At 67.5% G+C, this 41,119-nt stretch carries 34 protein-coding genes; 17 read left to right on the forward strand and 17 right to left on the reverse strand.

Translation table 11 applies throughout. The features are described from left to right. Positions 1 to 114, forward strand: a 114-nt coding sequence (locus tag RB608_RS27385; protein WP_308086240.1) for a ring-opening amidohydrolase, incomplete at its 5' end; no start/stop codon positions are given. 142 nt (positions 115 to 256) lie between these two features. Here the strand turns inward: RB608_RS27385 and RB608_RS27390 are convergent. Beyond that, positions 257 to 1,234 carry a Gfo/Idh/MocA family oxidoreductase gene (locus RB608_RS27390; protein ID WP_308091272.1) on the reverse strand — a complete coding sequence of 326 codons (978 nt, stop codon included), beginning with the start codon at positions 1,232 to 1,234 and terminating at the stop codon, positions 257 to 259. 95 nt (positions 1,235 to 1,329) lie between these two features. Here RB608_RS27390 and RB608_RS27395 point away from each other — a divergent pair, with 95 nt between their 5' ends. Then, positions 1,330 to 1,896, forward strand: coding sequence for a VOC family protein (locus RB608_RS27395; protein ID WP_308091273.1), 567 nt, complete (start codon positions 1,330 to 1,332; stop codon positions 1,894 to 1,896). After that, the gene (locus tag RB608_RS27400) at positions 1,893 to 2,609 is read left to right on the forward strand and encodes an SDR family oxidoreductase (RefSeq protein ID WP_308091304.1); all 717 of its coding nucleotides are present in this window, start codon (positions 1,893 to 1,895) and stop codon (positions 2,607 to 2,609) included. The genes RB608_RS27395 and RB608_RS27400 overlap by 4 nt, the downstream gene beginning before the upstream one ends. A gap of 172 nt (positions 2,610 to 2,781) precedes the next feature. Here RB608_RS27400 and RB608_RS27405 read toward each other — a convergent pair whose 3' ends face one another. Then, positions 2,782 to 3,279 (reverse strand): FBP domain-containing protein, encoded by a 498-nt coding sequence (locus RB608_RS27405; protein WP_308091274.1) that lies wholly within the window; start codon positions 3,277 to 3,279, stop codon positions 2,782 to 2,784. A 5-nt stretch (positions 3,280 to 3,284) separates the two neighbouring features. Next, positions 3,285 to 4,091 (reverse strand): SDR family oxidoreductase, encoded by an 807-nt coding sequence (locus RB608_RS27410; RefSeq protein WP_308091275.1) that lies wholly within the window; start codon positions 4,089 to 4,091, stop codon positions 3,285 to 3,287. 168 nt (positions 4,092 to 4,259) lie between these two features. On the opposite strand from RB608_RS27410, the gene RB608_RS27415 reads away from it, so the two are divergent. From RB608_RS27415 to RB608_RS27440, 6 genes are all read left to right on the forward strand, one after another. After that, entirely contained in the window at positions 4,260 to 5,507 is a 1,248-nt protein-coding gene (locus tag RB608_RS27415) for an ABC transporter substrate-binding protein (protein ID WP_308091276.1), read from the forward strand. Positions 5,508 to 5,589: 82 nt separating this feature from the next. Further along, positions 5,590 to 6,393: an ABC transporter ATP-binding protein gene (locus RB608_RS27420; RefSeq protein WP_308091277.1), complete on the forward strand. Its 804-nt coding sequence runs from the start codon at positions 5,590 to 5,592 to the stop codon at positions 6,391 to 6,393. Next, on the forward strand, positions 6,390 to 9,233 hold the full coding sequence (locus RB608_RS27425) for an ATP-binding cassette domain-containing protein (RefSeq protein ID WP_308091278.1): 2,844 nt from the start codon (positions 6,390 to 6,392) through the stop codon (positions 9,231 to 9,233). Before RB608_RS27420 ends, RB608_RS27425 begins: the two co-directional genes overlap by 4 nt. Positions 9,234 to 9,271: 38 nt before the next feature. Continuing rightward, on the forward strand, positions 9,272 to 10,441 hold the full coding sequence (locus RB608_RS27430) for an SGNH/GDSL hydrolase family protein (RefSeq protein WP_308091279.1): 1,170 nt from the start codon (positions 9,272 to 9,274) through the stop codon (positions 10,439 to 10,441). 88 nt (positions 10,442 to 10,529) lie between these two features. After that, positions 10,530 to 11,804: a M24 family metallopeptidase gene (locus RB608_RS27435; RefSeq protein ID WP_308091280.1), complete on the forward strand. Its 1,275-nt coding sequence runs from the start codon at positions 10,530 to 10,532 to the stop codon at positions 11,802 to 11,804. After that, entirely contained in the window at positions 11,801 to 12,421 is a 621-nt protein-coding gene (locus RB608_RS27440; RefSeq protein ID WP_308091281.1) for a TetR/AcrR family transcriptional regulator, read from the forward strand. Before RB608_RS27435 ends, RB608_RS27440 begins: the two co-directional genes overlap by 4 nt. Here the strand turns inward: RB608_RS27440 and RB608_RS27445 are convergent. Beyond that, positions 12,364 to 13,497, reverse strand: coding sequence for a helix-turn-helix domain-containing protein (locus RB608_RS27445; protein WP_308091282.1), 1,134 nt, complete (start codon positions 13,495 to 13,497; stop codon positions 12,364 to 12,366). The two genes, RB608_RS27440 and RB608_RS27445, sit on opposite strands and share 58 nt — an antisense overlap. A 132-nt stretch (positions 13,498 to 13,629) precedes the next feature. On the opposite strand from RB608_RS27445, the gene RB608_RS27450 reads away from it, so the two are divergent. The 3 genes from RB608_RS27450 (at position 13,630) to RB608_RS27460 (ending at position 18,680) form a co-directional block, all read left to right on the forward strand. Further along, positions 13,630 to 17,124, forward strand: a complete 3,495-nt coding sequence (locus tag RB608_RS27450) for an indolepyruvate ferredoxin oxidoreductase family protein (RefSeq protein ID WP_308091283.1) — start codon at positions 13,630 to 13,632, stop codon at positions 17,122 to 17,124. Further along, positions 17,121 to 17,957 carry an NAD(P)-dependent oxidoreductase gene (locus RB608_RS27455; protein ID WP_308091284.1) on the forward strand — a complete coding sequence of 279 codons (837 nt, stop codon included), beginning with the start codon at positions 17,121 to 17,123 and terminating at the stop codon, positions 17,955 to 17,957. Before RB608_RS27450 ends, RB608_RS27455 begins: the two co-directional genes overlap by 4 nt. A 93-nt stretch (positions 17,958 to 18,050) precedes the next feature. Next, on the forward strand, positions 18,051 to 18,680 hold the full coding sequence (locus tag RB608_RS27460; RefSeq protein WP_308091285.1) for a TetR/AcrR family transcriptional regulator: 630 nt from the start codon (positions 18,051 to 18,053) through the stop codon (positions 18,678 to 18,680). Positions 18,681 to 18,876: 196 nt separating this feature from the next. Here the strand turns inward: RB608_RS27460 and RB608_RS27465 are convergent, their stop codons facing one another. After that, positions 18,877 to 19,473: a hypothetical protein gene (locus RB608_RS27465; RefSeq protein WP_308091286.1), complete on the reverse strand. Its 597-nt coding sequence runs from the start codon at positions 19,471 to 19,473 to the stop codon at positions 18,877 to 18,879. A gap of 29 nt (positions 19,474 to 19,502) precedes the next feature. Further along, a complete protein-coding gene (locus RB608_RS27470; protein ID WP_308091287.1) occupies positions 19,503 to 19,949 on the reverse strand; it encodes an Ohr family peroxiredoxin in 447 nt (148 codons plus the stop codon). 115 nt (positions 19,950 to 20,064) lie between these two features. Between RB608_RS27470 and RB608_RS27475 the strand changes: the two genes are divergently transcribed. Beyond that, entirely contained in the window at positions 20,065 to 20,658 is a 594-nt protein-coding gene (locus RB608_RS27475) for a TetR/AcrR family transcriptional regulator (protein WP_308091288.1), read from the forward strand. A 610-nt stretch (positions 20,659 to 21,268) separates the two neighbouring features. Here RB608_RS27475 and RB608_RS27480 read toward each other — a convergent pair. Together RB608_RS27480 and RB608_RS27485 are read right to left on the reverse strand one after the other, a co-directional pair. Then, positions 21,269 to 21,490, reverse strand: a complete 222-nt coding sequence (locus RB608_RS27480; RefSeq protein WP_308091289.1) for a hypothetical protein — start codon at positions 21,488 to 21,490, stop codon at positions 21,269 to 21,271. A 62-nt stretch (positions 21,491 to 21,552) separates the two neighbouring features. Then, positions 21,553 to 22,449, reverse strand: coding sequence for a DUF4262 domain-containing protein (locus RB608_RS27485; protein ID WP_308091290.1), 897 nt, complete (start codon positions 22,447 to 22,449; stop codon positions 21,553 to 21,555). A gap of 215 nt (positions 22,450 to 22,664) precedes the next feature. Here RB608_RS27485 and RB608_RS27490 point away from each other — a divergent pair, with 215 nt between their 5' ends. After that, on the forward strand, positions 22,665 to 22,910 hold the full coding sequence (locus tag RB608_RS27490) for a hypothetical protein (RefSeq protein WP_308091291.1): 246 nt from the start codon (positions 22,665 to 22,667) through the stop codon (positions 22,908 to 22,910). 785 nt (positions 22,911 to 23,695) lie between these two features. Here RB608_RS27490 and RB608_RS27495 read toward each other — a convergent pair. From RB608_RS27495 to RB608_RS27515, 5 genes are all read right to left on the reverse strand, one after another. Continuing rightward, entirely contained in the window at positions 23,696 to 23,959 is a 264-nt protein-coding gene (locus RB608_RS27495) for a hypothetical protein (RefSeq protein ID WP_308091292.1), read from the reverse strand. A gap of 456 nt (positions 23,960 to 24,415) precedes the next feature. Then, the gene (locus tag RB608_RS27500; RefSeq protein WP_308091293.1) at positions 24,416 to 25,570 is read right to left on the reverse strand and encodes a Wadjet anti-phage system protein JetD domain-containing protein; all 1,155 of its coding nucleotides are present in this window, start codon (positions 25,568 to 25,570) and stop codon (positions 24,416 to 24,418) included. Further along, positions 25,567 to 28,908 carry an SbcC/MukB-like Walker B domain-containing protein gene (locus tag RB608_RS27505; RefSeq protein ID WP_308091294.1) on the reverse strand — a complete coding sequence of 1,114 codons (3,342 nt, stop codon included), beginning with the start codon at positions 28,906 to 28,908 and terminating at the stop codon, positions 25,567 to 25,569. Before RB608_RS27505 ends, RB608_RS27500 begins: the two co-directional genes overlap by 4 nt. Then, positions 28,905 to 29,540 carry a DUF4194 domain-containing protein gene (locus RB608_RS27510; protein ID WP_308091295.1) on the reverse strand — a complete coding sequence of 212 codons (636 nt, stop codon included), beginning with the start codon at positions 29,538 to 29,540 and terminating at the stop codon, positions 28,905 to 28,907. The genes RB608_RS27505 and RB608_RS27510 overlap by 4 nt, the downstream gene beginning before the upstream one ends. Further along, positions 29,537 to 30,988, reverse strand: a complete 1,452-nt coding sequence (locus RB608_RS27515) for a DUF3375 domain-containing protein (RefSeq protein ID WP_308091296.1) — start codon at positions 30,986 to 30,988, stop codon at positions 29,537 to 29,539. Before RB608_RS27515 ends, RB608_RS27510 begins: the two co-directional genes overlap by 4 nt. Before the next feature lie 652 nt (positions 30,989 to 31,640). Here RB608_RS27515 and RB608_RS27520 point away from each other — a divergent pair. Genes RB608_RS27520 through RB608_RS27530 form a run of 3 tightly spaced genes read left to right on the forward strand, consistent with a single transcriptional unit; the run spans position 31,641 to position 36,855 of the window. Further along, complete coding sequence (locus RB608_RS27520; protein WP_308091297.1) at positions 31,641 to 33,575, forward strand: AAA family ATPase; 1,935 nt, start codon at positions 31,641 to 31,643, stop codon at positions 33,573 to 33,575. Continuing rightward, positions 33,572 to 33,883: a hypothetical protein gene (locus tag RB608_RS27525; protein WP_308091298.1), complete on the forward strand. Its 312-nt coding sequence runs from the start codon at positions 33,572 to 33,574 to the stop codon at positions 33,881 to 33,883. Before RB608_RS27520 ends, RB608_RS27525 begins: the two co-directional genes overlap by 4 nt. Positions 33,884 to 33,909: 26 nt before the next feature. Beyond that, the gene (locus RB608_RS27530; RefSeq protein WP_392391066.1) at positions 33,910 to 36,855 is read left to right on the forward strand and encodes a TrlF family AAA-like ATPase; all 2,946 of its coding nucleotides are present in this window, start codon (positions 33,910 to 33,912) and stop codon (positions 36,853 to 36,855) included. Between the two features lie 281 nt (positions 36,856 to 37,136). On the opposite strand, the gene RB608_RS27535 is transcribed toward RB608_RS27530, so the two are convergent. From RB608_RS27535 to RB608_RS27550, 4 genes are all read right to left on the reverse strand, one after another. Then, complete coding sequence (locus RB608_RS27535) at positions 37,137 to 38,198, reverse strand: hypothetical protein (RefSeq protein ID WP_308091300.1); 1,062 nt, start codon at positions 38,196 to 38,198, stop codon at positions 37,137 to 37,139. A 259-nt stretch (positions 38,199 to 38,457) separates the two neighbouring features. After that, entirely contained in the window at positions 38,458 to 39,558 is a 1,101-nt protein-coding gene (locus tag RB608_RS27540) for a hypothetical protein (RefSeq protein WP_308091301.1), read from the reverse strand. A gap of 83 nt (positions 39,559 to 39,641) precedes the next feature. Beyond that, positions 39,642 to 40,763 (reverse strand): site-specific integrase, encoded by a 1,122-nt coding sequence (locus RB608_RS27545; protein WP_308091302.1) that lies wholly within the window; start codon positions 40,761 to 40,763, stop codon positions 39,642 to 39,644. Between the two features lie 126 nt (positions 40,764 to 40,889). Beyond that, a partial coding sequence (locus RB608_RS27550) for an IS3 family transposase (RefSeq protein WP_308091303.1) occupies positions 40,890 to 41,119 on the reverse strand: 230 nt, incomplete at its 5' end.

Here is a 41,119-nt window from a genome sequence, read left to right on the forward strand (position 1 = left end):
GGTGGTGTCACGGCCGCGGTGACCGGTGACCCGGCGGTCTTCGTCTCGGTCTCCGCCGCCCACCAGGGCCCGGAGGGTGGCGGCCCCGTCGCCGCCATCGTCGACCTGGGCTGATCCACGCCGGTCGTTTCCGGTAGACAACGTCATACGTTCCGTGGGCTCGAGCCCGCGGAACGTATGACGTTGCGGCGTTTTCGGTCTCGGTGGTCTGCTGTGCGCGGTTCGAGAACGTCGCGGCGGCTCCGTGTCTCAGCCGTCAGCGGTTGGGCACTGGCACGACCTGCGCGGTGATGAGGGACTCAGCGCAGGCGTCGACCAGGCGCTGGGTAGCGACGGCTTCGTCGAGCGAGCACGGGTTCTCACGCTCGCCCGCCACGACGTCGAGGAACGCAGCGATCTCGATGGCGTACGCGTCCATGAAACGCTCGCGGAAATCGGTCACGGTGCTGACGGGCACCTCGAGCGGCTTGTTCGACAAGGGGCGCCGGTTGCCGATCACGCGGGCACCGCTGGCGTCCTCCTTCTCCACCGTCAGGTCGAAGCCCGCCACCGACTCGTAGCCGCCCCAGATCGTCGCGATGCCGCCGTCCTCGAAGGTGACGACGAGCGCCGCGGTCATGGCCTCCTCGTCCGCGGTCAGGGCACACACGGAGCGTGGCTGCGAGCCCGTCATCCAGCGGACGAGATCGAGCTCGTGGATGAGCTTGTCGGCGATGAGTCCGCCGGCACCGGCCAGGTACTCGGCGGTCGGTGCGAACGCCGTGGTGGACAGGATCCGCAGCATCTTCCTGCCCCCGGCCCACCCTTCCGCTGCGAGCTCCTGGAGCGCGGGGTCGAAGCGATAGTGGAAGCCGACCTGGACTGCGACACCACCCGCAGCGGCCTCTGCCGCGACCCGCTCTACGTCGGCGCTGGCCATGGCCACCGGCTTCTCGCAGAAGGTCGGCACCCCTCGGCTGATCGCCTCACGCAGCAGCGGGAGGTGCGTGGGCGTGGGCGAAGCGATGACGAGCGCGTCGATGTCGTCGAACAACTCGACAGTGCTTCGAGCGACGCTCGCCCGGGCGTCGGGTGCAGTGACCGTGAGCTCGGTGGCCCGCGAGACGTCCAGGTCGTGAACCTTGACGGTGCCGCATCGGGGATCGCGCAACAGGGAGGCGAAGTGCACCTCGCCGATCCGTCCCGCCCCGGCGAGCCCCACCCGCACGTTGCCTCGCTTGACGGATGGCTTCATAGCGAGCATCTTATCCACAATGCAATCATGATGTCCGTGCAAATGGGGCGAGTCGTCGCTCGCCTCGTCCTCTGACCAGCCGAGGAGATCTCCCTATGTCGCTCCCGTCACCGACCCCGGCCGTGCCTGGAGTGCGAGGGATCGATCACCTCGGTCTCACGGTGCCCAGCGTGCCCGAGGCATCTGCGTTCTTCGTCGAAGTGCTGGGCTTCGAGGAGTTCTATTCCCACGGACCGTACGTGGACGAGGAGGGGGACAGCCAGCAGGTCTACTTCGACCGTCACCCGCGCAGTGAGTGCGTGGAGATCCGGATGTTGCGTACGGCCAACCTGAACCTCGAGCTGCTCCAGCTCAACGCGCCCGACCAGGTCCGCGAGGTGCCGAAGACCAGCGACTGGGGCAGCGCTCACGCGGCCTTCTATGTCGACGACATGGCACTCGCCGTACAGAACCTCCGTGACCGGGGTGTGCGCGTCCTCGGCGGACCCTTGTCGCTTCCCGGCCCCGAGGCGGGTCAGGACGCGGAGTTCTGCTTCTTCCTGACGCCGTGGGGGCAGCCCCTGGAGCTGATCAGCTTCCCGCATGGCCGGGCACGGGAGTACGAGGAGGCCAATGCGACGAAGCTGTACTCGCCGACGAACCCCGAGACAGTGTGGTCATGAGCGGCGGACCGGGTCTCGCCGTCGTCACGGGAGCCAGCGGCGGCATCGGAGCCGCAGTCGCCCGACGACTGAGTGCTGTGGGGCACCCGGTGCTGGTGATGGCACGGAGGTCCAGGGCGCTTGCCGAGCTCGGCCTCGACGATGTCGTCGTCGCCGGAGTCGACGTGCGCGAGCACGACGCGGTCCGTGCAGCCGTCGAGGAGGCGGTCGAGAGGTACGGGCCCGTGCAGATACTGGTCAACAACGCGGGCGTGATGTCTCTCGGCAACGTGGCGACCCAGGATCTCGATGAGTGGCGAACGACCTTCGACGTCAACCTGCTGGCATCCGTAGCGCTGACTCGCTTGGTCCTCTCGTCGATGCTCGGCCGGGGTTGCGGGACGGTCGTCTTCGTCAGCTCGATCGCAGCGCGTCAGGTGTTCGGCCACCACGCGGCCTACTGCGCCAGCAAGGCGGCCACCCACGCGCTCGCCGACGCCACGCGGTTGGAAGCGGCTCCAGCCGGCGTACGTGTGGTCGAGGTGGCTCCCGGCTATGTCGCGACCGATCTCATCGCGAGCACCAGCGACGGTGCCCTGCGATCGGACTACCGGGCGCAGGTCGACGTCGCCCTCGATCCCGACGCCGTCGCCGCTACGGTCGAATGGGCATGCTCCCTACCAGCGGAAGTGTGCGTCAGGGAGGTCCATGTCGCCCACGCGCGTCAGCCATGAGCGCCGCCTTCGCTGCTGCCTGGAAAGGTGGTTCCCGTCGCGAGAGCCGTAGACCGGTCGCACGCCGGTTCAGCGGTGAACTGCGGGTCTTGCTCTGCGTCGTGACCTACGACTTCGAGCACATAGGAGAACCTCTCTTAAGCCGCGGCGACGATCGCCGGCACCGGTCCGATCAGGCTGCGGTGACCCGGCCGAGGAAGGCGCGCAGGTTCCGCTGCAACCGGACGATCCGGTCCTCGACCGGCAGCGTCTCCTGCGCAGCCGTCATCGCCGGCGCGGCCAGCCTGCCGCGTACGTAGAGGGAACAGGCCAGGTCGGCGCAGACGTCGACGCCGACGGTGTTGCCGGCCCGGCCGCGCTGCCCGGCCCGCGGCGCCACCATCAGCGACACCCCGGAGCCCGGATGCGTGGTCAGGCAGAGGGAGCACATCCGGGCACGCTTGGTACCGGCGTTGGTCGTGTTCCGCCGCAGCTGGACCCCGGCCAACCCGCCCTCGACCGGCGCCAGCACGTAGGCCTGCAGCGGCGCGCGCGGATCGATCCAGCCGAGGAAGTCCAGGCTCTCCCAGGGCCGCTCGGCCAGATCCACCGGGACGTTGAGGCGCTTGACGTCGCCTCGGGTGCCGTTGACGAACGAGGCGCGGATCTCGCGCTCGGTGACCGGGTCCATGCAGCTCAGCTCTTCGGGTAGGGGAACTCCGGACTGGCCAGGACGGCCATCATCCGGTTGACGTGCTCCTCGACGTCGGCGAGGGTCAGGCCGTCGCCGAGCACGCCGGCGGGCATGCCGGGCTGGCAGAGCCAGCACTCGCCGCTCCCGCCGGAGGTGATCGCGGCCAGGGCCGCTTCGGCGATCTCGGCCGGCTTGAGCAGCGGAAAGCCCCGCGCGGAGAGGAAGGCGGTGGCCTCGGCGCTCATCAGCGGCGTCTCGACCATGCCCGGGCAGATCGCGTTGACGGTGATGCCGCGGGCGGCCAGGGTCGGCCCGAGGCCGCGGACCAGGCCGATGACTGCGTGCTTGGCCATGCAGTAGACGGGGTCCTGCACATAGGGGAACAGGCCGGCCAGCCCGGACGTGGCGAGGATCGAGCCGCCGCGGTCGGGCTCCATCAGCCGCACGGCCTCCCGGATCCCGTAGACGAACTGGTCGACGTTGACGCCCAGCGCGCGGCGGTACCGCTCGTCGGTCACCGCGGCGATGTCGGTCTCGCCGGTGCCGGCGCCCGCGTTGAGGTAGACGATGTCGAGACCGTCCATCGCGGAGGCGGCCTGGTCGAACCCGGCGCGTACCTGGTCGGCGTCGGCGACGTCGATCCGCACGAACGATCCGCCGACCTCGGCGGCGGCCGTGAGGCCCGCGCTCTCGTCGATGTCCGCGATGGTGACGCGCGCGCCCTCGGCGGCCAGGAGTCGGACGGTGGCGAGGCCGATGCCGGAGGCGCCTCCCGTGATCAGGGCGCGACGGCCCTCCAGCGCGTTCATGCGATTCCTTTCGACAGGACCCGTCTCGAGAGGGAGCGATTTTCCGGAGAAGCTCGGGCATTGACGTATTTACGATACGAGACTACCGTATCATAAATTCTGTGATCACACTCACCTTCTCGGCGGTGAGGCGCTGTGGCGCGAGTCACCCCTAGAGGAAGGCAAGACGTGAAGATCATCAGTTCGACCAAGGCCAGCTGGCCGATCGCGGTGGCATCCGTGGTCGCCGCCGCCCTTGTCGCCGGATGCGGCTCCTCCGTGGACGGCTCCGCCAGCTCCGCCCGCGGGTACGACGGCACGACGATCACCGTGGCCGGCATGGGCGCGAAGGCAAACATGGGCAGCGCGGAGATCGGCGCCAGGGCCCGCATCGAGCGGTTCAACGCGGACCAGGAGATTCCCGGGATCACCATCGACTACACCGAGTTCGTCGACGACCAGGCCAACCCCGCGACCTCGCTGGCGGAGGCACGCCGCCTGGTGACCTCCGAACAGGTCTTCGCGATCGTCGGCGACGTCTCGCAGACCAACCCCGCGCAGTACTTCGCCCAGCAGAAGGTGCCGTACTTCGGCATCGGCCTCGAGCCGAGCTACTGCGCGGACAAGCCGTCCACCGACCTCTGGGGCTTTGGCTACTCCGGCTGCCTGACCCCGCTCGACCCGGAGAAGCTCCCCGACGCGTTCGGCCTGCTGCGGAAGTACGCGGCGGAGAAGACCGGCAAGGAGTCACCGACGATCGCGCTGTTCAGCTACGACGTCGAGTCCGGGCGGATCACCACCCAGTACGGCGAGACCGAGCTGGCCGGCGCTGGATTCGACGTCGTGTTCTCCAAGGCGATGGTTCCCCCACCGCCCGTCTCGGACTACACGCCGTACATCCAGCAGCTGCTCAAGGCGGACGGTGGCGACGCGCCCGACGTGATCCAGTGTTACCTCGGCCCCGACTGCGTGCAGATCTACGCGCTGCTCCAGGCCACTGGTTTCCAGGGCATCTACGCGCACAGTCTCTGGTCCGACGCACTGGTCGAGCCGCTGGCCGGCAGCGTCACCCCGATCGCCTGGGCCAACCCGAACGACTCCACCCCGGCGGCGGACCAGATGCGGGCCGACATCAAGGCGGTCGAGGCCGACCAGGCGATCGACATCGGCGTCATCTCCGGCTACTTCAGCGCTGCGATGTTCATCGACGCGCTCAAGAAGGTCGCCGCGGACGGCAAGGACGAGATCACCCCGGAGGCGGTCCGCGACGCCGCGTCCACGATGACCTTCGAGATCGAGGGTCTGGTCGGGCCGACCCGCTACCCGGACGCCTCCGCGGTCGCCACCGGCTGTCGATCGGTCCTGGAGTCCGACGGCACCCGATGGCAGACGGTCGAGGAGTTCACCTGTCTCGACGACACCTTCCCCAGCAAGTAGGAGACCGCTCGTCGCCGGGCGGCACCGCGCCCGGCGACGAGGTCCCCCTTCCCGTCCACCACTCACCGTGAGGCCCAGCCCGTTGGACAGCACCAGCCCCCTTCTCGACCTGCGCGAGATCACCGTCCGCTTCGGCGGCATCCAGGCGCTCGACCAGGTCGGCCTCACCGTCGGCCATGGCGAGACCGTCGGCCTGATCGGCCCGAACGGCGCCGGCAAGACGACGCTCTTCGATGTCATCTCCGGCGTCCGGCGGCCGAACGGTGGCACGGTCCTGCTGGACGGCGGTGACGTCACCCGGCTCTCGGAGACCGCGCGCGCCCGCCGCGGCGTCCGGCGCACCTTCCAGCGCGTGCAGACGTTCGGCTGGCTGAGCGTCGAGGACAATGTGCTCGTTCCGCTGGACGGCCGTCGTGGCGGCGGAGGCTTCGCCGGCGACGTGCTCTCGCTACCCGGCCGACGCAAGCGGGAGCAGCAGCGCCGAGCGCTCGTCGCCGAGGTCCTCGAGCGCTGCGGTCTCGCGGCGTACGCCGGCGAGCAGGCCTCCTCCCTGCCGATCGGCATCGCCCGGATGGTCGAGCTCGCCCGGGCGATCGCCGAGCCGCCGCGGCTGCTCCTCCTGGACGAGCCCGCCTCCGGCCTGGACGATGGCGAGGCCACCGTACTCGCGGCGCTCCTCGCCGACCTGCGCGCGACCAGCGGCTGCTCGGTGCTGCTCGTCGAGCACGACACCGACTTCGTGATGCGGCACAGCGACCGGATCGTCGTCCTCCATCAGGGGTCGGTCCTCGCCGAAGGGACACCCGCCCGGATCCAGGCCGAACCGTCCGTGCGCGCGGCCTATCTCGGGGGCGCACCGGACCGGGACGGAGCGCGGTCGGCATGAGCGAGCTCCTCAACCTCACCCTCTCCGGTCTGGTCACCGGCTCGATCTACTCGATCATGGCCGCCGGCCTGATCCTCACCTATACGACCTCGGGGATCTTCAATCTCGCTCATGGCGCCATCGCCTTCGCGACCGCGTACGTCTACTTTCAGTTGGACACCGGTCTCGGCATGCACCCGCTGCTGGCCGCGGCGATCAGCGTCTTCGTCTTCGCGCCGCTGCTGGGCCTGCTGCTCGACCGGATCCTGCTCCGGCGGCTGGCCAGCGCGCCCCTCTACGCACGGCTGGTCGGCACGATCGGGCTGCTGATCGCCCTGCCGAACCTGGTGATGTGGCTCGGTGAGACGGTCGGGCGCGACGTGCTCGGCCTCGGCCTGGCCGACAACTCCGCCGTGCGCGAGGGCACCCCGGTCCCGGGCGTCGGCCCGGTCCCGGCGAAGCTCTACGAGCCGATCCCCGGCATCGTCCTCAGCTCCGACCAGCTCGCGGTCTTCGCCGCCGCCGCCGTCTCCGCACTGGTGCTGTGGGTGATCATCCGCCGCACCCGGCTCGGGCTGCAGATGCGTGCCGTCGTCGACCGCGAGAGCCTCGCCGGGCTGCGCGGGGTGAACGCCGGCCGCACCTCGGCGATCGCCTGGATCCTGACGATGGTGCTCGCCGGGCTCGGTGGCGTCCTGCTGGCACCGCTCTTCGCCCTTCAGGAGGGCGTCTTCACCCTGGTTGTCCTCGGCTCCCTCGCCGCGGTCGTACTGGGCGGGTTCCGGTCGATCCCGATCGGCTTCGCCGGCGGCCTCGCGATGGGCGTACTCCAGAACTGGATCGCCGGCTACAGCGACCGGCTGCTGCCCGAGACTCTCAGCAGCCTGAGCGGTGTCAAGGCCGCGGTCCCGTTCCTGCTGACCCTGATCCTGCTGCTCTTCTTCGGCCGGGACCGCTCGCGGCGGGGCGGGTCGGTCGCGGAGGGGGCGCCGCCCGCGGACCACCGCGCGGGGCTCTCGCCGCTACGCCGCCGGCTCCCCTGGGCGGTCTGGACGCTGGTCCTGCTCGCCTACACGATGCACTGGCTTCCCTTCGGGGCACTGCAGGCGAGCGTCTACACCCAGACCTGGATCGCGCAGGGTCTCGCGATGGCCGTCATCTTCCTCTCGTTCGTGGTGATCACCGGTCTCGGCGGGATGGTCAGCCTGGCGCAGGCCGCCTTCGTGACGATCGGCGGCTTCGCCGCGGGCTGGGCGCTCTCCCAGCAATGGAGCTTCCTCGGCGCGACCCTGCTCGCGGTCGGGGTCGCGCTCCTGGCAGGGCTGCTGGTGGCGTACCCGCTCACCCGGCTCGGCGGGATCGGCCTGGCTCTCGGCTCCCTCGCCGCCGCCCTGGTCGCGTCGCTGGTGATCTTCCCGCTGCCCCGGATCGGCAACGGCGACGCCGGCTGGCCCATCGCCCAGCCGACCTGGGACGTCCCGGTGCTCAACCAGATCAACGACCTGATCGCGCCCGGGCCACAGCCGTTCTTCGACGGCTCGCAGCTGGTCGAGCAGATCCTGCTCTTCCTCGCCGTCTTCGGGCTGATCGCGCTCGGTCTCCACGGCTTCCGGCGCTCGGCCTCCGGGCGCGCGGTGCTCGCGGTGCGCAGCTCCGAGGTGGCCGCGGCGGCCGCGGGCATCCGGGTCAACCGGATCAAGGTGCTGGTCTTCGGGCTCGGCGCCGGCATCGCGGGCCTCGGCGGCGTGCTCCTCGGGATGTTCAGCTTCGAGGTCAGCAACGCCACCGCCCCGCCGATGGCGAGCCTGTTCTGGCTGGCGCTGGTCGTCCTCTTCGGCGTACGCCGGCCCGGCGGCGCGCTGCTCGCGGGCCTGGCGTTCGCGGGCGGCGGCGCGGTCTTCCATGCCCTCGCCGGCATCGGCTCCTCCGGCAGCGCGATCAACGAGCTCCTCGACTCTCCCTACCTGTTGCCGATCCTGGCCGGTCTCGGCGCGATCCAGCTCGCCCAGGAGCCGGACGGGATCTTGGCCCTGGTCGGGAACGACAAGCGGGCGAAGCGGCGGGCTCGTGCGGCTGTGGCCACCGTCCCCGCGACGCCGGCCGAGCGGCCGCTGGCGACCGGCCTCCAGGTCAGCGGGCTCGTGGTGGCCGGCGGAGACGGTCGCCGCCCGGCACTGAGCCTGGACGGCATCCGCGCCGGCTACGGGGAGGTGGAGGTGCTCCACGGTGTGGGCCTGCGGCTCGACCCGGGCACCGTGACCGCCCTCCTCGGACCGAACGGCGCCGGCAAGTCGACACTCTGCGCGGTCGCCGCCGGGTTGGTGGTGCCGACGGCCGGCCGGGTACTGCTCGACGGTGTCGGCCTCGACACTGTGCCGGCCTACCTCCGCGCCCGGCGGGGCCTGACGCTCGTGCCGGAGGCGCGGGGCGTCTTCCCGGGGCTCTCCATCGAGGAAAATCTCCTGGTGATGCTCGCCGACCCCGATCACCTGGACGCGGCGTACGAGCGGTTCCCGATCCTCGGCGAGCGACGCAAGCAGCCGGCGGGGCTCCTGTCCGGCGGTGAGCAGCAGATGCTGAGTCTCGCGCCGGCCCTCGTCGAGCCGCCGCGGGTGCTGATCGCCGACGAGCCGACCCTCGGGCTCTCGCCGCTGGTCGGCCAGCTGGTGCTGGACGCGATCGTCGAGCTCAGCGGCCGCGGCACCGCGGTGCTCCTCGTCGAGGAGCACGCGCACAACGCCCTGCGCATCGCCGACCGGATCGCGTGCCTGGCCCGGGGTCGGGTGGTCTGGCTCGGCGACGCCTCCGAGACCGATGTCGACCAGCTCGCCGGCGCCTACCTGGCGACCAGCCGGTCCTGACCGCCGACCTGTCCCACCGACGACGAAGAGAAGAGAACGTGACCCGACTGCTCACCACCCCCGTCACCCCCGACCTGGTCAGGGGCGTCCTCGACACGGAGCCCCGGCCGGACGGCGGCATCGTTCCGCACCGGCTGCCGGCTGCCGCCCGCGCGCTGGCTGACGGGCAGCTCGCGACGGCGGAGAGCCAGACCTCCGGCGTCCGGATCGTCTTCACGTCCGCGGCAACGGTCATCGAGCTGGAGACGCTGCCGACCCGGCTCGCCTATGTCGGCGCGCCGCCTCGCCCGCCCGGGGTCTATGACCTGCTCATCGACCGGAGCCCGGTCGCGTCCGGCACCGTCCTGGGCGGCCGCACGGTGACGACGGACATGATGACCGGAGCGGCCATGGTCGAGGAGGGGCCTACCGGCACGGTCCGGTTCAGGGGCCTGGCGCCGGAGCCGAAGGAGATCGAGATCTGGCTTCCCTGGAACGAGGCCACAGAGCTGGTCGCGCTCCGCACCGACGCCCCCGTTACCCCGGTGCCGGACTCCGGCCGGCGGGTCTGGCTCCATCACGGGAGCTCGGTGAGCCACGGCTCGGTCTCCGACGGTCCAGCCTCGACCTGGGTGGCGACCGCCGCGATCCGCGCCGGCGTCGACCCGGTGAACCTCGGCTTCAGCGGCAGCGCCCTGCTCGATCCGTTCACCGCCCGCGCCATGCGGGACACGTCGGCCGACTTGATCAGCGTGAAGCTCGGCATCAACCTGGTCAACACCGACCTGATGCGGCGACGCGCCCTCGCCCCGGCGGTGCACGGCTTCCTCGACCTGATCCGGGACGGCCACCCGGAGACGCCGCTCCTCGTCGTCTCGCCCGTGCTCTGCCCGATCCACGAGGAGACACCGGGCCCGCTGATGCCGGACCTGGCCGGTATGGCCGAGGGACGGATCAGCTTCCTCGCCTCGGGCGATCCGGCCGAGGTGGCCGCGGGCAAGCTGACCCTGTCGGTGATCCGCGAGGAGCTCGCCCGGATCGTCGAGCTCCGCGCCGGGGCCGATCCGCGGATCGGCTACCTCGACGGGCGCGAGCTGTACGGCGAGGCGGACGCGGAGGCGCAGCCGTTGCCGGACGCCGTCCATCCTTCCGCCGTGACCCAGCGCTCGATGGGCGAGCGCTTCGCCGGCCTGGCCTTCGGGCCGGGCGGCATCTTCGCCGCCGGCTGAGCCGGGGGCGGCCGTGTCCGGGGGCATCTGTCGCTCGAATTGCAATACGCAAGTCTCGTATCGTTTCATCAAGAGAGGAACAGCACGAATGTCCAGCGAACTGATCAAGGCGTCGCACGCGATGACCCCCGAGGACGTGGCCGAGTACGAGGCGCGGATCGAGGCCGTCCGCGCCAACATGCGCCAGCGTGGACTCGACGCCGTCGTCGTCGGCGACCACCCCTACGGGCTCGAGGACGGCTTCCGCTACAGCGCCTACCTCAGTGGGTTCGGCCTCAAGTGGCCGCTGTACCACAGCATCGTCGTCGTACCGGTCGAGGGACAGGTGACCCTGGTGGTCTCGCCTGGCCCTGGTGGCGGCGTCGCGGCCAAGGCGGCCGAGCGCACCTGGATCACCAACATCGTCAGCACCGTCGCCACCACCGCGGAGGAGAAGGCCCGGACCTTCTTCGGCCTGCTCGGCGCCGCGTACGACGAGGACGTCGTCGCCGCACTGCGGCAGTCCGGCCTCGAGCGCGGCCGGATCGGCACCATCGGCGCCTGGCCGGGAATCGAGGCGACCCGGGAGGCCCTGCCCCAGGCGAGGTTCGAGGTCGCCGACGCGGTCCTCAAGGACGTCGCCCTCACCATCAACTCGGCCTACGAGGAGACGCAGCTGGCCTACTGCCAGCGCGCCGCCGAGTCGACGATGCGCACCCTGATGGAGACCGCCCAGCCCGGCGTCCTCTACTCCGAGGTCTTCGCCGCCATGTGGCATCAACTGCTCGACCTGGAGTGCAACGCCTATCCGCTGTTCTCGGTGATGTCCGGCGAGGGCACGCCCTGGTGGCCCTTCGACGACCGGTACACGCTGCCCGACGCCCGGATCCGGGCCGGTGACCTGATCGGCGGGGAGCTGCCCGTCTCGCACCGCGGGTGGCACGTTCAGTTCTGCCGGACGTGGGTCGTGGGGGACCAGCCGACGGCCTCGCAGCGCCACCTGCTCGACGGCCTGCGCTCGGTCCAGGAGGTGATGCACGAGAACCTCCGCGAGGGGATCACCGGCGACGCCATGTGGAAGATCACGCTGGACGCCTGTGAGCGCTTCGACTTCGAGCCGATCGCCCGGTCCGGGCACTGGATCGGCTACTGGTCCGCGGGCGACCTGGGCAAGGACCTCGGCGACCAGCGTGACGGGCAGTTCCAGGACACGACGCTGCAGTTCATGCCGAACAACCCGAAGACCGTCGAGGACGGGATGGCCGTGGTCATCCACCCGACCCTTGTGCACCGGCCGACCAACCGGTTCGGCATCCTCGGCGACACCGGCATCTTCCGCAACGGCCGACTCGAGTACCTGACGGCGCCGCGCGAGGACTGGTGAACCCAGCCGTCGGCCGGCCACGGAGCTCCGGCGCGGACGAGGCGATCCTCCGCGCCGGGCGCGAGCTGATGACCGAGCACGGCTACGCCGGGTTCTCGATGGACGAGGTCGCCCGCCGTGCCGGCGTCGGTCGGCAGAGTGTCTACCGGCGCTGGCCGTCGAAGCCGGTGCTCGTTGTCGCGGCGATGACCTCGGTGGGCGCCGACGTCGACGTCTTCGCGGACACGGGCTCCTTCGAGGGCGACCTGCGCTCGGGTCTGGAGGCGATGCGCGCGCTCTACCACCGATCGAGCGCGGCACTCTTCGCCGACGTGTACTTCGCGATGGCCAGCGATCTAGCTGCCCGGGACCTGTTCAACGAGAACCACGTGAGACCGCGCCGCCGCTCGCTGGCGCGGGCCGTCGAGCGGGCGATCGAGCGCGGCGAGCTGGCCCGGGAGACCGACGTCTCGACGGTGACCGACCTGGTCTCGGGCCCGTTCCTCTACCGGCGACTGATCGCGGCCGACGACCTCCGCGACGTCCTGCTCGACGCGATCGTCGAGGCCGTGCTGCTGCTCTACGGCGCGAAGCCGCAGCAGTCCAGCGCGACCATCGACCGCTGCAGCCCGGCGTAGGTCGCGGGATCCCAGCCGGTGACCCGGTGCCAGCGATCCAGCCGGTACTTGGCGCTGTTCGGGTGGATCTGGAGGGCCCGGGCGCACTGGCTGATCGAGAAGCCCGACGCGGCGTAGGCCCGCACCGTTTCGGCGAGGTGCGGGCTCTGCGCCACGATCTCCGCGGCGATCGTGGCGTACGGCTCCAGTCGTGCGCGCGCGCCCTCCAGCGCGCAGCCCGCCCAGTCCTCGTCGAAGGTCGTCACCGCACCGGTGAGTCCGGCGCGTCCGAGCGCGTCCCGGGCGTCGCGGAGCGTCTCCGCCGCGCCGGCCGGACCGAGTCGGCTCCGGCCGACGCCGGCGGTCTTGGTCGTCGCGCCGGCGCTGACCGCCTCCGCGAGCGCGGTCGCGGTCCAGCCCTGGGTGAGGACCACCGAGCAGTCCTCCAGCCGCACCGCGCGGACCACCCGGTCCGGTCCGGCGAGGAGCGACTCGAGGGCCTCGGTCTCGATGACCGACAGCCCGCGGGCGCAGAGGGCGACGAACGCGTCCGTCGCCTCGAAGCCGAGCTGGCCGAGAAGCCGCGCGGCGTTCTCGGGCTCCTGATCGCCGTCCGCCGCCAGCGATGTGACGAGCCGTCGCATCAGCGCGGCCCGCTCGGTCGCCCGCTCGGTGCTCTCCTCGACGTGTCCTTCGGCCACCGCCGCGCTGAGCAGGTGCAGCCAGCTCCACACGAACTCGACCTCCGCGAGCAGTGCCCGCTGCTCGACGGGGGTCCCGGCCCGTGCCCGCAGCTCGCGCCAGATCGCCGGATAGGCGAGGTGGTAGGCGGTGACGACGTCCTGCAGCGGAACGCCCAGCTCGGCGCGGCGCGCGCCGAGCTCGCGGGCCTGCGCCACCTGCGCGGCTGTGGGGAGACGATGGGAGAGGAGCCCGCCGAGGATCGCGCGCAGCTGGCTCTCGACGCCGGCCAGGTGCTCGTCGGGGGTCATCCCCGCGTAGCCGGGGACCTCCCGGCGGATCTCCGTGGCGACCTCGCGGGCGAACGGCGCGAGCCGGGAGCGAACGTCGGTGAGCACCGGCCCGAGCGCGGACATAGTGCTGCTCGACGTGCCTTTGCTGTTCGTGATAATCACCAATCCTGCTTGGGAATTTCAGGGTTCTGTGGCTATCTTACGTGTGGATCTGCGGCCAGACTTCGGGAAATCCCCAGAGCAAGGCAGGATCTCGTGACTCAAACAGCTGCGTCGCCGCCGACCGACCGCTACCGGCGCCTTACCGGCACCGTCGAGCTGACCGGCGTCCAGGCGCTGGCCCGGCTGCCGATGGACATCCGCCGCGCCGACCTCGCCCGCGGGCGGTCGACCGCGGTCTACGTCTCCGGCTACGAAGGATCGCCGCTCGGCGGCTACGACCTGGAGCTCGCCCGGCAGCGCCCGCTGCTCGACGAGCTGGGCATCGTCTTCCAGCCCGGCGTCAACGAGGAACTGGCGGCGACGGCGGTCCAGGGCACCCAGCTGGCCTCGGCCCGCCCCGAGAAGCGTGTCGACGGGGTGGCGGGCCTGTGGTACGGCAAGTCGCCGGGACTCGACCGCGCCGCGGACTCGTTGCGGCACAGCAACCTCGGCGGCACCCATCCACTCGGCGGCGCGGTCGCCCTGGTCGGCGACGACCCGGCCGCCAAGTCGTCGACGGTGCCCGGGTCATCCGAGGCGCTGCTCGCCGACCTGGGGCTGCCGATCCTCTATCCCGCCGACCCCGCCAACGCGCTCCACCTCGGCCTGCACGCCGTCGAGCTCTCCCGGGCGAGCGGTCTGTGGGTGGCGCTCAAGATCGCCACCAACGTCGCCGACGGCAGCGGCCAGGTGCCGCTGCTGACCGACGGGTTCGCCCCGGTGCGCCCGGAGGTCGAGGTGGACGGGCGCCCGTACCGCCACGAGGTCACCGCCCAGCTCCTGCAGCCGGCGCTGACCGGCCTCGAGGAGTCCCGCAACGGGGTCCGGCTCGAGATCGCCCGCCGTTACGCCGCCGCCAACGAGATCAACCGTCTATTGGGCCATCCCGGCGACCGGATCGGCGTCGTCGCGGCCGGCAAGACCTTCCAGGACCTCCGGCAGGCGCTCGGCACGCTCGGCCTGGACGAGGCCGAGCTCGCCCACCGGGGCGTCCGGCTGCTGGAGCTGCGGATGATCCATCCACTGGAGCCGCGGATCGTCGCGGCCTTCGCTTCCGGACTGCGCGAGATCGTCGTGGTGGAGGAGAAGCGGTCGTTCCTGGAGGGAGCGATCAAGGACCTGCTCTACGGTCGCCCGGACGCTCCCGCGATCACCGGCAAGACCCGGCCCGACGGCGGCACGGCGTTCGGCAGCGGCGGCGAACTCGACCCGGACCGGATTGCCGAGGTGCTCGCCGCCAGGCTGCTGGAGCACGGCGACTTCCCCACGGTCGAGCGCTGGGCGGCCGAGAAGCGTCCCCGCCAACAGCTGCGGCTGCTCCCGCTGGCCCAGCGCACGCCGTACTTCTGCTCCGGCTGCCCGCACAACTCCTCCACCCGGACGCCGGACGGCGCACTGGTGGGCGGCGGGATCGGCTGTCACGGTCTCGTTCTGGGGATGGCGCCCGAGCAGGTCGGCGAGGTCACCGGACTGACCCAGATGGGCGGCGAGGGCACCCAATGGCTCGGGATGGCGCCCTTCATCGCCCGCGATCACCTCTTCCAGAACCTGGGCGACGGCACGTTCCACCATTCCGGCAGCCTCGCGATCAGGGCGGCCGTTGCCGGCGGCGTCAACATCACCTACAAGCTGCTGCACAACTCCGCGGTGGCGATGACCGGCGGGCAGCAGGCCCAGGGCGCGATGAGCGTCCCGGCGATCACTCGCAGCCTGCTGGCCGAAGGTGTCGCCCGGATCATCGTCACCACCGACGACCCCCGGTCCTACCGGCGCGCGCGGCTCCCGCGCGGGGTGACCGTGTGGAGCCGTGACCGGATCATCGAGGCGCAGGAGCGGCTCGCCGCGGTCCCCGGGGTCACGGTCCTGATCCACGACCAGGAGTGCGCCACCGAGCTCCGCCGGAAGCGGAAGCGCGGTCTCGCGCCGGACCCGCGCGAACGGGTCTTCATCAACGAGCGGATCTGCGAGGGCTGCGGCGACTGCGGCCGGGTGTCGAACTGCCTGTCCGTGCACCCGGTCGAGACCGACCACGGCCGGAAGACGCGGATCGACCAGTCCTCGTGCAACAAGGACTACTCCTGCCTGGACGGCGACTGCCCGGCGTTCGTCACGGTGACGCCGGGCGGCCCGAAGACGCGTCGTCAGCCGGCCGGGCTGGCAGCGACCGACCTGCCCGAACCGTCCTGGGGACCGCTCACCGGGCACCACACCACCCGGATCCTCGGCATCGGCGGCTCGGGTGTGGTGACGCTCTCGCAGATCCTGGCCACCGCGGCGGGCCTGGCCGGCCGGACGGTCGCGACCCTCGACCAGACCGGCCTGGCGCAGAAGGGCGGTGCCGTGGTCTCCGACGTCAAGATCGGGCAGCCCGCCGGGTCGGTGGCGCCGAAGGCCGCGGCCGAGGAGGTGGACCTGTACCTCGGCGCCGACCTCCTCGTCGCCGCCGACCCGCGCAATCTGAGCGCCGTGCACCGGACCCGCACCCGTGCGGTGGTCTCCACGACCCGGATCCCGACCGGGCGGATGGCGACCGACGTGACCGCGGCCTACCCCGATCCCGAGCCGCTGATCGCCGACATCCGCCGCTCGACCCGCGGACCGGACGCCGTCTTCACCGATGCCCGCGCGATCAGCAGCGCCCTCTTCGGGGACGACCAGCTCGCCAACCTCTTCCTGACCGGGATCGCCTTCCAGCTCGGTGAGCTGCCGATCCCGGCGGCCGCGCTCGAGCAGGCGATCGGGTTCAACGGGGTCCGCGTCGAGGAGAACACCCAGGCATTCCGGCGTGGGCGCCAGTACGTCGCCGACCGGGCCGCGTTCGACCGGGCGCTGCCCGCTCCGGCTCCGGCTCCCGCTGGCCCGTCCGCGGCGGTCACGCGGATCGCCGGGACGATCGGCTGCCCGGAGGGGACCGAGGTCGCGGCGCTGGCCACCGACCGGATCCGCGAGCTGGTCGCCTACCAGGGCGAACGGCACGCGCAGCGCTACGCCGACCAGGTCGCCCGGGTCCGGGAGCGAGAGCAGGAGGTCGCGCCGGGATCGACCGTGCTGACGCTCTCGGTCGCGCGCCACCTCCACAAGCTGATGGCCTACAAGGACGAGTACGAGGTCGCCCGGCTGGCGTTGCTGCCGGAGCTCGATGCCGCGATCGAGGAGGAGTTCGGGCCCGGCGCCCGCTACGCCTACCGGCTGCACCCGCCGACCCTGCGGGCACTCGGGATGAAGCGCAAGATCCGCCTGGGCCGCTGGTTCCGCCCGGCCTTCGCTCTGCTGGCGGCGCTCCGGTTCCTGCGCGGCACCCGGCTGGACCCTTTCGGCTACGCCGAGGTGCGGCGAGTGGAACGGAGTCTGATCGAGGAGTACACGCAGACCGTGACCACGGTGCTGGCCGGGCTCGACGACACCAACATGGCCGCGGCCGTCGCGATCACCGACCTGCCGGACCACGTGCGCGGCTACGAGCACGTCAAGCTCGCCAACGTCGAGCGCTATCGTGAGCGGAGTGCCGCGCTGCTCGCCGCCTACCGGCACGAGGAGGTGGCCCGGTGAGCGCGCGGCAGCGCCCCGGACTCGCCGGCAAGACGGTGGTGATGTCGGGCGGCAGCCGGGGCATCGGCCTGGCCATCGCGCTGCGGGCGGCGGCCGATGGCGCGCAGGTGGTGCTGATCGCCAGGACCGACTCCCCGCATCCCCGGCTGCAGGGCACGATCCACACCGCGGCCGAGGCGATCCGCGCCGCCGGCGGCACGGTGCTGCCTGTGGTCGGCGACATCCGCTCCGACGCGACGATCGAGGCGGCGGTGGCGGCGGCGGTCGCTACCTTCGGCGGCATCGACGTCTGCATCAACAGCGCGAGCGTGCTCGACCTGAGCCCGACCGACGAGGTGCGCCCCAAGTCCTACGACCTGATGCAGGACGTGAACGTGCGCGGGACCTTCATGCTCAGCCGCGCCTGCCTGCCGTACCTGTGCCGCGCGGCCAATCCGCACATCCTCTCGCTGAGCCCGCCGCTGAACCTGAGCCGGCGCTGGCTTGCAGCCCACCCGGCATACACCGTGGCGAAGTACGCGATGACGCTGACCACGCTCGCCCTCGCCGCGGAGAACGCCGCCGACGGGATCGCCGCGAACTGCCTATGGCCGCAGACCCTGATCGCCACGGACGCGGTGGCGAACGTGATCGGCGGTGACGGGGCGATCCGGCGGTCACGGCAGCCGGCGATCATGGCCGACGCCGCGTACGAGGTGATCACCGGGCCGGGCATCCGGCGGACCGGCCAGACCCTGCTCGACGAGGGGGTGCTCCGGGAGGCCGGCGTCACCGACTTCGCGGCGTACGCCGTCTGCGGCGACGAGGTCGAGACAGACCTGTTCCTCGACTGAGAACGGAGGCCTTGCCGCCGGCCGTGCGGCGGGGCGCCGTTCCGCGGCGGTAGTGTCTGTGCGGACCGGAAGCTGCGACGGAATGAGGACCCGATGGCGCAGACCTCGTGGGCGGAGCCGCCCGAGCGCGGCCGGCCCCGGCGGGTCGGCGCGGACGAGGCGATCCTCGAGGCCAGCCGGGAGCTGATGTCCAAGCACGGCTATGCCGGGTTCTCGATGGACGAGGTCGCCCGGCGCGCCGGCGTGGGTCGGCAGAGCGTGTATCGCCGGTGGCCCTCGAAGGCCGCGCTCGTGGTCGCGGCGATGGTCTGGACCGCTGACTCGCCGGACGTCTTCCCGGACAGCGGTTCGCTGGCCGGCGACCTACGCGCTGGCCTGGAGTCGATGCGCGGGATGTACGACCGCTCCGAGCGGGACCTCTTCGCCGACGTCTACTACGCGATGGCCAGCGATCCCGCGGCACGCGAGCTGTTCAACCGAAACTACGTCGAGCCGCGCCGGGAGTCGCTGGAGCGGGTCGTGCAGCGGGCGATCGAGCGGGGCGAGCTGCGGCCCGACACGGATGCCGCGATCGTCGGCGACCTCGTCTCGGGCCCCTTCCTCTATCGGCGGCTGGTCGGCTCCGACGAGCTCCGCGACGAGTTGATCGACGCGATCATCACCGCGGTGACAGCGCTGTACCGACCAGGACCTCCGTCGCCGCGCGGAGCGCGTTCAGGCTGACCTCCGGCGCCAGCTCGACGAGGACAGCCGGGGCTCGTGCTGCAGGCGTTTGCGATCACCTCGGCGCCACCAGGCCGGACTCGACGATCGCGACCCGGATGCCCTGACAGACGGGATAGTCGGCGACGTTCTCACCCACCGCGCCGCCGCCGACCACGATCAGGTCGTAGTTCGGCGGCGCCCGTCTGCTCGGGGCTCATGCCTGCTGCCTCTTCGACATCGTGCTCAGCCGGATCGCCGAGACGAGGAAGAAGACCGCGCCGAGCGCCGCGTAGCCGGCCGCGCCCGAGATCTTGCCGTCGCCCTGGACGCCCTGGGCCAGGAAGCCGAGGCCGGCGAGCACCGAGATGCCGCCCGAGAGCATCTGCGCGACCTGGCCGCCGTTGCGGCGGTTGCGGATCGCGACGATGAGCTGCGGTACGCCGGCGACGATCGCCCATCCGCCCCAGACCGCCAGCGCCGCCGAGATCGACGACGCCGACGAGACGCCGAGGGCGACGGCGACCGCGAGGCTGGCGACGACATTGGCCCACTCCGCGGCCCTCGAGCGCTGCTGGTCCGGATCGGCGCGCAGTTGCCACAGCACGGCGCCTGCGTCGAAGATCGGGTAGATGACGAGTAGCGCGGTCAGGGCCGCGCTGGGCTCGGTCGCGTCCGCGTAGCCCGCGAACACGATCCCCACCCAGACGATGGCGAAGAAGAAGCGGACGGCGTACAGCGAGCGCAGTGAGCGGCCGTACGCCGGCTCGGCGGTCGGGGAGCTGTTGGGTGCGGTGATTCCGGTGGTGGTCATGATTCCTTCTCGCGGGTTCGGTCGGCCGCTCAGGCGACGGCGTCGTCGTCGGTCACGGTGGTGAGGGTGACGGGGACGTTGCCGCGGGTCGCGACGGAGTAGGGGCACACCTCGTGTGCCGCGGCGACGAGCGCCTCGGCCGCCTCCTGGCCGCGGCCGTCGCCGACGTACACGCGCAGGGCCGCGTTCAACGCGAGTCCGCCGGTCTCGGTCTTCACGAGCGCCACCTCGGCCGTCACCGTGGAATCGGCCAGCGGCGCCTTGTGCTGCGCGGCGATCATCTTCAGCGCCGAGTGGAAGCACGACGCCCAGCCGGCCGCGAAGAGCTGCTCGGGGTTGGTCGCGCCGCCGGGACCGCCCATCGAGGCCGGGATGGCGAGGGCGACCTCGAGCAGACCGTCGTCGGTGACGGCGCGGCCCCCGGCGCGGCCCTCGCCGGTCGAGGTGGCGGAGGTGCGGTACAGCGTTGCGGACATGTCGTTCTCCTTTGGCATCGGGTTCGCTAAGTAGGGTTACTAGTACGTCTACATCTCGAAGGTAGACTAGTTGGTACACCAACGCAAGAAGAGACACCCAGGTCGGAGAGGGCACATGCAGCACGAGGCAACCCCAGTCACCCGGACCAGGTCCGGTCCCGCCACCCGGGAGCGGATCCTGCAGGCCGCGGCCGAGCTGTTCTACGCGGACGGGATCCGCGCGACCAGCGCGGACCGGATCATCACGCAGGTCGGCATCACGAAGGTCACCTTCTACCGCCACTTCCCCACCAAGAGCGACCTCGTCGTCGCCTACCTCATCCAGCAGGCGGCGGGAGAGCGCGGATGGTTCGCCACCCTGCGCCTGCCGGGCGACCCAGCCGCATCGCTGCGCGCCATCGCCGAGGGCATCGGCGCCGCGAGCTGCAGCCCCGGGTTCCGCGGCTGCGCCTTCATCAACGCCGCGGCCGAGTTCTCGGATCCCGACGATCCGGTGCGCGTCGTCGTCGAGGAACACCGGCAATGGATGCTCGACGACCTCGCGAGCATCGCCGCCGAGGCCGGCGTACCTGATGCGGCCGCCATCGCGCGGCAACTGATGATCCTGCGCGACGGGGCCATGGTGAACGGCTACCTCGGCGAGGCCTCCTCGGTCGCGGACTCACTCACCGCGGCGTTCGACTCGGTGATCACCGCCTCGGGCCGCTGACCGACCGCTGCGTCCGCACTCGTGTCGAGCGTGCTGTGCAGTGCCGACCTCACGGTAGTCCGGAGCGCTACATCAGGCCCCCGGATTCCTGAGCCTGCCGGTGTCGACGACGCCCGTGAGGATGCTTGCGCCCCCTGCCCCCTGATACGGGGCTGCCCGCCGTTGGCTGTCGCAGCCCGAACCGGAAGCGCTCTTGGTCGCCGAGGAAGAAGCGGTACTTCGTGGCGCGGGCGTACGGCTGCGAAGTGACGGCGGTCGAGTGTCGCGATCTCGGCGACGCCCAGGCGCTCGGCGATGGCGATGACCGAGGCGTCGGTTGTTCCGAACGGGAAGTCGTCGTATTGCGCGACGAGTTCGCTCATCCGTGCGTAGTCGGTGGTGGTGAGGTCGACAGGTTCGAAGTCACCTCGTGCGACTGCGGCCAGCCATCGGGCTTCGTGAGCAGGACTGCCGCACTTCTCGATGAGATAGCCGACCTCGGCGCTCACCGTGGCGGGGAGCAAGAGACGTCGACCGGCGAGTCTTAGGCCCGTGAACAACTCGGTGCTCGCGTGATGCCTCAGTTGGTTGACGAACGTAGCTGCCACGATCGGACCTGCGTCGCAGATGATCACGAGCGGGCTGCTCCAAAGCCCTCCATGTACCTGTCGAGGTTCTCGGAGAGGTCCCTCGGCACGTCAGGGTTGTCGATCATTCCGAACCAGTTGAACGGTTCTGCTGTTCGTGGAGGCCGGGGAGCGGTGCGGCGCTTGACGTCGGCGAGCACAGCGGCGATCTGATCGTCGGGGAGTCCGTCGATCAGGTCGTGCAGCTCGTCGCGGTTCGCGCTCACGTAGCTCGTTCTAGATAGTCCTTCCGTCAAGCGACTGGATTTCATTCGCCGTGGGAGGCGCTTCATGGATCGAGGGGTGCGATCTGCCACTCGGTGTCGACGTCGTCGCGCCACGCTTCGTGCTCAAGCTTGAGGTCGCTGATCGTTCGGAGGCTGGGAGCCGATCGGACAAGGTGAGCAAGATGCACGACTCGCATCTCGTCGGTGTCATGTCCGTTCGCGCCGCAAGTGACGCTCCAGTCCTCGCCGCGTGCATCGTCCTTCTGACGTGCCGCCCAAAGGACTGCTTCGCCCTCGTCGACGACGTGTGCGCAGGAGAATGCTCGGTGATCGGGTGGAACGGGGAAACCCCATTCGGGGTCGGCGGCCAGGCCCCCGGTGTGCCCGACGGGCGCCCGCCATCCGGGTGGTTGGAGTTCATCGAGAATCGGTGGGGCGCCAGGCTGCCATCCGAACACTCCGTTGCGATCGGGCCAGACGATGGCGAATGCTTCGGGCTTGCGGCGGTGGAACCATCCCGACCACGTGACAGTCTCGGCGAGCGCGTGGCCCGTTACCGATTCGACGGCAACCGGAACGCCTGCCAGCACGTTCTCCAGGGCGTCCCCCTGAGAGAGACGCAGCCCGTTCTTGATCCGCCCGGCGATCTCGTTGAGGCAGCGATGCATCAGGCGGTGGTCGAGGCCCGACATCAGCAGTTCCGGGTGACCGAAGCGATGGCCCAAGCCGATGGTGTACGCGAACGCCGGACCCGTGTCGTCGTGGGAGTGATCGTGGTGTTCGGGATCGTCGCATCCGGCGTCCGCGGCCACGGTGATCACCTGCCAGCCGTGCTTGAGGACGGTGTCGATGACGCGATGGTCCTGCTCGTCGTACGACTCGTCCGGTTGGCAGATCTGACAACCGCAGCCCGGCGCTGCTGGCAAAGGCCCCATCCAGGGGTCCTCGTTTTCGCTCACTCGCTTCTCCTCGATCGCCTTAAGTTGTATCGCGCTTCGGCGGCGTGCCCTCGTGTTATCCACAGCGGGCTCCCAGGCCGTTGCTTGGCTGGCTTGGACAGCGCAGCCTTGCGACATGGGCTACCAGACAGACTTCATCGGCTACTTCCAGATCGAGCCGCCGCTGGGAGAGCGAGAGGCCCGCCTTCATCAATCGGACCTCAGGTTCAGCGTTATTGCAGGAGGCTGGCGGGCCGCTGCGGGTGGCGAACGAGGACGACGAGGTGCTGCGCGAGCTGGTCAGCGGAGCGCCACGCGGCTGGTCCAACTGGACGGTGTGTCCGCAGGGTTGCTGCCTGAGCTACGACGGAGGAGACAAGGCCAACCACATGGCGCCGTGGCTCAAGTTCCTGATGGCGACGTTCTCGCCCCTGGCGCGACGGCCGAAGGCATTGACGGCATGTCCTGCGACCACGTCCTGAACGGTATGGTCGTCGGCTCGCGGCGCGACACCAGAGAGCTCTACTCGCTGACGGTCCGCGACAACGAGGTAGAGGTCGAACTCCTATGGCCGGGCAACCCGAAGTGGAGCGACTACCCGAGGCTGGCGTATCAGACGCAGATCGACCGATTCCGTAGCTGGGTAGCCGATCGGCGGGCCAGCGAGTAGAACGACGGAGGCCCCAGTTTGATAACTGGGGCCTCCGAGGTCACACGCTCGATCCTGGTTCGAGCTCTAAATCCTAGATGTCGTAGTAGTGAGAATCTCAGCGCACTGACCTGCGGAAACTTTCCTCCGGCGCCTGCTGGTGACACACCTGTGACACATGGAGCCGAGTACTGTTCGCGCGGCGGACTCGATGGGCTTGCTGAGATTGACACCTCCGGGGTTCGACCTGACTCCGCCATACCCGGGGCACTTGTAGGTGCACCAGGCCTAGCGATTCAGCGGGTGACCTCCGGTCATGTGTCACAGCGGGCATCCCACCGATGCCCGCCTGCTGATCTTGCCGGCGGCGGGCGAGTCCGCATGTGGTAGCTCATGGGCCACGACGCCAGCCCCGGGTCACGGAAGAGGCACACCGGGGCGCTTCACCAACTGGGTGACGACTCGCCGGCCATCTCAGCCTTCGGAACTCCTGAGCCTGGGGCGATGCGGAATAGGTCGAGAGCGCTGCCTGCCTCGGCGGACGTTGGGCGCACCGGTGACACCCACAGCCCAGGCCAGCCGCCACGAACACTTGCAGGCGATGCGCCATTCCACCGCTTACGACCCGGCTCTATCACTTCCCTGCCCTCGGTTGGTCACCTTGTAGACCTCGCCGTTCTGGTCGAATGTGGTCCATTCGCCGATCGCTTCGCCCGCGCGGAAGTGCCCCGACCGCTTCAGTGATCCGTCGAGCCGATACCACTCCCAGTAGCCGTCAGGCTCGCCGTCGACGATCTTGCCCCTGGACCACCGCGTCTTCCCGTTGGCGTGGTACTTGATCGTGAAGCCATCGATGATCTCCGACTCTTTCTCAGTAGCCATCTCCTCCTCCTCTCATCACCGGTTGAAGCGGAGCTCCGCCGCACGCCGGTACTGACGAGCGTGCCGCCACGATGCCAGCGCCGCGGGATGAAGAATCAGCCTAGAGCTGACGAAGCTCAGCGAGGAGGGCGTCACCTTACTCGCACCGAAGAAGCGCCACGCCCGGGGGCAGTAACGGTGGTTCCGGGCTCATCCGAATCGAGGGCTAAGGGACGCGTAGGAACTAGACCCAGCGTGATTCATCGCGACAGCGAGTTTCTAGCAGAGACTTATGAGATTGGGTCGCACCTGACGGGTCACGGCTCGTGTCGGTGAGAAATGCACCCCACCGTGTCGGCGCCTACAAGTCGCTGGCAGGCATGGCCTCCTGCGGGCTGCTCCGCGGCAGCTCATGAGTTGAGCGTCCGGGGATCTCGACCCGCCGCCGGCATGCTCTCTAATCTGCGGCCAGCAGTGTTACTCACTCGGACTCTCTGCCGCGCGAGCGGCGCTGTGGAGCTCGCGTAGTGCCTGCTCCCAGGGAATCCGCTCCTGCTCAAGTTTCGCATCGCCCTCCTCGCGGAGGCGGTCCAACGCCTTACGCTCGGTTGGCTGAAGCTCCAGTTTGGCCCGAGTCGGCTTGGGATCGGAAACCCAGAGATCGCGGTGGCTCAGCAGAGTTTGCTCGTCCATAAGGACGCTGATGACCGTGGGTAGGTGGGTGCGCAACCGGTGAAGGATGGCGAAGCCGTGTGAATCGAGGTCGCCCCAGTAGATGACGCGCCCACCTTGCACCCAGGGAAGGTTCCCAACCACGTCGACGGCGTATCCGTCGCCATGGAGAACAATGGCCCCGGGCCACTCGGGCATCGCCAACACGGATTCAAGATTCTCGAAGATGAACACGACGTCCGGCCGCAGATCGAGCGAAGCAAGCTGTGCTGGCGGGGCGGAAAAATCGCTGATCCCCGAAGGCGCAAGGGTGGGGTCAAGGATCCTGACGCGCACCATGCGGTCAGCGTCGACGATGCCCAGCCCTGCTGAGCCGGTAGTCGCGCGGTGAAGGTCCGTCATGACGGATCGATGCGAGTTGAACCACTTGGTGTCGACACCGCGGATCGGTATCTGGCGAGGGCGAAGGCCTCGAACGGAGTTGGCGGCTAGCCAATCGACCGCTTGTACGACTTGCTCGAACCGTGGGGGCGCCCAGCGAAGAATCTCGACCGCATGGCGCCGGATCGCGGCGTCAAGCGCTTCGGAGGAGCCAAGGGTTTTACGCAGCCTTGCTACACGCGAGTGCAGAACCTTCCAATCTCGGGCAGCGGTGCCTCCTGCGAAACTCGCAACCGAGTCTACGTCCCGGAAGCGCAAGCGGACGGGCACCTGCTGTTGCCCAATGCTGCGCCACGTCCGTGGCTCCCAATCGAGGTCGGCACCGTCTGGAAGCGAAGCTTCCGACCACTTGCGGACCCACGTTTCGGCTGCCAGTTCGTCGGATCGAACCTCCCGCTCCAGTGGTGGTTTGAGCGAGACGGAAAGGACAGGAGTGTTGGTGGGCTGAGTTGCCCACTGTGCGAGTTTGGAGGCGAGTTTTGCGCTCGCGATGCCGCGCGCCTCATCAACTCCGATCACGACGGCTCCGACCCGGGTTGGTCCCAGCGAATCTCGGAGATTTCGGACTTCCGTCTGGTCGGGTTCTCGATCGATGTCGCGGCTCCTACATAAGGCTCGATCGTCTGCAGCAGTTTCTGCGGGGTTGCCAGAACCATCTGGAAGCCGAACTCGACGAAGATGTCCAAGGCCATCCTGGTGTATCGGGTGTCTGCCTTGTCGAAGGCCTCATCGAGCACGATCGTGCCGTACCGGGGGTAGTCGTCATCTGCGTCGGCCAGCTGATAGCGGAGTGCGGCCGCCAGGCAGAAGATGACCAGCTTCTGCTGCTGACCACCTGACATGGCAGCACCCGAGTCGTAGGTGGCCTCGACACGGCCGCTGTCGTCGACCTCTTCGGCCAGGAAGGTCACATGCTGGCGTGTGTCGAGGCACTGCTGGCGCCACACGCGGTCGGAATGCTCACTGGACCCCAGCTTCCTCATGATCTCCTCGAGGGTAGCGAAACGACGCTCAGCCGACTCCAAGTCGTCGTCGGTCCAGCTTCCTTCCGAGATGGCACGCAGATCGCCGATGAACCGTGTGACGGTGTCGGAGCGTCGGGTCTTGATTCGAAGGTTGAGGAATCGACCCTCGTCGAATGGAGATCGGCGCAGCGAGGTGTTAACCGGCCTGACGCGCTCTTCGATCTCCCGCGGTGCAGAAAGGATGTCGCTGACGAGCTCGCCGATCATGTCGCGTGACCGCTCCCGCAGCAGTCGCAGAAAGTTCGCCTCATGCTCGGGCAGGCCGTGAGCGATGATCGTGTCAAGCAGCTCCAGGTAGTTGGCGCGATCCTCGACTCCCGGGGTGAGCTCCGCGGACGCAGCCGCTGCCGGCCAGTGCCCGTTGAACTGCGTGGCCAGCGAGACCAATTCCTCGCCCGCCTTCCTCTCATCCCGCAAGGCATCGTCCCGCTCCTGGCCCAGGCGACGTGTGACCTGTTGCCCGATCTCGCCGATGACATCGCGCGTCACGTTGCGGCGCACGGAACGGAATCGCTCGTTGAGTGCCGCGGTAGTGGTCTCGTCCAACGCTGGGACAGCGCCTGAGGCCAGGTCGGCCTTGATCCTTCCTATGAGGCCTGCCAGTTCCTCTGCCGTGCTCTCCGAGCTCGACAGGCTGACCTGAGCTTGGATCCGATCGTCACCAGCAGCTTTGCGAGCGGCCCGGGCACGTTCCTCAGCCTGGATGGCTGCGGTCAGATCGCTGTCGTCTCGTGTGAGGTCATTGAGCTGTTCCTGAAGGGTGCGGACTGCCTGGGTTGCTGACTGGTAGTCGAGGTCGTGCCAATGCCGACCACGGAGCGTCTCGAGGATGCCTCGGCGCTTCTGGGCTTCTCCCTGCGCCTCGGCGATGCGGTCGACGACAAGAGCCGCGTCAGCGAGTTCGCTCGCCGCCGTGCTGAGTTGCTGAACAAGAGCTTCTAGTTTCGCCTCACGGTCTCCGAGCACCCAGTGGCCGCGGTCGTTGATCGCCTGGCGGTCGTCCTTCTCGTAGCGGGTCCGCGAAGCTTTGACCTGTCCGTTGATGGTTACGGCCCGGACGTGGCTGTCGAGCAGGTCGGGTGAGTCGACGCAGGCGAAGTCATAGCGCTCGGAGAGTTGCCCGGAGAGCCACGCAGCGAATGGTCCTGAACTGACCCGTACCCGGTTGACGAGGGAGTTGTCACTGCGGGCGGGACGCGGCGGGGGTGACTCTGCCGCCACTTCTTCGAATACCAATCGTCCGGGGATGCGGTGGGCGTCAACCCAGCGCCGAACCTGCCGGAGGTGTTCGGAACGAACGAGCAAGGTCAGCGCGAGGGGTCGAAGCACCCGTTCGATAGCGCCGGTCCATGCCGAGTAGAAGGGGTCGACCTCGATGAGCTCGGCTGCGAAGGGGAGCGCCGTCGAGGGGACGGACAGTTCTTCGGCGAGCATGGTGCGGATGGATAGCAAGTGATCGGGGACCGTGCTGCCCGTTGACCGTAGCGATGCCACCGCGCGTTCGAGACGTTGGTGTTCTCGTCGAGCTTTCGAGAGACGTTCCAGTTGCTCGTGCGACGGTCCAGCGACGGTCGCGTCGTCGCCCAGCATCTCCTCAATGGCGCGCATCAACTCCGCGAACGTGGTTGCGTCCTCCGGTGCGCTCTCGATGCCTGCGTTCTCAAGATCGGTGGCAAACCTCGTCCAGCGGTTGCGCACGTCCTCGACGTTCTGCTCGGCCGCGCGAATGCGATCTCGGAGGTGATTCGCCTGGTCGCCGCCGAGTTGAAGTGCCTGCTTGTTCGCCGTTTCCCAGGCTGTGTCGGCATCGAGGTAGGCCTGTTCGGTCTTCTCCTTCTCGATCCGCAGAACCACCAGACGCTCGTTCAACTCATCCAGTTCTGCTGTTGCGAGGTCGAGACTCCGACGCCGCTGGTAGGGCTCCACCGCGTCGATCAGCAGCCGGGCCTCGGCGGCTGCGGCGCGCGCGGCGTTGTACCGCTCGGCATGGATCCGAAACTTCAGGAGGTGGTCTCGTTGTTGTCTCAGCTGGACCACCCGATCGTGAGCGTCTCTGAGCTCCCCGAACTGATCCACGGCCGTCTGAGCGAGATCGAAGGTGGCTGGACGCTCCAGCATGTAGTCGCGGAAGAGCTGGTCCAAGCTGTCGAGGGTCTTCGCTGACTGGGTCTTGTGAAGTAGTTGAAGAGCAGTCTCGTTGGCGATGCCGAAGATGGATCGCAGACGTGCATAGAACCGAGCGTGACCGTGGTTGCTCGTGACGACCGCGTCCGGCCAGCTCTGCTGCGCCTTGCGTGTCTCCAGACCGGAACTTGCGAAGGGCTCTAGGTCACGGAGGTCCACCGCGGACCGCTCAAGCATGCACAGATCGCTGATGTCGGCGGCAGCGGTTGCGGTGGAGCGGAGGAAGAACAGGCGGCACAGGGAAACGACCTGCCCGGCACCGTCATCGAACCTCAACACGATGCCGCTCCAGGTGGCCTTCGGCCGCAGGTAGGCGCTAACGACGCGGTCCTCGGTCTCATCGACGGTGCGACTCCAGGCACCCCGAATGTACGTCAGCAGCGTCCGCTGGCTGTCACGGCTTCCCGGCCCCTGCGCGGCTTGGTTGAGCCGCAACCACTTGTCAGGGGTGAGCACCGCTGCGATCGCGTCGAGCAGGGACGACTTGCCCGACCCTGACGGCCCGGTGATCAGGTGGCCCCGGCGCGACACGGGAACACGGTAGATCGCGCCGTCGAAGGTGCCCCAGTTCGCCAGCTGCACCTCGACCAGCCGCCACTGCCGTGTCGGGGCGCCTGCGGCATCAAGGAGGGTCCTGGCGCCGCTCACTGCTCACCTTCCGATGGGGCGGCCGATGTGGCACCCTCCGCGAGGTTCTGGAACTGCTCGGTGAGAGCACGGACGCGGTCGTGGTCGAGGATGAATTTGAGGACGGGGGAGATCTCGGCCCTGTCCTCCTCTACTACGTGGATCACGCGGAAGCGGTTCGCCATGCGTCCCCACGCCCCGTTGAGATTGCCCCGGAAGGTCTTCTCATCACCGGTTCGGTAGACCATCAGCCGCTCGTAGACCTCGTCTTGGCCGACGATGACCCGGCTCTCTCCGGGCGAGGCGAGCAACAACTGGCGAAGGACCAGAAGCATCGCCGTATCGAGGAAGTTGAGGCTCTCAGTTCGCATAGGGCTGGGGGCATCGATCTCGGTCGTCCGCACCTTACGGGCGAACGCGAACTCATCAACTCGATCGATCACCAGGTCGAGGAATAGGTCGTGGAGTCGAGAGCGAATCGCATGTTCATCCGCTATCAGCGCTGCCCACAGAACCGGTCGGCGTTGACCAGAGAGGTACGGACCTCGGACGATCTCAAGAAGCGCGCGGCGCGACTGCTCAGCAAGGGTGCCGAGATCCTCCGACCATAGTCGGGCTTCTGCAGCGACCGAATCCACGATGCGCTCGGTCATGCGATCGCCTCAGAGAAGGTGTGAACTGCTACGTCGGCTTCACGAGCCACGCCGTCGGCGCCCAGCCAGTCGAGGTGCTCGGTATGCAGGGGATCTACCGTGCCGTACGTGGTCGCGAGTGACAGCAGCCCGACGATGCTGGCGAGCCCCTGGGTGGCGGGACGAATGCCAAGGACCTCACCGACGGACACTGGGCTTCGTTGCGCGACTACGAGATTCACGTTGTCGATCAACTCGGTGAAGTCGATTTCGCTCTCCCGTGCGATGGCGGCCAGGGCGATCAGGTCCACGGTGCCGGCCTCGGCGTCTCCGAGGGCGGTGCCGGTGTCGTACTCGGTCGGATCGTGCACGTTGATCTCGCCCACGCTGGACAAGCGAAGCGAAGACAACTCGATGTCCTGACCGAATGCGGATGTCGGTCGCACCTGACGACTGGCGAGGACCGCCGCCGCCAGTGCTTCCTGAAGCGCGTCACGGAGCGCCCGGTCGCGCTGAAACTCCTGTGAGTACACGTAGCGCCGCAGCCCGCGGGCGAACTCGGTGAGTACGCCGTGCACTTCACGGCTGTTGTGCTTGAGATCGTGTACCAGCGAACGAAGCGTTCGCCTCGCCTCCGGAGACAGCGTGCGAACGAAATCCCGGTCCAGCACGGCCGACAGATCGCTATCCAGCGCCGACGAGCGCTCGGGATCTCGGATGAGCATCGAGAACGCGCTGAACGTCTGTCCCTCATCCGAGGACTCGATCAGGTCAACGCCCCGGAACACATCGTCAAGGACGCTGCTCTGAGCGTCGTCAACTTCAAGGATACGGGCTCGAAGCTCGTGATTGAGCTGTTCGAAGCGTGACCGGACACCAGCGAAGTCGGCTGGTAGATCCTGAGCCTGGAGAAGAACCTCGTTGACCCGCTCTAGCGAGGACCGGTTGTCGAGGACCTCGAAGTCCCCGGTCCTGATGCGGGCGATTTCCTCGTCGATGCGGTCGCGCTCAGCGCGCAGGGCTGCCAGCCGTCGGTCCGCCTCGGGATCGGTGTCGATGGCGAGTTGCCGAACCGCCTGGGCAAGACTCAACAGACGAGACTGAGTGACCGTGGACCGTGGCTCATCGAGTTGGGCGAAGACCCGCAGAGCGACGTGCCCTTCGGGGGAGAGCTCCAGAGTTTCCCCGCGAGTGCCGACTGACGGACGCCGGACGATGAAGCCGTCCCTCCGCCAGGCGTCGCAGTAGGCACGCGCAGTTTGCGGCAGTTCGAAGTGATCACGAAGGACTTCAAGATCGGCATCGATCAACTCGTACAGATCGTCTGCGGCCAGACGTGCGCCCGGCTTGCCGAGATGAGCCGCCAGCAGAGCTGCGGCAACGGCAGCGTGATCCGCCCGGAGCAAGCGCAACGATGCGTGCTCAGAGACCAAGCGCTGATACGCGAGCGCGGACGCCAAAGCGGACATGTCTTCAATCTTGGCATCGGAGTCCGACACTTATGGGCAACACAGTGGATCCGACCGGGCCCTCAATGCGAGAGCTCGGTGCTTTGGCCCGCAGATCTCATACCGCCCCACTGTCAGAGTCGATCGTCCTCACGCGGCGGATTGCATCCACGGATGACGGCCCGTTCAACGTTTGTCCTTCGAGACACCTGGGGTCTCAAGGCGGACGCTGCAAGACAGTGGGAGGCGGAGGCGCATAAGGGCGCCGGTGGAGCCTGACCGGCTTGTCGTGGGCGCGGTGCAATTGACAGGGGCGTCTTCGCGCGAATCGGGATTCGCGCAGACACTCGTAGAGACGCTGGACGTCATCTCGCACGGCTGCGGGGCTACTCTCAGGCCCCAGCTATCCGTCAGATAGAAGCTCAGGTGGCCTTGACCTCGTTTGGTGGACACCGGGCTACGGAGCAAGGGTCGACTTCCGGGCCAGTCCGACGCCACGTTTGAATCGACTGCTCCGAACTCCCTCGCTGCGTCGGATCTCGTCGGTAGAGTTGTCAGTGAGCAAGGAGGGTTCCAGAGCCGAACGCTTCGACGCTGCCCCAATCGCGAGCTGAACGTCCACGCCAAATCGGGAGGATGCGACCGACCAGCCCAACGGACCGGAGGACGTTGTATGAGACTCATCTCCGCACGAGTCCGGGGCGCCGGCCGGCTCCTCGATACAACGATCAAGCTCGACCAGAAGCTCGTCGCCATTGTTGGACCAAACGAGGCAGGTAAGACGACGCTCCTCAAGGCACTTGCCTACGTGGACGCCTCCGACGCTCTGGCTCCAGCACAGCGGTCGCGCGCATCGACGAGCATCGAAGACTCCACTCCAGTCGTCAGCTTGCGCTACCGGGTCAGCGACGAGGTCCGCAAGGATCTTGCGGACCTCGAACTCGAGGAGGCACCAACCGAGTTCTTCGTCAGCCGTCGTGCCGACGGTGAAGGGCCCAACTTCACGGTTAGTCCTGCACCTCGCAAGTCCGAGGTAGCGCTGAAGCAACTGGCAATCGACTTGAGTGACTCTCTGGCAGCGACCACCGTCCTAGAACCACTTCCCATTGACGCGGCCGAGGACGGGGAAACACCCGAACCGCTTGACGGCGGACCGTTGCTCGATGAGCTTCGGTTGCTTCAGCAAGATCTCGACGCATACCTCGCCGCCCCGGTCGATGACCGAGAACCGATCGATGTGTTGCGCCAACGCGCCGACGAGGACGTCGAAGCTCTGAAGGCATTCGCCGATACCGACTCTCTGCAGCGGCTGCTCCCCGCACTTGGAGCGTGGGTCGATCGTGACGACCCCACCGAGACGACTAAGGAAGAACTCTGGAACCGCACCCCCGACGTGGTGATGTTCACCGAAGCAGATCGCACGCTGGCTTCTACCTACACCCTCGATGACGGTCTGCTCGGCGACGTGCCGGCAGCGCTCGCAAACCTGACGCGGTTGGCCGGACTCGACTTGAACGCACTCGTCCAGGCCGTGCAGACCGGCCAGGTGTCCCGTAGGGACACCATCAAGAACAAGGCGAACATCACGCTCGCCAACTACTTCAAGAATGCATGGCAGCAGTCGGACCTGAAGGTCGAACTCAACGTCGAGAACAGCATCCTCCGGATCGGTCTTGTCGAAGATGGCGTACACGCATCCGTGTTCGACGAGCGAAGCGCCGGGCTTCGGATGTTCGTTGCTCTGACCTCCTTTCTCGCTGCACGAGACAGTGGACGCGCGACGATCCTCCTGATCGATGAGGCCGAGACCCACCTGCACATCGACGCTCAGGCCGACCTCGTGCAGATGTTCGCCAAACAGGACAAAGCCGACAAGATCATCTACACCACCCACTCGCCGGGCTGTCTGCCCGCTGATCTTGGTGTTGGTATCCGCGCCGTCGTGCCCGACTCTGACGAGACGAGCCATGTGGAGAACAGCTTCTGGCGGCAAGGGGGCGGGGGATTCACCTCGCTGATGTTCGCTATGGGCGCCTCGGCCGCAGCGTTTACGCCCGCGCGCTGTGCGGTCATCGCCGAAGGCGCGACGGACATGATCGTGCTCCCGACCTTGATGCGCGCGGCGATCGGGGTAGACAGCCTGCCGTATCAGGTGGCGCCCGGACTGTCTGAGATGCCCAAGGACTCCTACCCGGAGCTTGACTTTCAAGCGGCCAAGGTTGCGTTCCTCGTCGACGGTGACGGCGGGGGAGAGAGACTCGCGGAGGCGATCGGTCGTGCCATACCGGAGGACCGGATCGTGGCGATCGGCGTCCATGGCATCGAGAACACCCTGGAACCAGACTTCTACCGAGACGCGTTCACCACGCTGCTTCGCGATCTCAACGTCACCATCGGCGAACCACCAACCCTGCCTGATGCGACGGCCGCACCGTGGGCCACAGCGCTGGAGACCTGGGCCACGAGCCAGGGGTGGCGGGTACCGACCAAGCAGGAGATCGCGAACCACATCATCGAACTCGACGAGGTGCTGCTGAGCTCGCAGGGCGTCCTCGCGCTGAAGCAAGCGCATGCTGCGCTACTCGCCGCATTGGGGATCTCATCGTGACACACACGAATGACTCGACGACCTGGGTAATTGAAGAGACCGCGCTAGCCACCGGCAGGCGACTGACCTTCCCCGGCATCGGCCTGATGTTCATCGACGCCGACAACGTCAGCAGTGGGACCGGATATGCCCGTGTTGTCCGCCAAGGCGTCGCCGCTCGAACCGAGGACTTGTCGGCCACGAAAGGCGACTCGGTTTGCGTCGCGAGCCAGCGACCGCTGAGCCTGGACGGAGCAGGCAGACACCCCAACGCGCGGCAGTTCAAGCATCCGGCGAGCCGCTCAGTCAGAGAGCTGGGTATCCAGTGAAGTCGCAAGCAGATCCACGAGGGGCGGTGTGGCGTCGATGGGACCCACACATCCACACGCCAGGTACCGCAATGAACAACCAGTTCGGGCAGGATGCTTGGGAGGCCTACCTCACACGCATTGAACAGTCAGAGCCGAAGATCGAGGCCCTCGGCGTCACGGACTACTGCAGTATTGACGAGTACGAGAAGGTGCTCGAGTTCCAGACGGATGGTCGTCTTCCCGATGTGGGCCTTATCTTCCCGAACATCGAGCTGCGTCTACCGACTGCCACGAAGAACGACCATCCAGTCAACATCCACCTCCTCGTTTCACCGGAGAACCCCAACCACGTCGAAGAGACCCGGCGCTTCCTACGGACGCTCAAGTTCTCGTCGGGACGGGAGTCGTACGTATGTGACCCGGCCGACTTGATCCGCCTTGGCAAAGCTCACGACTCGTCGATCAGGGATGACGGTGCCGCACTGGCGGCCGGCACCAACCTCTTCAAGGTGTCGCTCGACAACCTCAAGCAGTCGCTCGACGAGAGCGCCTGGGCGCAACAGAACATCATCATCGGGGTGGCAGCCGGTAGTACCGACGGTACCTCCGGTGTTCGTGATGACGGCGGTTCGCTCGAAGCCGTTCGTGTTGAAATCGAGCGTCTGGCTCGCGTGATCTTTGCGAGTTCGCCGGCGCAGCGCACGTTCTGGTTGGGCGAGGGTGTGTTGAGTGCCGACGAGTTGACCACGAGGTATGACGGGCGCAAGGTGTGCCTGCATGGCAGCGACGCCCACAAGCTCGACCGCGTGGGGAAACCGGATGGTGATCGCTACACGTGGATCAAGGGGGACGCGACTTTCGAGAGCCTTCGACAAGCCTGCCTCGAACCGAAGGAGCGGGCGATCGTTGGTGAGCAGCCGCAGAAGGGCGCACTCGACTACCGGGTCATCGAACGCATCGTGGTGTCCGATGCGGACTGGATGGCGACGCCTGAAATTGAGCTTGCTCCCGGACTGGTCGCCATCATCGGGGCCAGGGGATCTGGCAAGACCGCGCTGGCAGATCTCATCGCTGCCGGCGCCGGCGCCGCGAGCACCAACGAGTCCGACCAGACTTTCTTGCAGCGTGCTCGAAGGCATCTCGCCGGGAGCAAGGTCGAGCTGACGTGGGCTGACGGCGAGACCTCTGACACCGAGCTTCCGCCCAACTTCTCCTTCGATCACGACGTGCCGCGTGTCCAGTATCTATCGCAGCAATTCGTTGAACGCCTCTGCTCGTCCGAAGGAATCACCGATGAGTTGCTGGCCGAAATCGAGCGGGTTATCTTCGAGGCGCATCTCTACGAGGACCGGCTCGGGGCATCGAGCTTCCGCGAGCTTCTCGATCTGCGGGCCAGTCACGGACGCGACCTTCGGCGGTTCGCCCAGAACGAGATGGAGGACCTCGCAGAGCAGATCGAGACCGAACGCGTCGCGGGTGACGAACTGCCAGGTCTGAAGAAGGAGCAGGTGCGACTCACTGCCTTGCTAGCGGAGGACAAGCGAGCGCGTGGAGGTTTGGTGGTCGTCGGTGGCGAGGCCCGAGCCCAACGCCTCGAAGCCGTTAACGGCGCAGTCGTGGCAAGACAGGCAGAGGTCGATGCCCTCAAGCGACGCGACAAGTCGCTCTCGGACCTGGCCGACGCCATCAAGGACGTCACCGATCGGCGGCTACCCGCGATCCGCGTAGAGCTGGAACGTGACTATGCGAGTGCAGGTCTGACCACAACCGAATGGCAGAACTTCAACCTTCGCTTCACCGGCGATCCTGCGTCGATCGTTGAGCAGCGCCTGACTGCGGTACGTCAGGCAACCGGTGAACTGGTCGGCCCCGCGCTTCCCAAGCCCACCAAACCAGCTCACGAACTGCCACCGTATGTTGCCGACGATGTTGATCTAGCGACCGGGACCCTGAATGTTCTTCGCGCCGAGGCGTGGCGACTCAGCGAGCTGATCGGGCTAGACGCCAACAAGCAGCGACAGCTGCAAACACTCAACGACAAGATCGCCAAGACGGAGGCGGCTCTGGTCTCCCTCAACGCGAGTATCAAGCAGGCGGAAGGCGCTTCCGATCGGGTGAAGGCACTGATGCTCAAGCGCAAGCACGCCTACGCGTCACTCTTCGACGGCTTTGCCCAGGAACAGGAGCAGCTGGAGGCGATGTATTCGCCTCTCAGGCAGATGCTCGGTGAAGAGTCGGGGACGCTCGGCAAGCTCACTTTCAGCGTCAAGCGAGTGGTCGACATCGAGGCGTGGGCGAAGCAGGGCGAAGCCTTGCTAGACCTGCGGACGGGAGAGTTCCGCGGTCATGGTGAGCTGCTCAACCAGGTGCGCGAGAAGCTGTTGCCTGCCTGGGAGTCGGGCGCCAGTGCCGAGGTAGCCGAGGCGATGGCGCGTTTCAGGGACGAGCACGACCAGCACTTCATCCAGCAAGCCAAGGCACCGCGAGCCGACAAGCAGGCCTTCCGTAAGTGGGCGGACGGGATTGCGTCGTGGCTCAACGACACCGCGCACATCTCGATCAAGTACGGCGTTCAGTACGACGGCGTGGAGATCGAGCAGCTATCACCGGGCACGCGAGGCATCGTCTTACTGCTGCTCTACCTTGCTGTCGACCAGTCGGACGATCGCCCCCTGATCGTCGACCAGCCCGAAGAGAACTTGGATCCGAAGTCGATCTTCGACGAGCTCGTCGGCCGGTTCGTCGAGACAAGACGGCGTCGGCAGATCATCATCGTGACCCACAACGCGAACCTAGTGGTCAACACGGATGCCGATCAGGTGATTGTTGCCAACGCCAGCGCCCACAGGCCCGGAGCGCTACCGGAGATTACCTACACCACTGGGGGACTCGAGAATCCGACAATTCGGAACGAAGTTTGCGAGATCCTCGAAGGTGGCCAGCACGCGTTCGAGGAACGGGCCCGTCGACTGCGGATCCGCTTGGCGTGATCGGGAGGGCGTGCCCGAAGCCGGACGACACGGATCGGTTCTGTTCGTATGCGAACGCTATGAATGAGGCGTTCGCATGAGTCAAGGATTGTATTCCCGCCTGATGGGCGACAACAGTCGGCGGGGAGCGGTACGCGCGGCCGGGATGATCCCCACCGAGATGATGCATGGAGCTGCTGCACGGATTGGTCAAACCGAAGTCATCGGTTCATGCAGCACAGCAGACTCGTTGAACTCACCTCGACCAACCGCTGCCACGCGGTTGCTGCTCCGGGCACGGGCTAGCGCGGTGGCACCTGGGCGTACAGCCGGAACGCCCGGCGTTGCTCGTACGCAACATAGTCCGGGAGCCAACCCGGGTGCTCGACAGAGACGATGTGCCGCCAACTGTCGGGGTCAAAGCCGGTCATCCAGTCCGTTCCGTAGCTGGTCTGGGTGAGTGGGGTTGCCCAGGTCGTCACGTCCTTGGGGCTGCGGAGGACGGCACCGTCTGGGGGCATGGGGAACTTGTCGGTGACGTTCTCGACGTTGGCGGCTACGTCGCCCTGGAGGTAGGCGAACCCTGCGGCCATGTCGTAGGTGACCTGCTCAGGTGTTTCGACGAACGGGGAGAAAGAGAGTTGGTCGGCGAAAGTGAACCCGACAAGGTAGGGCGTCTCCTGCATTGTGAACTGGCCAATGACGACTCGTAGGTCCCCGTTTGGGCGGCGCCCATTGAGCCAGACGTTCGCGGCCGCGATGTCGCCGACAGGCTCCTCGGGATGCAAGGGATCACCGACCGCGGGCTGGCTCTTGAGTGGGAAGCCGGTCCACTCACCGCGGTGGTCGCGGTGCACGATCTGCGGCGCGATGTCGGCGAAGAAACGGAGTACGGCCAGCATCGTGCCCGTCAGCTCCTTGCCCTCCATGTTCGCCTGGTACGCGGGCAGAAGAGCCTGCGTTCCCGGACGCAGCTCAGTGTGGGTGGCGGCAGGGATGGGGCGCCAGCAGCCGTAGGTCCGCATGCCGTGGGCGCCACCGATGAGGACGTCCTCGCTCGGTGAGACCTCGAACATCAGGTGTTGGTCCACGTTGCGGGCGTACTTGACCGCGTTGATGAGCTCGGCTCCGGGTGTCGGCGTGGGCTTGAACAGCGCCAGATAGGTGACCTTGTCGCCGAGCCGTTCGGTGAGTAGGTCGTTGAGGTTCTGGACCCGGCTGAGCCAGTTGCGGGCGTGCACGCCGAGGTCACCGCCTCGGGCGGTTTCGGCGTAGTACGCGGCGACGTCCTTCTGGATGTCCTTCATGACCTGGCGCAGGCGTGGCTCTTCGGCCGACGTGATGGTTAGGGTTGCGGTGCTCATCATTCGTGTCTCCAGATCTTGGGCGGGCGCCCGAATGCTTCTATACCTCCACAGTCTGACGGAATCAGTTCGCCGCAGGAATCTGCAGATAAATCCGGAAATCTTGACCTTGGATCTGCGAGCCGGCGCTTTGCGACTTAAGCGAGAAGTGAGAAGGGGAGAAAGCATTCTCGGGCTGAGCTTCTAGTTCGGGCGCGTCGTTGTGTGGCCTAAGGTCCGCACGTCGACTTAGGTTCCGTGAGCACGACTCGCCGAACCGCTACCCGTCTTCGGCGGCTTCGACAGCAGCTGGAGCGGCCGGGTTGATGCGGAGGTGCCAGAGCGGAAGCCGGTCCGACTGGAGGTTGGTCGGCACGAGTCGTGGAAGGGTGCCGGGTTCGACGTCGATGCTGAGCTTGGTCGTCTCGTCTTCTAGGGAGGTGGTGCCGGAGTAGAACATCCGGGTGTACAGCTCGCTTAGGCCGCCGATGATGTCGAAGTCCTGCGCGCCGTGGCTCTCGTCGGGCGTCATTGTGAACACCATCTCCCACACACCGTCCCCGACGTCCTGCATCTTCTCCTCGCAGGGCCAACGCGCGTGCTGGATGAGGAACCAGACAAGCGCCGTCTCGCTCTCGTCAACCATCTCCTCGCCGCCGGCGAACATGCGGACACCGGTAGTCACCAGGGACAACTTCGTCGTTCCATCCTCTTCAGGCACACTTTCAGCCTCGGTGGCACCATCCTCGTCCGCTACCTCCTGCATCGTCAGGCGGAACTCCAGCGGAGGCTTCAGCCCAAGCATGCGGTCGTTAAGTAGCGAGCACATATGGTTTCGCTTGAAGGCGGTCTCAAGGTCGATCTCGAAGTGGTCACCGACCCGGACGTAATCGTCGACCGGCACCAACGTCCACATGCTCATCGCGACCCAGTGGACCGCGATGTACAGCGGACAATCGTTCAACTCGGCGTAGCTCTTCAACCGAGCGACCTCGACCAGACGCAGTTTGGATACCCGCGGGCAGTTGCCACCTTCGGCCTTGACCTCGACCAGGATGTTCGCGCCGGACACGAGTGTTAGCCGCCAGTCTGGGAGTTTCACCTCGTCCTCGTAGAACAGGATGCCAGCGTCTTCCTGCTTCACCAGCATGCAACCTCCCAGGTCGGCGGCAACAAGTCCGAACAGCTGGTCGCTCACCCACCCCCGGAGGCGCGACGACGATTTCAGGGAATCACGCAGGCCAGCTTCGAACTGGGCGACCGTCGCCTCGACCCGAGCGGGATCAGACACCCGCCGCTGCTCACCAGGCGCGGGGACATCGACCGCAGCGTGGAAGTTGAGGGTCTCGATCTGTTCAGGTCGCCGGGAAAGCCTCTTCATCCAACCGAGGGTAATGACTTCAGGTCACCTTGCTGGGGCGCTAAGGCGCGTCGCGGTGCCTTCCCGACTATGTTCGTTGAGCTTCAGAGTCTGGGCGCCTGCCATGGCATATGGGCGGGGAGTCTCGTCGCCGATCCCGCTGGAGTGAGACGGTCAGTCCGTGTCGGTGGGGAGAGGCGACCGGACCTGTTTGGAGTCGCGCTTTGCGGCTGGTTCAAGACACCGTCGATGGCGTCGCGAGTGCGTTGGCCGGAGGTAGGCATGAGGTGGGTGTAAGTGCGGAGAGTGAAGCCGGGATCGGCGTGGCCGAGGTATTCGCTCAGGGCCTTGATCGACTCTCCGGCGTCGAGCAGCGTGCTGGCGTAGAAGTGGCGGAGCGCGTGGGTGCCGTTCTCGCGCTTGGCCTCGATGCCCGCCTTCTCCAGGGCCGGACGCCAGAGGTAGGTGTTGAAGTAGTTGCGGTTGAGTGCGCCTCGCTCCCGCGTGGTCAGAAGCAAGGTGAAGGTACGTTCCGGTCCGTCGAGTCGGTCCCAGGGAAGTGTCACCTCACGAGGTGGGTAGCGGGTCATGTGCTCGTTGATCGCGTCGAGCACTGAGTCGGGCAGTGGCACGCACCGTGTCTTGCGTCCCTTGGGCAGGCCGAAGAGCTGCTTGTTGCTGGCACGGAGTTTGACCTGGCGGACGATCTCGATCTCGCCCTTCTCGATGTCGATGTCCTCGGGGGAGAGGCCGAATATCTCGCCTTGCCGCAAGCCGAGGCCGGCACCGAGTTGAGCGACCAGTTGGTAGCGATCGGGGAGGGCGCTTCGGACGTTCGTGACCTGTCCGGCCGTCCACGGCGTGAGCTTGCGCTGCTCGGGCTTGGGCTGACGCACCGAGGGAGCCTTGCAGGGGTTCTTCTGGATCAGCGAGTCGTCTACGGCCGCGGTGAAGACGGTGGAGACATTGGCGAAGATGACCTGCTGGTAGGTGGGAGCCAACTCGGACAGGCCACGAAGCCAGGTCTGGATGGTGGACGGTTTGACGTCGCTCAGCAGTTTCGAGCCGAGGCCCGGATAGGCGTGCAACCGCAGGCGCAGTTCGACGGCCTCTCGTGTGCCTTCGTCGAACGTCTGAGCTTCCAGCCACTCCGCGGCGTAGTCCTTGAAGCTGATCTTGCCGGCGTCTGGATCGAAGTATTGGCCGCGCACGATGTCGGCAGACACTGTGGCCGCGAATCGGTTGGCGTCCGTCTTGCGGGTGAAGGTCTTTGAGCGAGCCCCGCCGCCAGGCTCGCGCCACCGGACGATGTACCTGAGCTGTGAATCGCCCCGGGTTTCGTGGAGGCTCGGTTACTTGGAACCAGCCCCGGTCGGGACAGGTGTTTCAACGTAGTCGGTGACGACGTCGTTGGCCCAGTGGTTGGCCTCGAACTCGGTCGGTGGGACGAGTCCGATCTCGCCGTGAAGGCGCCGGTGGTTGAACCAGTCGACGTACTCGGCGACGGCGATCTCGACGTCGGTCACGTTCTTCCAGCCGCCCTTGGGGCGCATGGCCGGGTTGCGGATGCACTCGGCCTTGA

It is taken from the genome of Nocardioides sp. LHD-245 (assembly GCF_030929495.1).
In the GTDB taxonomy this organism is placed as follows: domain Bacteria; phylum Actinomycetota; class Actinomycetes; order Propionibacteriales; family Nocardioidaceae; genus Nocardioides.

Excerpts from the sequence above, each read along its gene's own strand:
- RB608_RS27460 (WP_308091285.1), top strand. The coding sequence starts at position 18,051 with ATGGCGCAGACCTCGTGGGCGGAGCCGCCCGAGCGCGGCCGGCCCCGG.
- RB608_RS27520 (WP_308091297.1), top strand. The coding sequence starts at position 31,641 with ATGAGACTCATCTCCGCACGAGTCCGGGGCGCCGGCCGGCTCCTCGAT.
- RB608_RS27475 (WP_308091288.1), top strand. The coding sequence starts at position 20,065 with ATGCAGCACGAGGCAACCCCAGTCACCCGGACCAGGTCCGGTCCCGCC.
- RB608_RS27425 (WP_308091278.1), top strand. The coding sequence starts at position 6,390 with ATGAGCGAGCTCCTCAACCTCACCCTCTCCGGTCTGGTCACCGGCTCG.
- RB608_RS27410 (WP_308091275.1), bottom strand. The coding sequence starts at position 4,091 with ATGAACGCGCTGGAGGGCCGTCGCGCCCTGATCACGGGAGGCGCCTCC.
- RB608_RS27535 (WP_308091300.1), bottom strand. The coding sequence starts at position 38,198 with ATGAGCACCGCAACCCTAACCATCACGTCGGCCGAAGAGCCACGCCTG.
- RB608_RS27445 (WP_308091282.1), bottom strand. The coding sequence starts at position 13,497 with ATGTCCGCGCTCGGGCCGGTGCTCACCGACGTTCGCTCCCGGCTCGCG.
- RB608_RS27405 (WP_308091274.1), bottom strand. The coding sequence starts at position 3,279 with ATGGACCCGGTCACCGAGCGCGAGATCCGCGCCTCGTTCGTCAACGGC.
- RB608_RS27495 (WP_308091292.1), bottom strand. The coding sequence starts at position 23,959 with ATGGCTACTGAGAAAGAGTCGGAGATCATCGATGGCTTCACGATCAAG.
- RB608_RS27540 (WP_308091301.1), bottom strand. The coding sequence starts at position 39,558 with ATGAAGAGGCTTTCCCGGCGACCTGAACAGATCGAGACCCTCAACTTC.
- RB608_RS27470 (WP_308091287.1), bottom strand. The coding sequence starts at position 19,949 with ATGTCCGCAACGCTGTACCGCACCTCCGCCACCTCGACCGGCGAGGGC.
- RB608_RS27515 (WP_308091296.1), bottom strand. The coding sequence starts at position 30,988 with ATGTCCGCTTTGGCGTCCGCGCTCGCGTATCAGCGCTTGGTCTCTGAG.
- RB608_RS27400 (WP_308091304.1), top strand. The coding sequence starts at position 1,893 with ATGAGCGGCGGACCGGGTCTCGCCGTCGTCACGGGAGCCAGCGGCGGC.
- RB608_RS27395 (WP_308091273.1), top strand. The coding sequence starts at position 1,330 with ATGTCGCTCCCGTCACCGACCCCGGCCGTGCCTGGAGTGCGAGGGATC.
- RB608_RS27510 (WP_308091295.1), bottom strand. The coding sequence starts at position 29,540 with ATGACCGAGCGCATCGTGGATTCGGTCGCTGCAGAAGCCCGACTATGG.
- RB608_RS27435 (WP_308091280.1), top strand. The coding sequence starts at position 10,530 with ATGTCCAGCGAACTGATCAAGGCGTCGCACGCGATGACCCCCGAGGAC.
- RB608_RS27390 (WP_308091272.1), bottom strand. The coding sequence starts at position 1,234 with ATGAAGCCATCCGTCAAGCGAGGCAACGTGCGGGTGGGGCTCGCCGGG.
- RB608_RS27465 (WP_308091286.1), bottom strand. The coding sequence starts at position 19,473 with ATGACCACCACCGGAATCACCGCACCCAACAGCTCCCCGACCGCCGAG.